The organism is Rhizobium sp. YAF28 (genome assembly GCF_052113285.1).
Classification (GTDB): Bacteria; Pseudomonadota; Alphaproteobacteria; order Rhizobiales; family Rhizobiaceae; genus Rhizobium.
Map to the genome: position 1 here is coordinate 7,501 of NZ_JBFRCX010000007.1, position 56,925 is coordinate 64,425.

Below are 56,925 nucleotides of genomic sequence, written 5' to 3' on the forward strand. Positions count from 1 at the left end.
CGCAATCGCATCAGGGATGGCGAAGTGAAAGGCCGGCGATCACCACAGAAAACACACGAACGCAACAGACCCCAGGCCGAACCGGCCGGCAAGCGGGTCACGCTTCCACGTGCGCTCTCCAAGCTTGGCTATTGTTCTCGCACGCAGGCCGAACGGCTGATCGCTGAGGGCCGCGTCGCGGTCGGTGATCGCATTGTCACGGATACCTCGGCATGGGTCGATCTTTCGACCGCCCTTATCAAGGTCGATGACAAAGAGATCGTCGCAGAGGCCAGGATCTACCTGATGCTCAACAAGCCGCGCGGCCTTGTGACTACGCGTCATGATCCGGAGGGCCGCCCGACCGTCTATGACTGTCTGGCCGATTTTGATGCCCCACACCTCTCTCCTGTCGGTCGGCTCGACAAGGCGAGCGAGGGGCTGCTGCTCTTTACCAACGATACGGAATTCGCACAGACGCTGCTCGATCCAATCACCCACGTCTCGAAATCCTACCATGTGCAGATCGATCGGATCGCCGATGACGACATGCTGGCGGCGATGATGTCAGGTCTTCGGCATGACGGCGAACTGCTGCGCGCGACCGCTGCCCGCAAGCTGCGCGAGGGTGACCGCAATTCCTGGATCGAAGTGGAATTGCAGGAGGGCCGCAACCGGCAGATCCGCCGAATGCTGGAAGCGCTCGATATCGCCTGCCTGCGGCTCGTGCGTGTCGCGATCGGTGGGCTGGAGCTTGGCGACCTGCCGAAGGGATCGGTCAGGGCGCTGACTGAATCTGAACTGAAGGACCTTCGCCGGAAGGTAGGTACCGGCAAGGCAATACGGGATTGAGAATGAACGAGATGAAGCCGCATGATTTCTGGCAGGAGATCCATCCGCCGGGCAGTTTCGAAACGGGCGGCGATTTCACCTCCTTCTTTACAGCGGAACTGGAAGATGGCAGGCAGTTGCGGCTGCCGATCCGGGTACTTTCGGATGGTGAGCATGCGCTGGCCTCGCTGATCATCAATCAGGCAAGCTTTGCGGTGCTGGATGTGCTCGCCGAAAACCTTGCGGCAAAGATAGAACCATCAGGCATCGATGTGGTCGCCGGCCTGCCGACACTCGGCCTGACGCTTGCGGCGGCCGTCGCCCAGAAGCTCGGCCACAGCCGTTATGTGCCGCTCGGCACCTCCCGCAAATTCTGGTATCGCGACGAACTGTCGGTCGCCCTCTCATCGATCACCACGCCGGAACAACAGAAACGGCTCTATGTCGATCCGCGCATGCTACCCCTCCTGGAAGGACGCCGCGTCGCGCTGATCGATGACGTCATATCGAGCGGGACCTCGATCGTCGCAGGTCTCGATCTGCTCGCAAGCTGCAGCACAGAACCCGTCGTCATTGGCGCGGCCATGCTGCAATCGGACCGCTGGCGCGCCAAACTCGACGCCGCAGGCCCTCAATGGCAGGCACGCACGAAAGGCGTTTTTGCCACGCCCATCCTAGAGCGGACAGCCGAAGGAAAATGGCGCAGACCTGCCTGAGCGACATCAAAATCACATGTGAGGACCGATCATTCTTTCGTCTGAACGGGCTATACAGCGCCGGACGAGGAGCTACATTCGGCGTGTGATCGAAGACAGGAACCACCGATGACGCTTGAGCAAGCAGCCCTCCTGATCCTGCTGGTGGTGATGCTCTTCCTGTTCTCCCTCGACCGCCTGCGCATGGAAGTTATCTCGATCGGCGGATTGCTTGCGGGCTATATGCTCGGTCTTTATCCCGCCGATAGCATCTTTGCCGGCTTCGCAAGCCCTGTCGTCGTCACCGTGGTCGAAATCCTGCTGATCGTCCAAGTACTGGCGCGCACCAAACTCTTTGACAGCCTCGCCGAGCGCTTCGTGGCATCGGGTCTCTCGCATTTCCGGGTCATAACAGGCGTCTCCGCTCTGACCGGCTTCATCTCGATCTTCATGAACAATATCGGTGCCTTTGCGATCAGCTTGCCGCTGGCGTTGCGGCTGAGCACGCTCATGAGCATTCCACGCCGGCAGCTCGTGATGCCGATCTCCTTCGCCGCTCTTCTCGGCGGTCTCGTCTCTTTGATCGGCACGCCCGCAAATCTTCTCGTCAGCGATGCGCTTGAGAAAACCACCGGCAAAGGTTTCCGCTTCTTCGACTTCGCTTATGTCGGGCTTCCGGTCGCCATAACAGGCATTCTGCTGATTGCGCTGATCGTGCAGCGATTGTTTTCGAAGCCCGACGAGGCCGCGGAAGTGCCAACTCCGCCGGCCCGCCGTATCATCGTCGAACGCAGCATTCCCGAGCATTCGCCGCTCGTCGGCGTAACACTTGCCCAATGTCTCGAGCGTTTCGGCATCCAGGCGCATGCCCTGATCCGCGACAGGGCTTTCGTCTTTGGCCCGCTCGAACAATCGGTCATCCAGCCGGGTGATATTCTGCTGGCGCAGGGCGCGGATTCGGTCTTCGCGGATCTGGCCGCCTCGCAGGCGCTGGTGCCAGACGCCCATCCGCACGGACTGCAGCCGGATTTCGTCAGCATCGAAGCCGTCGTCATGCCGGAAAGCACGGTCGTCGGCTCCCGCATCGCCTCACTCGAGGTCTTCCGCAATCGCGGGATCACGATCTCGGCACTGTCGATGCGTTCTCCCCGCATAGAAGGACGCTTTGCGGATCTGCAGCTTTCGATCGGCGACATATTGGTGCTGGAAGGCCCGAAAGCGGCGATAGCTGAGGCGTTGGAAGAGTGTGAATGCCTGCCGCTTGCCTCCGCAGCGCCCTCCCCCGGATCGTCAGCTTCATGGCAGCCTTTTGCAATCTTTGCCTGCGGCGTTGTCGCTTCCGCCTTCGGCCTACGCCCCGATATTGCTCTTGCCTTCGTGTTGCTGGCGCTCGCACTGCCCGGCTATCTCAACATTCGCCATGCAATGGCGGATCTCAACTGGCCAATCATCATCATGCTCGCCGCGATGATCCCGATCGGCCAGGCGGTCGCAACAACCGGCACGGCCGAGACCATCGCGGCATGGCTGAGCCTGGCATTCCCGATCAGCCATCCCCTCTGGGGCATTGCACTCGTTCTGTTTCTCGCCATGGCGCTGACGCCCTTCGTCAACAACGCGACGGTCGCAATCGTGCTTGCGCCGATTGCGCTGGAATTTGCAAGAGCCGGCCAGCAGCCGCCGCAGGCCTATCTAATCGCGGTGGCGGCCGGCGCCTCGCAGGATTTCCTGACCCCCTTCGGCCATCACAACAATACCCTGTCGATGAGCATCGGCAGCTACCGCTTCGGCGATTTCCTGCGCGCCGGCTGGCCGCTGACGCTCGCCGGCTATATAGTCACGCTCATTCTCATCGCCCTCTTCTGGCTTTGAATGAGCCTTTGCTTGACTTCCCCGGCAATGAAACTAGAGCAGGGACAGTCTAAGCCGATAGAAGGACAGCCAGGCACCGTGCGTATTCTCTCCGAAGCCCATTTCCCGGAACTGCCGAACTACTATCGTGGCAAAGTGCGCGAGAATTACGATCTTCCGGATGGGCGGCGCATCATCATCAGCACCGACAGGCTGAGCGCCTTCGACCGCATCCTGACCTGCATTCCCTACAAGGGACAGGTGCTGACTGAGACGGCCCGCTACTGGTTCGAGGCAACGAAGGACATTTGCCCCAATCACGTTCTCGACTATCCCGATCCGAACGTCGTCATCGGCAAGCGGCTCGACATTCTTCCGGTCGAAATCGTTGTGCGTGGTTATCTCGCCGGCACGACCGGCACCTCGATCCTGACGCTCTATAAAAAGGGTGAGCGCGAGATGTACGGCATGCTCCTGCCCGACGGCATGCGCGACAACCAGATTCTTCCCGAGCCGGTGATCACGCCAACCAGCAAGGAGTTCGATGGCGGCCACGACGAGCCGCTGACGCCGGCCGAAATCGTCTGCCGCGGACTGCTGACGAAAGAGCAGTGGGAAACGCTTTCGAAATATGCACTGGCGCTTTTCGCCCGCGGCCAGGAAATGGCGGCAAAACGCGGCCTGATCCTCGTCGACACCAAATATGAATTCGGCACAGACGAGAATGGTAACATCATTCTCGCCGACGAAATCCATACGCCCGACAGCAGCCGATACTGGGTGGCGGAAACCTATCCCGCTGCCTTCGAAGCCGGCAAGCGGCCGGACAGCTTCGACAAGGACTTCGTGCGCGCCTGGGTGGTCGAGCGCTGCGACCCCTATAAGGATGAAATTCCGGAAATTCCAGTCGAGCTGATCGAGCAGACCTCGGCCGTCTACATCAAAGCCTACGAATGGATCACCGGTGAACGCTTCGTACCCGACGACCGCGGCGAAACGCCAGCGGCGCGTGTCCGGGCAAATCTCGCGCCCTATTTTTCCTGAACCGTTGAAGACAAAGCTGCGAGCCTGCTTGCAGCCTTTCAACCAATCGCGCTAGCATCGGAAAAAGGGGTGCCGGGCCGAGCCCGGCGGGGGACAGATGGCACGCAGGCCCAGACGCAAGGCCGAAGAGACCAGGGAGGATATCCTCTCGATGGCGGAGACGCTGTTTCGCCAGCACGGCTTCGTCGCGGTTTCCATCGCCGATATCGCCTCGTCGCTGCACATGTCGCCGGCCAATGTTTTCAAGCATTTTCAATCAAAGGCGCTGCTTGTCGATGCGATTGCCGAGCGCCATCTCGGCAATGCCACGGAGCGCTTCGCCGCCGTCGACACCAGCCTGCCGCCGAAGGAGCAGCTGCTGAGCTTCGTCCTGCGCCTGCTCGACAGCCATCTGCAGGACATCCAACAGAACCCCTACATCTTCGAAATGGTGATCTCGACCATCGACGCCAAGCTCGACGCCGGTCATCGCTATCGCGAACGGATAGAGCACAAGCTCGGCGAGATCATCCGTGAAGGCGTGGCCGAAGGCAATTACCATTGCGACAATACGGACGCGGCAGCCCGTACCGTTGCAGACGTTCTGGCCTGTGTTCTGCATCCCATTCTCATTGCCAAGGACGACAAAAACACACTTGTTCACCGTGCGGAAAAAATCGTGTGTTTCGTGGATGCCGCACTGCAAAATAACCCTTGCTAAGTGACGATTGCTGAATTACGTCACTTCGTAAAGCTTTTCTTAATATCGGATAACGGCATCTGTTTCCGGATCAATCATCACTCTTTATAGAGCGGCGCCTCATAGGGCCGGCGATTGAACCGCTACTGCCAACCGCACAGGAATTCAGCATGATTCGGCGTGCCCTCATCGTCTCCTCGGCCCTCTTGCTGGTTATGGGCCTCGCCGCCTGCAACGAGAGCGGCAGCAAGCCCGCCGGCAATGCAGGCGCAGGCGGCGCTGCCCAGCAGGCTGCCCCGGTCGGTGTGGTCACACTGAAGAAGGATACCTATCCGATCACCACGATCCTGCCTGGCCGCGCCGAAGCCTTCCAAGTGGCCGATATCCGCCCGCAGGTGAACGGCATCATCCGTGAAATCGCGTTCAAGGAAGGCGGCGAAGTCAAGAAGGGCGACCTGCTCTACCAGATCGACGATGCCGCCTACCGCGCAGCGGTCGAGCAGGCCCAGGCTGCGATTTCCAAGGCTCAGGCAGGCGTGCCGAGCGCCCAGAGCAATTTCGACCGCTACCAGCGTCTGGTCGGCAGCGGCGCAACACAGATCGAATTCGAAACCGCCCGCACGGCCCTTGCCCAGTCAAATGCAGAGGTCGAATCCGCGAAGGCGGCATTGAGCGCGGCGCAGATCGACCTCGATCACACGAAGATCACCGCCCCCTTCGACGGCGTCATCGACCAGACGGCCTACAACATCGGCAACGTCGTTGCGGCCAACCAGTCGACCGCACTGACCACCGTCCGCCAACTCGATCCGATCTACATTTCGCTGACGGAATCGAGCACCAACCTGCTGAAGCTGCGCGATGCGATCGCTGCCGGCGAGGTCAAGGGCGAGGACAACAACATCGCGTTCCGGCTGATCCTTGAAGACGGCCGTGAATATAATCAGAAGGGCAAGCTCGACATGTCGAAGCAGGTCGTCAGCGAAACGACCGGCACCTTCATCATTCGCGTGGTTTTCCCAAATCCGGACCGCGTCGTCCTGCCGGGCATGTATGTCCGCGCCACGGTCGAACTCGGTGCTGAAGCCGGATATTCCCTGCCGCAGCTTGCAACAACCCGCGATGCCAACGGCCGCCTGACCGCACAGTTCATTTCCGCCGAGGGGAAGGTCGAGACCCGTGTCTTCGAAAATGCCACACCCTCCAACAATTCCTGGCTGGTGACGCAAGGCGTGAAGGACGGCGATCAGCTGATCGTCAGCGGTCTGCAGTCGATTGTATCAGGCATGCCGGTAAAGCCGGTTCCAATGAAGATCAACGACAACGGCGTGGTTGTCCCTGCCGATCAGCCCGTGGCCGGAGGCGAACAGAAGCCTGCAGCAAAGTAATGCGCAGACGCTTTCGTATCGTCACCGTCCCAGCCGTACAGGAATAACCGATGGCCAAGTTTTTCATCCGACGACCGATCTTCGCCTGGGTCATTGCGATCACTATCATGCTCGCAGGTCTGCTCGCCATCTTCACGCTGTCGATCTCGCAATATCCGGACATTGCGCCGACCACGGTCCGCATCAACACCAGCTATCGCGGCGCGAGCGCCGAGACGGTCGAAAAATCGGTGACCACAATCATCGAAGACGGCATGACAGGTCTCGATGACCTCACCTACATGACCTCGACCTCATCGACAGGCTCAGCCAGTATCTCGCTGACCTTCGGGACCAGCATCAATCCTGACATCGCGCAGGTGCAGGTGCAGAACAAGCTGCAGCTCGTCCAGTCGCAGCTCCCCGGCGACGTCATCGATGCCGGCATCAGCGTCACACGCTCCACCTCGAGCATTCTTCTCGTCGGCTCGCTGGTCTCGACGGACGGCAAGCGCACCTCCGTCGACCTCGGCAACATCATGTCGACCTCGATCGAGGACCAGATCCAACGCCTGGAAGGCGTGGGCAGCATCAACGTATTTGGCTCCGGCTATGCGATGCGCGTCTGGCTGGATCCGTTCAAGCTGCAGAAATACCAGCTTACCCCTGGCGACGTGACCTCGGCCATCCAGGCACAGAACACCCAGGTCTCTGTCGGCTCGCTCGGCGCCCAGCCGGCCGTCCCGGGCCAGCAGATCAACGTCACCATCACCGCACAGAGCCAGCTCACCACCGTCGCGGATTTCGAGCACATCATCCTGAAGGTCGAAAAGGACGGTTCGACAGTCCGCCTCAGCGATGTCGCCCGCGTCGAGATCGGTCAGGAAAGCTATGGTGGCAGCTCGCGCTATAATGGCCTGCCATCATCAGGTTTCGCCATCAACCTTGCGATCGGCGCGAACGCCATCGATACCGCCGCCCGCGTCCGTACCGCGCTTGAAACGATCGGCCGTGGCCTGCCGGAAGGCGTCGAGATCACCTATCCCTACGACACGACCCCCTTCGTCGAGCTGTCAATCGAGAAGGTCGTGCATACGCTGATCGAGGCGATCGTGCTCGTCTTCGTGGTCCTGCTTATCTTCCTGCAGAACCTGCGCGCGACATTGATCCCGACCATCGCCGTTCCCGTCGTGCTTCTCGGCACGTTCGGCGTCCTTGCGGCAACAGGATATTCGATCAATACGCTGACGATGTTTGCCATGGTGCTGGCGATCGGCCTTCTCGTCGACGACGCCATCGTCGTCGTGGAAAATGTCGAACGCATCATGTCGGAGGAAAAGCTCTCGCCGCTCGAAGCGACCGAGAAGTCGATGGGTGAAATCACCGGTGCCATCGTCGGCATCGCTCTCGTGCTGACCGCCGTTTTCATTCCAATGGCCTTCTTCGGCGGCTCTACCGGCATCATCTATCGCCAGTTCTCCATCACCATCGTTTCGGCCATGCTGCTGTCTGCGCTCGTTGCCATCGTACTGACGCCGGCGCTCTGCGCCACGATGCTGAAGCCGGTCAACGAGCATAAGAAGCATCGCATCGGCGACTGGTTCAACCGCAACTTCACCCGCTCGACCAACGGCTATGTCCGCACCATCGGCTACCTCTTGAAGCGGCCGGTCCGCGTCATGCTGGTGTTCCTGCTAGTCGGCGTCGGTTGCGCCTATCTCTTCTCGCGCCTGCCCAGTTCGTTCCTGCCGCAGGAAGACCAGGGCGTGCTCTTGACCATCGTCACCACGCCGCCGGGCTCCACCACGCAGCAGACGCAGGCCGTTGTTGAAAAGGTCGAAAAATACTTCCGTGAAAACGAGAAGGATGCGGTGGATTCCGTCTTCGGCGCGCTCGGCTTCGGCTTCAACGGCTCGGGCCAGAACAGCGCCATCGTCTTTACCAAGCTCAAGGACTTTTCGCTGCGCACCAATCCTAATCTCAGCGCGCAGTCGGTGGTCAACCGGGCTCTCAAGAACTTCTTCACGATCCGCGAGGCGCAGGTCTTTGCGCTGCTGCCGCCCGCGATCCAGGGTCTCGGCGTGTCGAGCGGCTTCTCCATGTATCTGGTGGATACCGGCGGTCATGGCAATCAAGCCCTGACGGCCGCTTCCAAGCGGCTGATCCAGATGGCTGGCGCCACCGGCAAGGTCGTCGCGCTCCGCTCGAATAACAAGGAAGTCGAGCCGCAGATGAAGATCCTGATCGATCAGGAGAAGATCGGCGCCATGGGTGTCGACCTCGCCTCGGTCAACTCCATGCTGTCGATCATCTTCACGGGCCGCGACGTCAACGACTTCACGCTGAACGGCGAGATCAAGCCGGTCTACGTTCAGGGCGACGCTCCCTTCCGCATGCAGCCGACCGATCTGAACCACTGGTATGCCCGCAACAACGCGGGCGAGATGGTGCCCTTCTCCGCCTTCACGACAACCCAATGGGTCGATGGCGCGCCGTCGCTCGCCCGTTTCAACGCCGTCAGTGCTATCCCGCTCGACGGAGCGGCAGCTCCTGGCGTCTCCTCGGGTGAAGCCATGAACGAGATGGAAGCCCTGACCGAACAGCTCGGCGGCGGCTACACGGTCGCCTGGCAGGGCATCTCCTATCAGGAGCGGCTCTCGGGCTCGCAGGCCCCTATGCTTTATGCGATTTCGGTTCTCGTCGTCTTCCTCTGCCTGGCTGCCCTCTACGAGAGCTGGTCGATCCCGTTCTCGGTCATCATGGCAGTGCCGGTCGGCGTGCTCGGCGCACTTGCCGCAGCAACACTATTCGGGCAGGCGAACGACGTCTATTTCAAGGTGGGCCTGCTCACGACCATCGGCCTTGCCGCGAAGAACGCGATCCTGATCGTGGAATTCGCAAAAGACCGAATGGAGACGGGCATGGGGCTCATCGAGGCAACGCTGGAAGCAGCAAGGCTGCGCCTGCGCCCGATCATCATGACCTCTTTGGCTTTTATTCTCGGCGTCGTGCCTTTGGCCATCGCAAGGGGCGCGGGTTCCGCTGCCCAGAATGCGATCGGCATCGGCGTGCTTGGGGGCATGCTTTCGGCGACGATGCTCGGCATTTTCTTCGTGCCGTCCTTCTTCGTCGTGATCCGCCGCATCTTTGCCACACGGCAAAAAAATGAGGCGGGAGTGTGATATAAATGCACTGTGAGAAAGCTTTCCGGATTGCTACATTGCGCACGGACTGCTTCGGCATGTGTTTAGCGTAAGGAACGAGGCGCGTCAGGCCGATAGTGAAGCATGACGCTTCGGACAAGAATTGACTTGCTCGAGTTACAGGATGAAATGCATGGTATCTCTTCGTTATGCCACACCGGCGCTATTGTTATTGCTGTCGGGCTGTGTAGTAGGCCCTGATCACGTACCTCCTGAAATGGCGCTTCCTGGAAAATTCAGTGAAGGTGGCAAAAAGAACATCGGCGATGTCGCTACCACGGCCTGGTGGACCGCCTATAACGACCGCAAGCTCGACAGCCTTGTCCAGACCGGCCTTAGCCAGAACCTGACGATTCAACAAGCGATCGAGCGCATCAATTCCGCATCCGCCAACGTGACCGTCGCCGGCGCCGGTGCCTTGCCTGCTCTCGATGTTGGCGCTTCGCACACCGTCAGCGGCCAGACCGGCGAGCTGCGCGACCAATTTAACACCCGCAATACCAGCGCCGGACAGCTTTCCCTGTCCTGGCTGCTCGACATGTTCGGACTTTTCAGGCGCAGCAAGGAAAGCGCCCTCGCCTCTCTTGATTCCGCTTACGCGGGTGCCGACATCGCCAAGCTGTCCTACATCCAGGACCTTGTCTCAACCTATATTGACCTACGCTTCTTCCAGCAGCGCCTGGCGCTTTCGAAAGCCAACCTGAAGTCCCGTCAGGAAACCTACGACCTCACCAAGTTCCAGCTTGATGCAGGTGCGGCGTCCCGCCTCGACGTCGTTCAGGCTGAAGGTCTTGTCCAGTCGACGCTGGCAGAAATCCCCGGCCTCGAAACCAACATCCGCGTTTCGGCCCATCATATCGCCACCCTCCTCGGCCAGCCGGCCGGTTCGATGGTTGATGAACTGTTGCGTGGCTCCGGCCAGCCGACTTTCCGCGGCGGCATCAATTCCGGCATTCCGGCCGACCTGATCCGCAACCGTCCAGATATTCGCCAGGCCGAGCGCAACCTCGCCGCCGCTACTGCCCAGATCGGTGTCGCAGAGGCTCAACTCTACCCGTCGATCTCGCTGTCCGGTTCGATCTCGCCGAGCTACATCAACCAGCGCGGCATACACGGCGGCCTGTCGGCGTGGTCCTTCGGCCCGACCCTGAACCTGCCGATCCTCGACGGCGGCAGTCTGCGCGCCAATGTCGACGTCTCCAAGTCCAACGCCGTCGCATCCTACCTCGCCTGGAAGCAGACCGTCCTGACGGCAATCCAGCAGGTCGAGGATGCCCTGTCGGCCGTTCGCCGTGACGCCCAGACGGTTGATGCGTTGCGCGCCCAGGTCCGGACGACGCAGGAAACCCTCGAGCTTTCGACGGCATCCTACAAGGACGGCGCTTCCTCGCTGCTCGACGTTCTCGACGCCCAGCGTCAGGTCTCTCTCGCTCAGGCAAGCCTTGCCGCCGCTGTTCAGCAGATGGCGAAGGATTACGCTGCGCTCAACATCGCAACCGGCGGCGGCTTCGCTCCGGGCGGCAAGACCACCGGTCCGGGACCGGTCAAGGCTGCCAAAGGCAGCTAAGCTCCTCGCATAGTATCATTCCGAAGCCCCGCGGTTTCCGCGGGGCTTTTTCTTTGCGTGAATATCTGCCGGGATAGATAATATGCGCATGGAAGGAATTTGGATTCGACAAGCCGCAATCGCTACGCTATGCAGTTGATTAAACGATTAAGCGCAGCACTTCGAAACAATGGCTTCACAACGCCCGGGACCCAACCTCAGCAGGATAGCGACGTCGCTTGGCGTCTCTGTTGCCACGGTCTCGAATGCGCTCTCCGGCAAAGGCCGGGTTTCCGACGCCCTGATTGAAAGAATTCGCACGCATGCTGCTGAACTCGGTTATGTGCCGAGCCAGGCCGGCCGGGCGCTGCGCACCGGCCGCAGCGGCGTGCTCGGCCTTGTCCTGCCCGACATTGCCAATCCTCTCTTTCCGAAGATCGCCCAGGCCATCGAATATGCTGCATCCGCTGCAGGCTACGGCGTGCTGATCGCCGACTCCCGCGGCGATATCACGGCGCAGACCGAGGCCATCAACCGGCTGGTGGAGCGTGGCGTTGACGGCATGGTGGTCGTACCGCGCCGTGCCACTCGCATTTCCGCCGCAAGCTGCCCGGTCGCAGTCATCGATACCGCCTCCACGCCCGGCAATACGGTCGCTGCCGACCACTGGCAGGGCGGCAGGGAAATCGCCGCCCATCTCGCCGGCCTCGGTCACAAGCAGATCCTGATCATCGGCAATAATCACGAATCCAATGTCCAGAATGACCGCGCCGGCGGCATCAGGGCCGGCCTGCAGCCTGGCATGCGCTCCGAAACACTCTGGATCGAGCGGTTGGAGAACGAGACGGGCGCCGGTTGCCGGCTGGGCCTTGCGGAAAAGGCGCGTCAGGGCTTCACCGCCTTTGCCGCCCTTTCCGACCTGCAGGCGCTGCACGCGCTGACCGAACTGCAGCAGGAGGGGATCAGCGTGCCCGCCGATGTCAGCGTCACCGGCTTCGATGATCTCATCTGGTCGCCTGTCGTCACGCCGTCGCTGACGACGGTGAGGATGGACATGGATACAATCGCCGAAATCGCCGTCTCGGCACTGGTCGATAGAATAAACGAAAGCGGCACACGAGAGGGCGTGCTGGTTACCGCGGAGACCGAACGCGTGCCCATGCAACTCATCATCCGCCAGTCATCCGGGCTCGCGAACCCGGCACCAAAAACCTCAGAGATGGAGAACTTGTAGAATGAAAAAGGCTCTTATTGCATCGGCGGCGCTCGCCGCACTTTACCCCCTCGGCGCCGCGGCACAGGAACGCACGCTGACCATTTCCGTCTACGCATTCGCGCAAGATGACTACAAGACGATCGTCTACGATCCCTTCGAAGCCAAGTGCGGCTGCAAGCTCGTTGTCGAAACCGGCAACAGCGTTGAGCGCATCGCCAAGATGGAAGCCAACAAGGCCAATCCGGTGGTCGATCTTGCCGCCGTATCCATGGCTGACGGCCTTGCCGCTTCCCGCGCCGGCCTGATCGACAAGGTCGATACATCCAAGCTTGAAAACTTCTCCAAACTCTATGATATCGCCAAGGATCCGAACGGCGACGGCATGAGCGTCGGCTACACCTTTTACGCCACCTCGATCGCCTATCGCGCGGACAAGATGAAGATCGAGTCCTGGGCTGACCTCTTGAAGCCCGAATATGTCGGTCACGTCGCCTTCCCGAACGTCACGACCAACCAGGGCCCGCCGGCGCTCTATATGCTCGGCCTCGCGCTCGGCAAGGACACCCCTGATCTCAAGGCGCCGATTGAGGCGCTTGGCGAAAAGAAGGACGAGATCGTAACCTTCTATGAAAAGTCTTCCCAGATCGTACAGCTGATGCAGCAGGAAGAAATCTGGGCCGCTCCGATCGGCCGCTTCTCTTGGGCAGGCTTTACCAAGCTCAACGTCCCCGTCGCCTGGGCAACGCCGAAGGAAGGCCAGACCGGCGGCATGAACGTGCTGGTCCTGACCAAGGGTTCGAAGAACCAGGATCTCGCCCTGCAGTTCATGGATTTCTGGCTCTCGACCGAAGTCCAGACCAAGCTCGCCGAAAAGCTGATCGACAGCCCGGCCAACAAGGAGGTCAAGGTCTCCGACAAGGTCGCCAACAACATCACCTATGGCGAAGACACCGCCAAGAGCCTGAAGCTGATCCCCTCCGCAGCCGCCCTCGACAGCCGCAATGGCTGGCTGAAGGAATGGAACGAAAAGGTCGGCCAGTAAGCCACTGCTGAAATCGGTCCCGGCACCGACAGGGACCGACCCTTCCTCCGCTCGAAAGGCGTCTCATGTTTCAGAACCGCGCAGAAGCCCTGGCGCTTGCCCTGCCGGCAGCGATCTTCGCCGCCGTGGTCTTTCTGCTGCCTGTCGCGATCCTGCTCTCCGAAGGTTTTCGCATTGGTGGGGCATGGACACTTGCCGCCTATACGGATTTCTTCTCCGAAACGCTGAACCGCACCGTCTTCTTCCGCACCTTCCGGCTTGGCCTCGAGGTGACAGCGGTGTCGGCCGTCATCGGCTATGCCGCCGCCTTTGCGATCGTCAACCTGCCGCCGAAGGGCAAGGGCCGCATGATCGGCCTCATCACCCTGCCGCTGATGATTTCGCCGGTCGCCCGCACCTATGCCTGGATCGTCATTCTCGGCCGCACCGGCATCGTCAATGAAGCCATCACCGGCCTCGGCCTGAGTGCGGAACCGCTGCGACTGCTCTTCACCGAAACCGCCGTCTTCATCGGCCTGCTGCAACTTTTCTTGCCGCTGATGATCCTGTCGCTCATCAGCGCGCTCGAGAACATGCCGAAGGATGCCATTCCAGCTGCCCGCGTGCTCGGTGCGAACTGGTTCCAGGTCTTCTGGAAAGTCATCCTGCCGCTCACCAAGGAAGGCCTCGTCGTCGGCGGCACGCTGGTCTTCACTGGCTCGCTGACGGCCTATATCACGCCGGCCATCCTCGGCGGCTCCAAGGTGCTGATGCTGGAAACGCTGCTGTACCAGCAGGTCTCCGTCGCCAACAATTTTGTCTCGGCGAGCGTCATCGCCTTCATCCTGATCGTCATGAGCTTTGCCGCCAATATCCTGCTGAAGCGCCTTGCCACTGCGAGGAACCGCCGATGAGCATCCGCCTCTTCTCGCCGGTCGTGCTGTTCCTGCTGCTGGTTTTCCTGATTGGCCCTTTCCTGATCATCATCGCCGCTTCGCTTTCGGCCGGCGACACACTGGCCTTTCCGCCGCAGGGCCTGTCACTGCGCTGGGTCGCCAAGGTCTTCACCATCGATAGTTTCCGCGAGAGCTTCGCCATGTCGATGTTCCTTGCGGTCTTCGGCACGCTGGCGGCCCTCATTCTCGGCATCCCCGCCGCCTATAGCCTGTCGCGCTACCGTCTGCCGGGCGCAGAGACGGTGAGAACCATCGTCTCGCTGCCGATCATCGTGCCCGGCATCATCGTCGGCCTGGCACTACTGCGTTACCTGGTCGTACCTTTCGGCTTCAACATCACGCTGGCTCTCTTCTTCGCCCATACCGCACTCGTGCTGCCCTATGCAGTACGCGTGGTGTCCGCAAGCCTCGGCAACCTGCGCTCGGACATCGAGGAAGCCGCGGTCTTGCTCGGCTCCTCGCGGCTCGGCGCCTTCTTCCGCGTGGTCATGCCGAATATCCGCGGCGGCATTCTCGCGGCCTTCATTCTCGGCTTCGTCACCAGCTTCAATCAGGTGCCGGTCTCGCTCTTCCTCTCCGGCCCTGGCGTGCGCACGCTGCCGATCGACATGCTGGGCTATATGGAGACAACCTACGACCCGTCCGTTGCCGCGCTTTCGGCGCTGCTCGCCTTCCTTTCGATCGGCATCGTCTTCCTCGCCGAACGCTTCCTGGGATTCTCACGCTATGTCTGATGCCTACCTTCAACTCGACAAGCTGACGCTCGCTTATGGCGATACGGTCGCGGTGAAGGACCTCGACCTGTCGATTGCCAAGGGCGAGTTGGTAGCCCTTCTTGGCCCTTCCGGCTGCGGCAAGACGACGACCATGCGCGCCATTGCCGGCCTGCTGAACCCCGCTTCCGGCCGCATCAATCTCGATGGCGCCGAGATCACCCGCGTCTCCGCCAACAAGCGCGCCGTCGGCCTCGTCTTCCAGTCCTACGCGCTGTTCCCGCATCTGACTGTCTATGAAAACGTTGCCTTCGGCCTGCGCTTGAAGGGCCTTCGCGGCGAGGTTCTGGATGGCAAGGTCAATGCCGGCCTCAAATCCGTCGGCCTTGCGAAATTTGCCGGCCGTAAGCCGGGCGAACTTTCGGGCGGCCAGCAGCAGCGCGTGGCGCTCGCCCGCTCCATGGTCATGGAGCCGAAAGTGCTGTTGCTCGACGAGCCGCTTTCCAACCTCGACGCCCGCCTTCGCCTTGAAATGCGTGCCGAGCTGCAGCGCGTCCAGAAGGAAACTGGCGTAACGATGATCTTCGTCACCCACGATCAGGCAGAAGCGCTTGCGCTTGCCGACCGCATCATTGTCATGCTGAACGGCGGCATCGAGCAGATCGGCACGCCCGAGGACATCTACAACAAGCCTGTTTCCTCCTTCGTCGCCGATTTCGTCGGTTTCGAAAACATCTTTGCGCTGAAGGACGGAAAGCTTGCGACGCCGAACGGCCCTGTCGCGCTTTCCGCCGCAGCACCTGACGGTGCGGCGGGCCTGGCCTGGCGGCCGCGTGCGGTGGTCCTTGGTTCTGGCCCTTTCCACGGCACCGTGCGTGGCACATCCTTTGCCGGCAATAGCCGCGAATATCTGCTGGACAGCGTGCTCGGCCCGATCAAGGCGGAAGTCGATGCCGCCCTGCCGCAATACGAACTCGGCAGTATGATCTCCTTCGACCTGCCGGTCGCAGCCTCCGCAAGCCTCAAACGTTTCGGGTGACATCATGGGCGTCTGGATCGACACGGATATGGGCTTCGACGACATTGCCGCCATCATGGTGGTGACGAATGCCGAGCTCGACATCGACGGTGTCTCGCTGGTCTTCGGCAACGCGCCACTGCCGCAGGTGCGCACCAATGCGGCGGGCGCAGCCAAGGCCTTCGGTTGGAAATTTCCGATCCACACCGGCCGCGACATGCCCGTTCTCGGCAAGCTAGAGACTGCCCAGGCGATCCTCGGCGAAAGCGGCATTCCGACGACCGGTAGACATCTGCCGCCGGCCCCGATCCTGCCGGATAGCGATGCCTTCGTCGCGCTTTGCCGCTGGCTGGAACTGGAAGACCCTCACCGCATTCTGGCGCTTGGACCGCTGACGAATATCGCGGCACTCGCGCTCGCCCGGCCCGATCTTGCCGCCCGCATCACCGAACTCGTCTGGATGGGCGGCGGTGTTACCTCCGGCAATCATACGGCCTCCGCAGAATTCAATGCGCTCGCCGATCCAGAGGCGCTCGCAATCATCATCGCCCGCGAGCTGCCACTGCGCATGGTCGATCTCGATCTCTGCCGCAAGGTTCTTGCGAAGCCCCAGGATGCCGATCCAGTTCGCGCTGCCGGTGGCGCCAATGCCGAGCTGATCGCCGATATGTTTGCCGGTTATATTCGCATTGGCACGAACCGCGGTCGTCCCGCCATGGCAATCTATGATCCTTCGGCTGCCGTCGCCTTCGTCGCTCCGCAAGTGGTGAGCTTCCGCCCTGCCCGCATCGACGTGGAATTGCAGGGGCAGCATACGCGCGGGCGCACGGTCGTTGAAACCCGCGCCACTCACGCAACGTTCAATGCACAGTTCGCCGCCGACATCGATGCCGACATGGCGCGTGTCATCATTCTCGCCGCCCTGGTCAACGAGGCCCGCAAATGACTGCAACTCCGCGCCAGGAACCCGCCGATCTCAACGAGCCCGCCTTACGGGCCCGCGCTGTTGCTGCCGCCCGCGGCGATGCTCCCTTCGATGTGCTTGTGACCGGCGGCCGCATTCTCGATGCCGTCACAGGCCTGATCCGCGAGGCCGATATCGGCCTCGTTGGCGCGATGATTGCGAGTGTTCACGCATCGTCGAGCCGCACGGACGCTGCCAAGGTAATTGACGCAGCCGGTAGCATCGTCTCTCCCGGCCTCATCGATACACACATGCATATTGAAAGCTCGATGGTGACGCCGGCTGAATATGCTGAAGCCGTGTTGCCTCGCGGCGTGACAACGATCGTCTGGGATCCGCACGAATTCGGCAATGTCCATGGTCTCGATGGCGTACGCTGGGCAATCGAAGCCTCGCGCAATCTGCCGCTGCGCACGATCCTGCTTGCCCCCTCCTGCGTTCCTTCCGCCCCTGGTCTGGAACTCGCCGGTGCGGATTTCGACGCCAGTGTCATCGCCGAGCTGCTGCGCTCGCCGGCGATCGGTGGCGTGGCGGAAGTCATGAACATGCGCGGCGTCATCGATGGCGATCCGCGCATGACCGATATCGTCAATGCCGGCCTCACCTCCGGCAAGCTCGTCTGCGGCCATGCCCGCGGACTGGAGGGTACCGATCTCAACGCCTTCATGGCCGCTGGCATCACCTCCGATCACGAGCTTACCTCGGGCGCCGATTTGCTGCAGAAGCTGGCGGCCGGAATGACGATCGAGCTGCGCGGCTCGCACGATCATCTGCTGAAGGAATTTGTCGATGCATTGAACGGCATCGGCCACCTTCCGCCGACCGTCACGCTCTGCACGGATGATGTCTTCCCCGATGAACTTTATCAGAATGGCGGCCTCGACGACGTCGTGCGTCGCCTCGTGCGCTACGGCATGCGCCCGGAATGGGCATTGCGCGCCGCTACCTTCAACGCCGCGCAACGCCTGAAGCGTTCCGACCTCGGGCTCATCGCCGCCGGACGCCGCGCCGATCTCGTGCTGTTCGAGGACATGAGCGAATTCAAGACCCGCGCCGTCATCGCCAACGGCCGACTAATCGCCGAAAATGGCATGGTCAGCGATCGCCTTCCGTCGTTCGACGCCGGGCCGCTCATGCAATCGGTCAAGCTCGCACCGCTTGCCGAAGACGATTTCCGCATTCCCGCCAACGGCACGAAGGTGCACCTCGCAACAATCGACCGTCCACGCTTCACCCAGTGGGGAGCAACCGAAGCGGATATCCGCGACGGCTTCGTCGTACCGCCGGCTGGCAGCGCCATGATAGCGGTTGCACATCGCCATGGACTGGCGGATGGCAAGCCGCGCATCGGCTTCCTGACCGGCTGGGGTGAGTGGCGCGGCGCCTTCTGCACCACGGTTTCACATGACAGCCACAACCTCACTGTGTTCGGAGGAAATATCAGTGATATGGCGCTTGCAGCCAATGCCGTCATCGACGCCGGCGGTGGCATGGCCGTGGCAAAGGATGGGCGCATCGAAGCCCTGCTGCCCCTGCCACTCTCCGGCCTCGTGACGGATGCATCCCTGCAGGAAACCGCCGATGGCTTTGCTGCCATCCGCAAGGCAATGGAAAAGATCGTCGACTGGAAACCGCCCTATCTGGTCTTCAAAGCCTGCTTCGGCGCGACACTTGCCTGCAATATCGGCCCACATCAGACCGACCGCGGCATTGCCGACGTCATTACCGGCAAGGTGTTGGAAAGCCCCATACTGGAAACGTTTTGAGGCGGCTTACGCCTCAGCCTTGAGCTCCCGCTCCACCAGCGCCACCCAATAGGCCGCTCCATATCCGAGCGCCTCATCATTGAAGTCGTAGGCTGTATTATGATGCAGCGCTCCATCGACGGCCGGGCCGTTGCCGAGCCAGACATAACAGCCGGGCGCATTTTGCCCGAAGAAGGCGAAATCGTCGCCGGCAGTCGACGGCGGAAAGCTCGTACGCGCCTTTTCACCGAACACCGACTGTGCGGCGCCTAGCGCCCGCACAGTCGCATCCGCGTCATTGACGACGGGCGGAATGCGGCGTTCGAATTCATAATCTACCGAAATGCCGAACATGGCGGCGGTTCCCTGTGCCAGACGGCCGATTTCGGCCTCAAGCTGATCGCGAACCTCAGGCGAATAGGCCCGCGCCGTTCCGCCGATCTCGACAATATCGGGGATGACATTCAATGCCTTCGGATTGCCGGCCTGGAGTGAACAGGCGCTGACGACTGCCGGCTGAAGGGGATCGATGACGCGCCCGACGATCGTCTGCAGAGACGAAAGGAAAGTGGCGGCAGCTGTGATCGGATCGCGGCCGAGGTGCGGCTTTGCGCCGTGCGTACCAACACCCCGGAAGATGATCCGCCAGCTATCCGAAGAAGCAAGCTGCGGCCCCTCGACGACCGCGATCTCATCCACGGCAAGCCCGGGCATATTGTGCAGCCCATAGACGGCATCGCAGGGAAACTGCTTGAACAGCCCTTCCTCCACCATGCGCTTCGCACCGCCACGGCCCTCTTCGGCCGGCTGGAAGATGAAATGCACGGTGCCGGAAAAACCGCGCGTTTCAGCCAGATACCGTGCCGCGCCGAGCAACATCGTCGTATGCCCGTCATGGCCGCAAGCATGCATCTTGCCCGGCACGGTCGACTTGTAGGGGCGATCCGCCGTTTCCGGCATGGCGAGCGCGTCCATATCTGCCCTCAGCCCGATCCTGCGCGTACCATTGCCGATCTGCAGCGTTCCGACGACACCGGTGCCGCCAAGGCCGCGGTGCACCTGAATACCCGCCTCATCCAGAAGTTTCGCGACGATATCGCTGGTACGCTCCTCCTCGAAGCCGAGTTCGGGATGGGCATGCAGATCACGGCGGAGATTGGTGAGAAAAGGCAGATCGTTGCTGATCCGGGCGGGAATGCTCATGAGCCTGGATATCCTGTAAAGCGAAACGGGCGCCCGACGGCGCCCGCATCAGATCGTTCTTTTTTCAACAAACAGGCCGTAAGCGCAAGCCCTTACGCCTCTTCGACGAAGACCTCCTCGCGCTTGCGCTTGACGCTCGGCAGGAAGACGATGATCAAAACCGCCACGGCAATCGTCAGCAGGATGGCGCTGATCGGCCGCGTGACGAAGGTGGTCGCATCGCCGCGCGACAGGATCATGGCCCGTCGCAGGTTTTCCTCCAGCAACGGTCCGAGCACGAACCCGAGCAGCAGCGGCGCCGGCTCGCAGCGCAGTTTCGCCAGCACGTAGCCGATGAGGCCAAAGAAGGCGACGGCGTAGAGGTCGTAGACGTTGGAATTGACGCTGTAGACCCCGATCGAGCAGAAGGCCATGATGACGGGGAAAAGCACATAGTAAGGCACCGTCAGCAGCTTCACCCACAAGCCGATCAGCGGCAGATTGAGGATGACGAGCATCAGGTTGCCGATCCACATGGAGGCGATGATGCCCCAGAAGAGCGCCGGCTGTTCGGTCGCCACGTTCGGCCCCGGCACGATACCCTGGATGATCATCGCGCCGACCATCAGCGCCATGACAGGGTTTGCCGGGATGCCGAGCGTCAGCAGTGGAATGAAGGAGGTCTGCGCACCGGCATTGTTGGCCGATTCCGGTCCGGCGACACCGGCAACTGCGCCGTGGCCGAACTCTTCCGGCTTCTTCGAGACACGCTTTTCCACCGTATAGGAAGCGAAGGAAGCAAGGATCGCTCCGCCGCCCGGCAGGATGCCGAGCGCCGAACCAATGACAGTCCCGCGAATGACCGGCGCGATCATCTCCTTAAACTCTTCCTTCGACGGCAATAGACCCGAGACTTTCGCCATCAACACTGTGCGCGTCTTTTCGCCTTCCAGATTGCGCAGGATTTCCGCTATGCCGAAGACGCCGACGGCAAGAGCCACGAAATTCAGCCCGTCAGCATATTCGCGGATGCCGAGCGTGAAGCGCGGCGTGCCGGTATAGATATCCGTGCCCACAAGGCCGAGCAGCAGCCCGAGCGCCACCATCGCCAGTGCCTTGACGACCGAGCCATGGGCCAGTGCGATCGAGGATACGAGCCCGACGATCATCAGTGAGAAATACTCGGCCGAGCCGAATTGCAGCGCAATCGCCGTTAGTGGCGGAGCAAAGACAGCCACGAGGAAGGTCGATACCGTGCCGGCGAAGAAGGAGCCGAGCGCCGCGATCGCGAGCGCCGCGCCGGCCCTGCCCTTCCGCGCCATCTGATAGCCGTCGATGGCTGTCACGGCCGAGGAAGATTCGCCCGGCATATTGATGAGGATTGCCGTCGTCGAGCCGCCATATTGCGCGCCGTAATAGATGCCGGCGAGCATGATGAGCGAGGAGACCGGCTCGAGCTGGAAGGTGATCGGCAGCAGCATGGCGATCGTTGCCGTGGCGCCGATGCCGGGCAGCACGCCGATCAGCGTGCCGAGCAGCACGCCGATCAGGCAGAAGAACAGGTTTTCCGGGCTTGCCGCCGTATAGAAACCGAGTGCGAGATTGCTGAAGAGTTCCATACCCGCCTCCTAGAACCGGACCCAGGGGCCGAAACGTTCGAACGGCAGCCCGAGTGCGTAGCTGAAAACCCCAACCGAAAAGACCGTCAGCAGCAGCGAAAGAACCAGCGCGAACAGCACATTCATGCGACTGGATGCAAAGCAAGCGATGAAGGCCGTCAGAAAGATTGCCGGAGCAAAACCGAGCCCGCGCACAGTCAATCCGAAAAAGACCGGTGCGGGCAGGATGAAGAGCATGCCGCGCCAGGCGAAGGGATCGATCGGCTCGCCCTGAACCCGCACCGCCTGCACGAGAATGATCAGGCCGAGCAGGACGAGGATGCCGGACAGGACGAGTGGGAAATATCCGGGTCCCATGCGCAGCGCCGTGCCGATATCGAGGTTCAGCGACTGATAGGCAAAGAAGGCACCGGTCGCGGCAAGCAAAGCGCCGCAGATGACATTGGTGGTGTCGAAACTGAGAGATTTCATGATGTCTCCTGGGGTTGGAGATGAAGCGTCGCGACGGATACGAGGCTGCGCAAACACCCTCCTCCCCGGCTGGGAGGAAGGTGCGCGTGCGGCGGCCAGGCTCAGTCCGCGTATTCGCCGGCTGCTTCGATGACGGACCTCCAGCGGGTGATTTCGCTCTCGAGCTTCGCCTTCAGCGCCGCCGGCGTCGCATCAGCGTCCAACGAGGGAGCGGTGCCAAGTTCGGCAAAGCGGGCGCCAACATTCGGGTCCTTTAGTGCGACCTGCAGCGACTTCGACAAGCGCTCATTGATTTCGGCCGGCGTGCCCTTCGGCGTGTAGATGCCGTGCCAGATACCGACTTCGAAGCCCGGCAGACCGGCTTCGACCGCCGTCGGAATGTCCTTGAGCACATCGAGGCGCGCCGGCGACGTCACGGCATAGGCCTTGATCGTGCCACCCTTGATCTGCTTCGTCGTATTGGTCGTCTGGTCGCACATGATATCAACCTGACCGCCGAGAAGGTCGGTCATGGCCGGGCCGGTTCCCTTGTAGGGAACGGTCGTCAGCGGCGTCTGGATGGCGCTCATGAACATCATGCCGCAAAGATGGGATGCGGCGCCAATACCGGCATTGGCGACGGTGACCTTGTCCTTGTTCGCCTTCACATAGTCGATCAGGCCCTTCAGATCGGCCGGTTCGAAATCCTTGCGGGCAACGATCGTCATCGGAACATCGGTGACGAGACCGACATATTCGAAGGCGTTCAGTGTGTCGTAGGCGAGCTTGCGGTAAAGCGTGGCGCTGGTCGCCATGCCGATATGATGCAGCAGGATCGTGTAACCATCCGGATCGGCATCGGCGACGCGGCCGGCGCCAAGCGTGCCGCCAGCACCGCCGACGTTTTCGACGACGATCTGCTGACCGAGATCCTTCGACATGGATTCAGCAACGAGGCGCGCGACGGTATCGGTCGGGCCACCGGCTGCGAAAGGCACGACCATGGTGATGGTGCGTTCGGGATAGGTCTGCGCCGAAGCAGAATAAGCGAGCAGCGAAACGGCAGCGGCGGCGGTCACGCCGAGCATGGCCTTCAGGATTTTCATCGTTTTCCTCCCTGATGAAAATGGTCGTTCCGCCGGCGCATCCTCCGCACCGGCTCGGATGTCCCATTTGCAGGCCAGGGACTGATGGTCGCAATCGCGAGGCGAGGAGAGGAATGACGATTTTGCGACAGTGCACCGCAGCATGGGTTGATTTGGAAACAAATGGCTAAAGCGATGGGTGGAAATCCACCCATCGCTGGTCCTTCACCGGTTGGGCGGCAGAACAACCTCGCCCGTTTCCAGCAGCGATTTGAGGTTGGAGAGAATTTGTGGCCATCCGCCGGAAACGGCACCGATGAATTTGGAACCTTCTATCGGCATCGAATGTGTCAGCGTCAGCTTGACCGCCTCGCCGACCGGCTCGAGCTCCATCACGCACCGGGAAAACCCTTCAGCCTTGAGCTCCGGCCTGAACTCATTATGCCACTTCAGGACAAGCCGCTTGGGCGGATCGAATTCGAGGATTTCGCCTGTATCGGTAACGGTTCCGTCGGAATAGCTCATCTGCCAGGCAGAACCGACTTTCCAATCGGTCTCGAATTGCACGCCGAGCCAGAATTTCTTCATGAATTCCGATGTCGTGAGTGCCGACCAGAGCTGCTCCGGTGTAGTGCGGATATAGGTGACGTAATTGAATGCGCTGCCAGCCATGATGGTACTCCTTTTGGCCAAGGCTTGGTCACACCCTCGCCGGCAGGCGGGACGATTCATTCGTCTTTGCTGCCTTCGAGGCTCTTCTTGAGATCGGAGAGCGCCTCTAACGCACGGCGCTCGAATTTGCTGATCCAACGGTCCGCGATCTCGTTGATCGGAACCGGATTGATGTAATGCAGCTTCTCGCGCCCCTGCCGGCGCGTGGAAACAAGGTTTGCTTCCTCGAGAATGCCGAGATGCTTCGTCACCGCCTGGCGCGTCATCTCCAGCCCTTCACACAATTCGCCGAGCGTCTGGCCATTGCGCGCATGCAGGCGATCCAGCAGACGTCGCCGGCTGCCATCCGCCAGAGCTCGAAAAACCGCGTCTTCATCCATGTCAATACGGAACCATTTGGTTGCCTGTTGTCATTTTATAGGCAACCAAATGGTTGCCTGTCAAGGCATAAATCGAGCGAGGCCTGAAAACAGACGATCACATCAAGAAATTCGGGATTGGATCAGAGCTCGCGGCGCATCTCACCAGCCATGTCGTTGGCCAGCAGCTTCTTGTCGAGGCCGTACTTCTGCATCTTCTCGTAAAGTGTCTTGCGTGAGATGCCGAGCGATTCATAGACCGGCTTCAGGCTACCGCCATGGGCGACCAGCGCACTTGCAATCACGCCACGTTCGAATTCCGCGACACGCTCGGCAAGCCCCGCGACCTCTGCCTGCCTGCCGCCGCCATCGAGACCAAGCACGAAGCGGTCGGCCGCATTGCGCAATTCGCGGACATTGCCCGGCCAGTCGCGCTGCGCGATGTCGGAAATCACATCCGGTGGCACGGCCATGTCGTCCTTGCCGTAACGCGCGGCCGCCTCCCTGACAAGCTGCATGAAGAGCAGCGGAACATCGGCCCGGCGTTGTGAGAGCGACGGCACATGAATGGTCGCGACGTTCAGGCGGTAGAGGAGGTCGGCGCGGAATCGGCCACCAGCGACTTCCGCTTCCAGATCGACCTTGCTCGTGGCGATGAACCGCACGTCGAGCGGTACGGTCTCATTCGATCCGAGGCGGGAAATCATTCTCTCCTGCAGCACCCGCAGGAACTTCGCCTGCAGATCAAACGGCATGGAGCCGATCTCGTCGAGCAGAATGGTGCCGCCCCGCCCATGCTCGAACTTGCCGTAACGCGGCCGCACGGCCCCCGGAAAAGCGCCGGCCTCATGCCCGAAAAGCTCGCTCTCGATCAGGTTTGCTGGAAGTGCTGCGCAATTGATGGCGATGAAGGGCCGGCTTGCCCGCGCGCTGATATCGTGCAGCGCCCGCGCCACCACTTCCTTGCCCGCACCAGTGTCGCCGACAATAAGCGTGTCGGCATCGCTCGCCCCGATCGCACGGATGCGATAGCGCAGGTCGACCATGATCTGCGTTCGTCCCGGCAGGCGCGCCTCGATATCGTCGCGCTTGCCGGCCACCGCCTTCAGCAGCCGATTTTCCAACACGAGGCTGCGCCGCTCCATGGCGCGGCGGATGACGCCGGCGAGCATCTGCGGCGTAAACGGCTTCTCGATGAAGTCATAGGCGCCCTCGCGCATCGCCTTGACGGCAAGCTGTACATCGCCGTGGCCGGTGACGAGAATAACCGGCACTTCGGTATCGAGTTCGCGGATCTTCTGCATCAACGTCATGCCGTCCATGCCCGGCATGCGGATATCGGTAACGACGACACCGGGAAAACTGTAGCCGATCAGTTCCAGCACGTGGTCGGCATTGGAAAAGGTCTCGACGCTGAAGCCGGACAGTTCCAGCGCCTGCGCCGTCGAGCGGCGCAGTTCCTCTTCGTCGTCGACGAGCAATATCTTCTGTTCGTTCATTCCGCCGCCTCCGGCATCATGCCAGCTGCCGCGGAAAGCTCGATACGGAACACGGCTCCACCCTCCGGATGGTTGGAGACGGTCAGGCTGCCGCCAAAATCCTTGATGATGTTGTAGGAGATGGAAAGCCCCAGCCCGAGCCCCTTGCCCACCCCTTTGGTGGTGAAGAAGGGATCGAAGATGCGCTCGGCAATCGCCGCCGGCACACCAGGCCCATGATCACGCACGGTCAGGATTACCCTGCCGGCCTCTTTGGACGCCGAAACCTCGATGCGCCGGTCCTCGAGCCCCTCCACGGCATCAGCCGCATTCGAGATCACATTGACCAGCACCTGCTGCAGTCGCACCGAGCCAGCCTTGACCACCGGCGGCCGCCCCCCGAGATGCAGCCGGAGATCGGCATCCGCAGCCTTGAGCCGCCAGGCGACGATCTCGAGCGTATCGCGGATCGCCTCATCGAGCGGGACGGCCCCCAGCTTCTCATTGGGTTTGCGCGCGAAATTGCGCAGATGCCGACTGATGGAAGCCATGCGATCTATCAGTCCGCCAATGCGCTGGATGTTGTCCTGCGCTTCGGCCGTGCGGCCTCGTTCGAGCAGGACAGAGGCGCTGTCCGTATAGGTCTTGGCGGCGGCAAGCGGCTGGTTGAACTCATGCGAAAGTGCTGCCGACATCTGACCTAGACCGGCAAGCTTGCCCGCCTGGATGAGATCGGCCTGTGTCTGGCGCAGCTGCTGTTCGGTCAGGCGTCGCTCGGCAATCTCCTCCTCGATGCGGCTGTTGACGCAGGCAAGATCAGCCGTACGCTCATCAACCCGTCGCTCCAGCTCGTTCCGCGCCTCGGCCTGCAACTGCAGGCGCTCAGCAAGCCGCATGCGTCTTTGCCGAAGAATGGCAAATGTCAGAGCGGCAATGCAGAGAATGAGGAAGACGACGACCAGCGCGGTACGGGCCTGCGCCCGGATGGAGCTCGTGTCCATCAGCACGTTCACCGTCCAGTCCTCGGCCGGCATGTAGTGCGAGAGCACGAGATATTCGCTTTGCCCGCGATCGCTGGCGAGCGTCATCAGGTCATGATCTTCGAAGCGATGACGGATGACCGGCAGTTCGACCAGTTTCGCATTGGCATAACGTCGCGATGCCTCGGTGCGCGCCACCCGATCCGAACTCAGCGGCAGGATCGCCCCATAGAGCCAGTCCGGACTGTCGGACATGAAGATGATGCCCTCGGGATCGGAGACGAAGATGCGGTACTCGCCGCCGCTCCAGGAGGATTCGATTACGTCGATATCGACCTTGAAGACAATGACGCCGCGGATTTCGCCATCCACCCAGATCGGCGAAGAGAAATAATAGCCGCGCTTCAGCGAGGTCGTACCGAGGGCATAGAAGCGGGCCTGATGCCCGCCGATCGCCTCCTGGAAATAGGGGCGATAGCTGAAGTTCTCACCGATGAAACTGCCGGGGCCATCATAATTGCTGGCGGCGATCGTCTCGCCATCCGGACGCACGACATAAATATCGGATGATTTCAGCAGCCCGTTGATTTCCTTGAGGTAGAGATTGGCATTGTCGCGCAGCGAGCGATCATCCGGCCGACTCACCAGCTCCTTGACATCGTCATGATCGGCGATCAGCGCCGGCAACGCCTCGTAGCGGCTGAGATGGCCACTCAGTGCCGAGGCCGCAAGCCGGAGTGCCGTGCCGGCCTGCGCCGAAGCCTCGCCCATATAGGCGCGCGTAGCGACCGCGCTCCCGTAATAGAAGAAAGCGAAAATCAGCAAGGGTGCGGCGCAGAGCGCCGCAATGACACGATAGCGCGAAGACAGCGTCTCGCTCCTCCCTTTCCGCCTCCGCTCCCCGTGGAGGCATAACCCGACGGCTTCAAGTGTAATGAGCGCGGTGGAGATTTCCAAGAGGCGCCGAAACTTGACACTTATCAGGCGCGGATGTCTGATTGCTGCACCGCAAGGAGACCGCTATGAGCGATGACCAGATCCCGGAAGACAGCAAGCTCACGACGTCCAAGCGCCGCTGGGCGGTGGAGGGAAAATTCCTGACCGGCCGCATCAGCCGTCCGGAAACCGAGCGCCTGCCGCCGGGCCAGCATCTGGTCAAGAACTGGCCGGTGCTCGACCTCGGCCAGCAGCCGATCATTTCCATTGATAGCTGGCGGCTGGAAGTTCACGGTCTGGTCGAGACACCGCTCGACCTTAGTTGGGCCGCCTTCCAGGCGCTGGAACAGAGCACAATGATCACCGACATCCATTGTGTCACAACATGGTCGCGCTACGACAACAAGTGGAAGGGTGTTTCGACCCGAGACCTGCTTGATCTCGCCATGCCGAAAGCCGAAGCCTGTTACGTCATGCTGACAAGCTATGACGGCTACACGACCAACCTGCCGCTATCCGATTTCGCCGCCGAAGACGCCATTCTCGCCACCTCATGGGAAGGCCTGCCGCTCACCCGCGATCACGGCGGACCTATGCGTCTCGTCGTACCGCATCTCTATTTCTGGAAAAGCGCCAAATGGCTGCGCCGCATCGATCTGTTGCCGGCCGACAAGGCCGGCTTCTGGGAAAAGAACGGCTACCATATGTATGGTGATCCGTGGCGCGAGCAGCGCTATTCCGAGGACTGAATCCGAAGAAGCCGCCTGAGAACAAAGAACCCCGCGGCGAGGATCGCTGCAAATCCGGTGAGTGAGGCCATGCTCGCTGGATGCAGCGGAATTTCGCTCCAGCGCGGGCGTACGACATCGGCCGTGTTGAAACCCTCGCCACTGAAGCGGCAGGTCACAAGCGAGAGCCCGCGCCTAACCATATCGACATCGACAGCCGATGCGATTTCACCGGCCACTACCGCCTCCTGTGGCATGTCGCGCATGGCGAGCAGCACCGCCTTGGTCGCGGCGAGATAGGCATGGGCGCATTCGTTGAACGGACTTTCCTCATCCGTCACGCTACCGGGCATCCGACCCCAGAGACAGTAGGAATACTGGATTTCGGCATAGTTCAGGACACGCCGGAAAGGTTCGTTCGTATCGACCGCGCTTGCGGCGAGATCCATGATACGGCCGCGATAGTCGGCAATCACAGCCATTTCCCCGTGAGATATTTCGGGCACCGGCAGGCCGGCACGGCTGCCCTCGCCGCCTCCATGCGCGGATGCGCTACCAGCGATCAACAGGGCAAGGCCGAAACAAAGGAGATTGAATCCGTTTTTCACAATAGTCCAACGTCCCGACGCAGCAGCCAAGAGCCGATAGGTTTTGCAAGGAAAGAGGGAGCGGCAAGCCCCCTCTCCCGACCCTTATCGATAGGCCGGACGCAACCCGCTCTTCGCCCCGAGGCGCTTCTCCGCCAGCGCGCCGAAAGCGAGACCGAGCACTAACCAGAGGATCATATGCATGCCGAGCGTGGTCGTGCGGAAGCGCCATAGCACCATCGCCGAGAAATTCTCCGGCACTTCATTGATCGGAGGCAGCAGATATTCCACCAGACCGATGAAGACGACGAAGAGAATACCCGCAACGACCGCCGCGTTCCATAAGCCGTAGCGCGCTCTCAGGCTGCGGGCAATTGCGACGGCCGCGATCAGCGAAGCAACCGAGACGACAATCATCAGGAAGAACAGCTCTGTGCGCACGCCGATCGTATCCGAGTTGCCGACAGCCGGCGGATTGGCCGGATATTTGATAGCCGGAACGATGACGATGGCGACGAAAGCTGCGATTGCGATAACGGCCGAGGTGCCGCGTGCCGAAAGGCTGCTGAAGCGGCCGTGCACGAAGGCGAAGACAAGCGCAAACAGCCCGCCAATGGCAACGCTATAGGCCATGACACCGATAAAGAGCCCAGGCCCCGCCTGGGTGGCGCGGCTGACGATTTCCGGTTCGGCTGCGGCACCGGCCGCCTGCGATGTAGCCTCTTCAAAGGCAATCGCCGCATCGACCAGCGGCTCACCAAAGACGCGTGCAAAGGCAAAAACCAGGATGCCAGCAATCAGGCCCGCGATCATGCCGCGAAGCAGAAGATTTCCAACCATGTGAGGCACTCCCTTAGTGGCAGGGGAAGCCGAGGAGGTGACGGGCGTCATGCACGAATTCGTGCACATACATGCCGTTGAAGAGCGCCATCGCGCCTTCTTCGGTGCCAACGAAATAGATGGCGATCAGCATCAGCAGGCCGCCGAAGATCGCCCATGGCAGAATCTGGCCTACGGGAATTGGGGCGGGTGACGCGACGGGCGCGAAAGTGGTGTCAGACATGTATTCCTCCTGGAATGACGCGTTCAGTCGAGAATCTTGCGTGCAGTTAGGTCTGACTTCCAACGCGAAGAATTTCGACACGCTGGTCACAGTGGCGCGACCGCGCCGGACTCTCACCGGCTTCCAAACCCGCAACGTCACGGTTATATCTGCACGCCAAAGACACTGTCAACGAAACTTCATATGCGGGCGGCGGCCATCCCGCCCCATCTCCGCAAGGCGCGAAAGACGTGACCACCCGCCTCACATGGATCTGCCACGGCGCGACAGCAGCCAATCGTACCGCCTCCTTTCCGGCGGACGAACCGCTGGAGGAAAAGGTGCTGAGCGATACCACGCTACCGGCGCCGGGACGGGCGGATAGGGTTTTCACAAGCCCGGCCCTACGCGCCAGACAGACCGCCGAAATGCTGGGCTTCGACGCGACCGTTGCCCCGTCCCTCAGGGATTGTGACTACGGCTGCTGGGTCGGCAAACCGTTGGTCAGTCTCCACGCCGAGGAGCCTGAAAATCTTGCGCTCTGGATGTCCGATCCCGAAGCGACCCCGCATGAGGGCGAGAGCCTGCAACAGCTTGGCAAACGCATCGCCGGCTGGATGAACGAGGAGATGCCGCTCGGCGGCCATATCATCGCGGTCACCCACGCAGCCGTCATCCGCGCCGCGATCCTGAACGTGCTGAAAGCGCCACCCGCATCTTTCTGGACCATCGATGTCCAGCCACTTGGGATAGTGCGCATGACGCATGACGGCCGCCGCTGGTCGCTGCGTTTCTGAATAGTCCTCGTAAATTAGTCCAGTCTTACACAAGCAAACGCAGTCATACATATTGAACCCGGAACCCGGGCTCTACGTCCTTCCCCGAGGAGACGAAAAATGACCTATGACTGGAGTGGGGAGCGTACGCGGCGTATTCGCATCGTGCGTGTCGCAACTGTTGTCGCCGTTTTCGTCGGCGTCATGATCAGCCTGCCATTGCTGATCAACGTCGTCTGAACTGTCAGAGCACGTCAAAGGCGAGCGTGCTACGGCTGCTCGCCTTTCTCTTTGCCAATCTATTGCGGAATCTGAATGACAGCGACGAACAGACCGAGTTGGCCGAGGGTTAGCAAGAAGCAACGCGGACAAGTCTCGGCATCCTGCAGGGTGGAAAGCAGATCGGCTGCCGCACTGCGCACGCGACGTATCCGCGCCACATTTCCGCACCAACCAGAGCGGCGCTCCGATAATTTCCATCAGGATCAGCACGCCGAGCGGCGGTAAAAGCGCCCCACGATCAAGCCGATGATCGCGGGGTGCTTTCAGGCATAGCGGGCCATAAAAGGGTAGATTAGTGTTTGCTTCCCTTAGGGATCGCGGTGTTGGTGACCGAGACTGGATCGCTGGCGGGGAAGGTGCCTTCCAGCCCTTCGTCAAGCTGCTCTTCCATCGTTCCCTTGTCACCCGCCGCACGGGCACTCCGGAGCACGCTGGGTCGACCATCATCGTCGTCCCGGATCTTCGCCGTGGCAAAACGGCTCATCACTTCCCTCGCCTTTTCGACCGCATTCAGCCGGTTCAATTGCTGGCCGGGGTCGTTCTTGATCTGCACGGAGACGACTTCGCCGCCGTCGCCCACGAACTCGACCGTGAAACCGCCTTTGCCGCCATAGGCGGGGATGACCTGGGTGCCGACAACTTGCATGAGATTGTCCTCTCTCGTGAATGCTCCCGGAAAACGGCTTCGACGCAATATTGGTTCCGCTCAGGCCGGCCGGATGTAATCCACTTTCAGTTCCAGCCGCAGTCGCACGATCGGAGAATGATCACCGTTCTGCACTTCTATGCCCAGCGATCCGCCCGGCCATTGCGGCAAACCGTCGAGCGCCATTTCGGCCAGCACATGCTTTGCCTCTTCCACGGCGGCGAAAAGATCGGGAAATTCGAACGGCAGATCGCCGGGAACCGTGCCGTCATTGTCTATGGTCTTGAAATAGAAGAGGGACATCTGCCTGCATCCGTTGCGAAAGCATAAAGCGGCAAGCGGCCAAAGGTTTCAAATCGCCGGTAAAATTCGGTGTTCCGCACACTCGCTTCCGATGAAAGTGCTACCGAATGCATGGCATGGCCTCCAACAATTCGCCTTCAGGTTTCAATAAACATTTCAGACTTTCATGATATTTCCGCCCGGGTGGAGATGGAGAAGCTCATGCCGGAATTCTTCGGGAGCAGGGCGGGAAGGCAATGTCTGACGATCATGGCGCTCGGTGCAGTGCTGTGGATTTCGGCCACCCTGCTGGATGTCGATAGCTGGCTCGTTTCCTTCATGAGCACCTTCGAGAATTACGGTGCCGATAAGTTCGTGCTGGCCCTCGGCATCGCCGGCGCGATGAGCTTCATCTATTCCGTGTTGCGCATTGCCGACCTTCGCAAGGAGATGCAGCTTCGCGACTCCGCCCAGGCGCGCGCCGACTGGACCGCCACCCACGATCATCTGACCAAGCTTCCGAACCGCTACGCCTTCGAACGCAAGATCCTGCCCAAGCCCGCCGATAAGGACGGCAATCTTCCCGAAGAGGCCAAGAGCAACGTCACGATCTTCTCCGTCGATCTCGACGGCTTCAAGAAGGTCAACGACCTCGTCGGCCACAAGGGCGGCGACGTTCTGCTGGTGGAAGTGGCCAAGCGCATTTGCGCCTTGGGCAATGCCGACTGCGTCTACCGTTTCGGCGGGGATGAATTCATCATCATCGCCCTCGGCATGACCGCGGCGCGGGAGGAATGGTTTGCCAAAGTGCTCATCCAGGCGGTTACCCGCCCCATCCTGATCGATGGTTTTGCCGTAGAGGTCGGCGCCAGCGTGGGCTACGACCGCTGGAGCGAAGGCGCAGAGCCGCTGGAGGATGCCGCTCACCGCGCCGACCTTGCCATGTACGAGGCGAAATCGCGCGGTCCTAATCATCAACTGATCTTCGAAACGTCCATGCAGGACAAGGTGACGGAACGCGCATCGCTCGAAACCAAGCTGCGCGGCGCCATTCAGAACAAGGCGATCAAGACCTACTATCAGCCGCTGATCGATCTCAGGAGCGGCAGGCTCTGCGGCTTCGAGGCGCTGGCCCGATGGACCGACGAAGACGGCATGAATATTCCGCCTCCGGTCTTCATCGGCATCGCCGAAGAAACTGGCATGATCACCGAACTGTTCGAAAACCTTCTCACCCAGGCCTGCAGCGATGCCCTCGCCTGGCCTGACGATGTAAGGCTTTCCTTCAACGTGTCACCCGTCCAGATGGAGGATAAACTCCTTCCCTCGCGCATCTTCAAAGTGCTCGCTGCAAGCCGCCTGCCCGCCAGGCGACTGGAAGTTGAAATCACCGAAAACGCGCTGGTCCAGGATCCGGCGATCGCGGCCCATATTCTCGATGAGTTGCATAAAGCGGGCGTACAGATCGCGCTCGATGATTTCGGCACGGGCTATTCGAGCCTTGCTCAGCTTGCCCGTTATCGCTTCGACAAAATCAAGATCGACAAGAGTTTCATCGCCACCTGCCGGGAGGACGAGAAGCAGGAAAAGATCGTCCGCGCCATGCTCGCTCTCGGAAGAAGCCTCAACATCAAGACAACGGCTGAAGGCGTCGAGGAGCACGCCCAGCTCGCCTATCTGCTGCAGCTTGGCTGCGACATCGGTCAGGGCTATCTCTTCGGCAAGGCGATGCCCGCCGCGGAGGCGGGCATCTTCATCGAAAGCCAGAATACCAATCTGGCCTCTACGGCCTGAATAAAGCAATTCCAGCAAAAGTGTGAAGCGGTTTTGCGTCCGGAATTGCGTGAAAACAAAGAGATAAAGCATTTCCGTGTTTCGAAGAAAAACGGAAATGCTTTAAACTAGAAGACTTGCCGCAGGATCACGAACAGCAGGAAGGCGATCGCGATCGAGGCCGGCAGCGTCAGCACCCAGGCCATGAGCATGTTGCGCACGGTGGACCATTGCAGGCCCGAGCCGTTCGCAGCCATCGTGCCCGCCACACCGGAAGACAGAACATGCGTGGTCGAAACCGGCAGGCCGAGATGGTCGGCCGAGGCGATCGTCACCATGGCGACGACTTCCGCGGCGGCACCCTGGCCGTATGTCAGGTGCGTTTTGCCGATCTTCTCACCAACCGTCACGACGATGCGCTTCCAGCCGACCATCGTGCCGAGGCCGAGCGCCAGCGCAACGGCGACCTTCACCCACAAGGGGATGAACTTCGTCGCATTGTCCACCGCCGCATGATAGCCGGTGACGGCCTTGAGATCGCTGGCATCCATCGGCAGCAGCTTCTGCTTGTCGATGAGCTTCAGCGCCTCGCCGATCAGGTAAATGTCGTTGCGGACGTTGCTGACGAGATTGGTCGGAACGGCTTCCAGCGTCGGGAAAGCGGCGACTTCGGCGCTCGTCTGATGGATATACTGCTGCAGCGCCGGCGTGGTCGCGTCCGTCCAAACCTTGTTCTTGACGGCATTGCCGACTTCCGCCTTGTAGTCGGTAACTGTCACGCCCGGCTTTACATACTTGCCGAGCGCCGTTTCTACCTGCGCCGAAGCCGACTTGTAGGCTTCGAGATAGTTGACGTCAGGCGTGCGGTTCAGCGCGAAGGCGGTCGGCACCAGGCCGATCAGGATGAGCATGATGAGACCCATGCCCTTCTGGCCGTCATTCGAGCCATGGGCGAAGCTGACGCCCGTGCAGGTGAAGATCAGGATGGCGCGGATCCATAACGGCGGCGGCTGGTTGCCCTTCGGCTCCTGATAGAGCTCGGGTTTGCGCACCAGGAACTTCATAACGACGAGCAGGATGGCCGAAAGGCCGAAACCGATGATTGGCGAAATCAGGAGTGACAGGCCAATGTTGGTCGCCTGCGACCAGTCCACACCGCTGGTGGCCGAGCCTGCCGGCGCCAGGAACTGGTTGGCGAGGCCGACACCGATGATCGAGCCGACCAGCGTATGCGAGCTCGATGACGGCAGGCCGAGATACCAGGTACCAAGGTTCCAGACAATCGCTGCTATCAATAGAGCGAAGACCATGGCCAGACCCGAGCCGGAGCCGACCTGCAGGATGAGCTCGACCGGTAACAAGGCCAGGATGCCGAAGGCGACGGCGCCCGTCGACGTCAAGACACCGAGAAAATTGAAGAAGCCCGACCAGATGACGGCAAATTCCGCCGGCATGGAGCGCGTATAGATAACGGTCGCCACGGCATTGGCCGTATCGTGGAAACCGTTGACGAACTCGAAGCCGAGCGCGATCAGCAGCGCAAGGCCGAGAAGCAGCCAGGGAACGGCAACTGCGGCAGTCAGATCACGGGCGAGGGCATAGCCGACATATCCGAGACCGCAGACCACAACGAGCCCGAACACCGGCAGGAACCATTTGCCGGCGGAGTTCGAATGATGCAGCGGATGGGAAGCGTCGCTATGGCTGGGGGCAATGTCGGCCATGGCATAGTTCCTTGTTCCATTTGCAAATTGCCGTTTGTTAATAAATCCCTAGCGTGAAGCTCTCATGACGCGACCATTCCCGCCATCCGGATCCGGAACCGAAATCAGCAACCAAAAATTGCCTGCCGGGACGCAAAAGACTTCCCACCCGGCACGATGACGCTAAGTTCGTCACCGTCACGCTCGCAGGGGAGCATCAAGCAAAATGCCGTCGACCGACCTTCTCCTGACCTTCAATGCCGGCTCATCGACGGTGAAGATCGGCATCTTCGCAATCGAGGATGCAAAGGTGCGCCGCATCGGCAAGGGCGTGATCGACTTCCGCTCCAACCCACTCGCCTTCAAGCTGACGGAAGGTCCGCAGGCATTTGATACACCGCTGAAAGCGGAACTGACAGACGATCTGCACGCCGTCATCGACGAAACGTTCAAACTGCTCTCGGAGCATTTCGATATCGGTGACGTCCGCGCTGCCGGCCACCGCGTCGTCCATGGCGGCGACCGTTTTACCGCGGCAACCGCGCTCGATGATGCCGCAATCGCGGCGGTGGACGCGCTCACGCCGCTCGCACCCCTTCATCAGCCGCAGGCGCTTCGCTTCATCCGGGCACTGAAGCACCTGAAGCCGCATCTGACCCAGACGGCCTCCTTCGATACCGCTTTTCACGCCACGCAGACCGATCTCGTCCGCCGCTTCGCCATCCCCCGCGCGCTTCATGACGAGGGCATCAAGCGCTACGGCTTTCATGGCCTCTCCTACAAATTCATCGCAGGGGAGGTAAGCCGCAGGCTGTCGAACAAAGCGAAAATCGTCGCCGCCCATCTCGGAAGCGGCGCAAGCCTCTGCGCTCTGGAACAGGGCATCAGTCGCGATTGCAGCATGGGCTTTTCCACGCTGGACGGCATTCCCATGGCCACAAGGCCCGGCTGGCTCGATCCCGGCGTGATCTTGCATCTGCTGCAGCAGAGGAAGCAGTCCGCCGATCAGGTGGAAGATCTGCTCTACCATCGCTCCGGCCTGCTCGGCGTCTCCAGCATCAATGCCGATACCCGCGATCTTCTCGAGGATGACCGCGCAGAAGCCCAGGAGGCGCTCGACCTCTTCACATTGCGCATCGCAGGCGAGATCGGCCGCATGTCGGTGACGCTCGGCGGGCTCGACGCCATCGTCTTTACGGCCGGCATCGGCGAGCATCAGCCGCAGATCCGCGCAGCAGTCCTCCAGCGTCTGGGTTGGCTCGGCCTCGCAGTCGATGAAAAGGCGAATGCCGCCAACGGCTTCACGATCACGACACCCGCAAGCCGCATAACGGCGCATGTCATTGCCACCGACGAGGAACAGATCATCGCGCAGGAAACGCTCTCTATTCTTCGCTCCTGATGATCCAGATCAAATGCACGCCAGCGCCAGCCGCTAGAATTGACGTTGAACAAGTTTAAACCGGAGAAATCCATGGAAAAGCATGTCTCGACTCCAGCAGTTCTGTCAGACGCCGAACTCACACTCATCGACCGCTACTGGCGTGCCGCCAACTATCTCTCGGTCGGCCAGATCTATCTCCTGTCCAATCCTCTCCTGCGCCAGCCCCTGAAGCCGGAACACATCAAGCCCCGCCTGCTCGGCCACTGGGGCACCACGCCCGGCCTCAACTTCATCTATGCGCATCTGAACCGCGTCATCCGTGCCCGCGACCTCGACGTCATCTATATGTGCGGTCCCGGCCACGGCGGACCGGGCATGGTCGCCAATACCTATCTCGAAGGCATCTACAGCGAGATCTATCCCGACATCGCCGAGACCGAGGACGGCATGCGCAAGCTCTTCCGCCAGTTCTCCTTCCCCGGCGGCATCCCGAGCCATGCAGCGCCGGAAACGCCCGGCTCCATCCATGAGGGCGGCGAACTCGGCTATGCGCTCGTCCATGCCTACGGCGCAGCCTTCGATAATCCCGATTTGATCGTCGCCTGCGTCATCGGCGACGGCGAAGCCGAGACCGGGCCGCTGGCGGCAAGCTGGCATTCCAACAAGTTCCTGAACCCCGCCCGCGACGGTGCCGTCCTGCCGATCCTGCATCTCAACGGTTACAAGATCGCCAATCCGACCATCCTCGGCCGGGCGAGCGACCAGGATCTGACGCATTTGTTCGAAGGCTATGGTTATGAGCCCTTCTTCGTCGAAGGCCACGAGCCGGCAAAGATGCATCAGCAGATGGCCGCCACCTTCGACAAGATCTTCGACCGCATTCGAGCAATTCAGAAACAGGCACGCGACGGCAAGGCTCCGCAGGCCTGCCCGCGCTGGCCGATGATCGTGCTGCGCAGCCCCAAGGGCTGGACCGGCCCGAAGGAAGTGGACGGCAAGAAGGTTGAGGGCTTCTGGCGCGCCCATCAGGTGCCGGTTTCCAATTGCCGAGAGAACGACGGACACCGGAAAATCCTCGAAGACTGGATGCGCGGTTACGATCCCGAAGACCTCTTCGATACCTCGGGCGCGCTGAAGCCTGAATTACGGGCGCTGGCCCCCTCAGGCAAACGCCGTATGGGTGCCAATCCGCACGCCAATGGTGGTCTGCTGCGCAAGGAGCTGATCACGCCCAATATCCGCACCTATGAGGTAAAGATGGAGAAACGCGGGGCTGAGATGGTGCAATCCACCGAAATCCTCGGCCATTACCTGCGCGACACGATGAAGCTCAATGAAGCCAACGCGAACTTTCGCATCTTCGGCCCCGACGAAACGGAATCAAACCGTCTCGGCAGCGTCTTTGAAGTCACCGATCGCGTCTGGATGGAGAAGATCGAACCCTATGACGTGAGCCTCGCCAGCGACGGCCGCGTCATGGAAGTACTGAGCGAACATCTTTGCCAGGGATGGCTGGAGGGCTACCTGTTGACGGGCCGGCATGGCCTGTTTTCCTGCTACGAGGCCTTCATCCACATCATCGATTCCATGTTCAACCAGCATGCCAAGTGGCTGAAGGTCACCCGCGAACTGGAGTGGAGGAAGCCGATCTCCTCGCTCAACTATCTCTTGACCTCGCATGTCTGGCGGCAGGACCATAACGGCTTCTCGCATCAGGACCCCGGCTTCGTCGATCTCGTCGCCAACAAGAAGGCCGATATCGTCCGTATTTACCTGCCGCCGGACGCCAACACCCTGCTCTGGGTCGGTGATCATTGCCTGAAGACCTACGACCGCATCAACGTCATCGTCGCCGGCAAGCAGCCAGAGCCACAATGGCTGACCATGGACGAGGCGGTGAAACACTGCGAAACCGGCATCGGCATTTGGAACTGGGCGAGCCACGAGGACGATACGGTCGCGCCCGATGTCGTCATGGCCTGCGCCGGCGACGTACCGACCATGGAGACGCTCGCTGCCGTCGATCTGCTGCATCGGCATACTCCGGAGCTGAAGATCCGCACTGTCAACGTGGTCGACCTTCTCGCCCTGCAATCGCAGGATCAGCATCCGCACGGCCTGACGGACGAGGCCTTCGACGCAATCTTCACGAAGGACAGGCCGGTGATCTTCGCCTATCACGGCTATCCCTACCTCATCCACCGGCTGACCTATAAGCGCACCAACCACCGCAATATCCATGTGCGCGGCTTCATCGAAGAGGGCACGACAACCACGCCCTTCGACATGACAGTGCTCAACGAACTCGACCGCTTCCACCTCGCCATCGAGGCGATCGAGCGCGTTCCGGGCCTGAAGGAGAAAGTGCCTGAAGTGCTGGAAAGCCTGAGGGCCAAGCTCGTCGAGCATCATGCCTATGTCCGCAAATATGGTGAAGACATGCCGGACGTGCGCAACTGGAAATGGCCCGCAGCCTGAAAGGGATGCTCCCTGATATGAAAAGGGCCGCGCGGAAACCGCGCGGCCCTTCCCCAGCCGTGATGCGAAGTTACTGGCCGTTCTGCGTGCCGCTTGGTGCAGTCGCGCCCGTCGGCCCGCTGCCATCAGGCGTCGGGTTGCGATCTGTCGGCTCCAGCGGCTTGATGGAGCCGGTCGCCGGATTGTTGTCTAAAGTACCGGCACCCGAAGGCTGCCCGGTGATCGCATTGGGCGTTGTGGATGCGGTCGAAGCCGGTTCTGTGGTCGTACCAGGCCAGATGGCAAAGCTCACCGCAGCGATCAGAATGACCAGAATGCCGGCTGCGAGCACACCCCAGAGCGAGACGCTACGCCGCTCATCGGCAAGCACTTTCTCCTCTTCATAGGATGCCTGCCCAAGTGGCATGCCGGTATTCTCATCCACGATTCGGTTCTTGTCGTCACCATATTGGGTCATCGCTTGATCCTCCAATCTGTGCGGAAGAAACCAAATTGGAGGGAAGATGTTCCATCAAGCCGGTTTTTGGATCCATACGGGCAGCGATAAGGTGTCGACGTTCTTGACTGGCCTGCACTTCCTTAACATCATCAATGACATCAAATCAGGAGTGACCCATGGCATTCGACGGCCGCCTGCTTTCCGGTGTCTGCACGCTTGCCGCGGTGGTCGAAAGCGGCAGCTTCGTCAGGGCAGCCGATGCGCTTGGCCTTTCAGCCTCCGGCGTCAGCCGCGCCATAGCGAGGCTGGAGGCGCGTGTCGGCGTGCGCCTGCTCGACCGCACCACCCGCTCGGTACGGCTGACGGACGAAGGCGCCCGTTTCTACGAACAGGTCGCTCCGCATCTCGATGGGATAGAGGAGGCCGCGACGCTTGCATCAGGTGCGTCTCTGACCGTGCGCGGCCGGCTGCGCGTCGATGTCGATCCGATCTTTTCCCGCATGGTGCTGGCGCCGCATCTGAAGCGGTTCATGACCCGCTATCCGGCGCTGGAACTCGAATTGATAACCCGCGACCTGATGAGTGATCTCGTCGCCGACGGCATTGATATCGCCATCCGCTTCGGCCAGCAGCCGAACTCGTCGCGCATCGCCCGCAAGCTGATGGAAACCCGCGTCCTCACGGTCGCCACACCTGCCTATCTCGCCGAGCATGGCACGCCGAGGACACCTGCCGAGATCGCCAGCCACTCCTGCATCCAGTTCCGCGATCCGCTGACGGGCCAGACTTTCGAATGGGAACTGCACAGGGGCAAGAAGATCGTGCCGCTCGACGCTCGTGGATCGCTTCTGATGAGCGACCCCGGTACCATGCTCGATGCCTGCCTTGCCGGCGCCGGCATCGCCCAGGTGCTTGCCCTTAGCGTCAAGGACCTGCTTGCCGACGGACGCCTTGTAGAGCTCTATCCGGACTGGCCGAGCGAAACTTTCCCCCTCTACGCTGTCCACCCTTCCCGGCATCATGTACCGGCCAAGGTCAACGCCTTCATCGAGTTCTGCCTGGAACTTATCCGCGACTAAATGCCGATCTTCGAAAGTTGGTGACAACCTTTCGGCCCTTGTTCCAGACCGGCCTGAACGTAGGCTATGAAATTTCACAACTGGAAACACCGCCGAGGAAAGCCATGAAGGGTTTCGCCACCAGCCTCACTGCCTCCCGCCTGGAGGAAATGCTGGCCTTCTATATGACACCGACGGCCGGTAGCCCTAACGAAGCCGACGACGGCGGTGAGGAAAGCGGAGCAGTGTCCACCAAGACGGCAGATCACACTGCCGAGCGCATGGCGCCTCTCGCCGCACTGACGGAGAACTAAGCGCTTACTTTACCACCAGCACCGGGATACCTGCCTCGGAAAGGACCTCGGACGTCTGGCTGCCGAGCATGAGCCGCGAGATCCCGCGGCGGCCATGCGAGGAAATAACGATCAGGCCGCAGCCCCGCTCTGCTGCCGTTTCCAAAATGGCGACTGCCGGCGAAAGATGCACCTTGCTGACGAAGTCGGCGACGACACCGGCGCTCTTCGCTTTTTCCCCGATGATCTTTTCCAGATCCTCGATCTCCTTCCGGCGGCCCTCATTATAGCTGTCCATCGCCTCAGCCTGCACGATCCCTTGCAGCGCAAAACCGGTCAGCGGCACGATGACGCTGATAACGGTCACGGGAAGGTTGAGCGCCTTGGCAAGCGCAAGACCATGATCGACACCCCGACCGGCAAGTTCCGAACCGTCGGTGGGCAGCAATATGCGATTGTACATGGGAGATCCGTTCTGCTGGCTGAATTCAAATAAGAAGGGAATTCACCAGTGATCGTAATCCCGCGCCTTGACGCAGGTCAACATCAGGCGAAGCTGACACCCCTCTTCAGTTCCAGAGGAAATCTTCGCTTTCAATACGGGAGGCAAGCTTGAGCGTGCCGTCAGGCTGAACGACATAACGTTCGAACTGCCGAACGCCAAATTTGCCGAGGAAAGTATGCTTCACCACCGTGCCGGGCTTATAGGGCGAATGGATAACCTTGCCGCCATAGGTCAGGCTGCCTGGGATAGGCTGGTCTTCCGTCGTCGTGCTGCAGCCAGCAGCGAGAAGAAGAATTGCGACAACAGCATATTTCATCACGCACCCCCGATGACGAAGCGTCTTCCGACAAAGTTATATCGCCTGCGCGGCGAGCGCGCACTGATAGTTTTGATTTCGGGGACAAGTGGTAGCGGAGGAGGGATTTGAACCCCCGACACAAGGATTATGATTCCTCTGCTCTGACCTACTGAGCTACTCCGCCACTGGTCAAACGATACCGTTCGCGAAGCGCTTCCGGTCCGTGGGATGTGCGGCTTATAAGGTGCGCTTCCGCTTTGTGTCAAGCACATGATGGAGAAAAACGGTGGGCTTTCCGCAGTGCCGTTTTTCGCCGTTTCAGGCCATCGCGTAGTTGGAAAGCAGCGCCTTCAGCGAGGCTTCTGCGTCAGGCTCGCGCTCGGAACGTTCGATGAAGCCGCCGCCGAAGACGCGGGCGTCATCGCCGGGTGCCGAATAGAGCGCGCAGGCCTGGCCCGGCGCAATGCCTGCCTCGCCGACCGTCAGGTCGACATAGACGCCACTTGCATCGATGTGCAGCACGGCAGGCGCCGGCGCGCGGGTGGAGCGCACCTTGGCGTAGCAGGCAAAGCCTTCGCCTGACGCCGCGACCTGAAGTGTCTCGTCACCCAGCCAGTTGACGTCGCGTAGATAGACGCGATGCGTTTCCAGCGCTTCCTTCGGACCGACGATGACGCGGCGCGAGCGGGCGTCGAGAAAGACGACATAGAGCGGCTCGCCGGTGGCAATGCCGATGCCGCGGCGCTGGCCGATCGTGTAATGCAGGATGCCTTCGTGCTGGCCGAGGATGCGACCGTCGAGATGAACGATATCACCGGCCAAAGCCGAATTCGGCTTCAGCTTGGTGATGATGTCGGAATACTTGCCCTGCGGCACAAAACAGATGTCCTGGCTGTCGGCCTTCTTGGCGACAACAAGGCCCATCTCTTCGGCCAGTCGGCGGGTTTCCGACTTTGGCAGACCGCCGAGCGGGAAGCGCAGATAGTCGATCTGCTCCTGCGTCGTGGCGAAGAGGAAATAGCTCTGGTCGCGGTCGGCATCGGCCGGGCGATAGAGCGCGCGGCGGCCAGGATTGCAGGAGGACGGGTTCGGGCGCGAGCGGATATAGTGACCAGTCGCCAGCGCATCGGCGCCGAGTTCCTTGGCTGTCGCCAGAAGATCGGCAAACTTGACCGTCTGGTTGCAGGCAACGCAGGGGATCGGCGTCTCGCCGGCGACATAGCTCTCGGCAAAGGGGTTGATGACGGTTTCGCGGAACCGCTTCTCGTAGTCGAGCACGTAATGCGGAATACCGAGCGTCTCGCAGACACGGCGTGCATCATCGATATCCTGGCCCGCGCAGCAGGAGCCGGCGCGGTGGACCGCAGCGCCATGATCGTAAAGCTGCAGCGTGATGCCCAGCACATCATATCCCTGGCGTTTGAGAAGCCCGGCCACGACGGAGCTGTCAACGCCGCCAGACATGGCGACGACGACACGGGTGTCTTCCGGCTTCTTGTCAAAATCCAGTGTGTTCACGGGGTACTGCCAAATTCTGTGCTGTTTCGATCCGCCTTTTCTCACGTCGGAATGTGGCGGATTTCCTGTGTTCCGGCGGGATCGTCCGCCAGCTTGCATGGGCGACGGATATAGAAACTATTGCGCCCCTGCGCAAGGCCCAGCGATTCGGGCCTCTCCGGCAGCGTCATGCGCGGGTCACGCATTGCAGCTATTCGCAATCGACCTTTGATAGGCCGTATTTCATCACGTAGATGAAATGACCCACCTTTTAAAAGATTCGGATAAATGACAGCCGCCTCCACCACGCTTCGTGGCGTCCTTGTCGCATTTGCGGCCTATGCCGTCTTTGCCTTCAGCGATGCGTCCATCAAGGCCCTGCACGGCACGGTTCCTTCCTTCCAGGTCGCCTTTACGGGTGCGATCCTCAGCCTAGTAGCCCTGCCCTTTATTAAGGGACCAGGTGATTCATGGCTGGACATTTTCAGGACGACGAACCGGCCGCTCTGGCTAGCGCGCTTTGCCGCCGGCGCAACCGGCGCAATCGCCTCCATCATCACTTTCACCAAGTTGCCGATGGCAGAGGCCTTCTGCCTGCTCTTCCTGCTGCCCTCCTTCGTCACCATCCTCTCGGTGATCTTCCTGAAGGAAGATGTGCGCTGGCAGCGCTGGGCCGCCGTCATCGTCGGCTTCCTAGGGGTGCTCGTGGTTCTGAGGCCCGGTTTCCGCGAACTGTCCGTCGGCCATCTGGCTGCGACTATTGGAGCGATCGCGGCAGCCATTGCCATCGTCATCCTGCGCAAGCTCGGCCCGGCCGAAAAGCGCCTCTCGCTTTATGGTGCCTCGCTGCTCGGCACGCTCATCGTCAGCGGCCTGCTCATGCTGTCGCAAGTGGTCGTGCCAACGCCGCAGCAATGGTTGTTTCTCGCAAGCTACGGCCTGCTGGGCGCAGCCGGCAACGTCATGCTGATGACGGCAGCCCGCCTCGCCCCGGCAACGCTGGTCGCGACACCGCAATATAGCCAGATGATCTGGGCAATCGCCTTCGGTTATTTATTCTTCAACGACAGCGTCGACCTGCCGATGGCTCTCGGCATCGTGCTCATCATCTGCTCAGGCCTCCTGACGCTGATCCGCGAACGCAAGCGCCAGGTGCCTCTGCCCGCAGCCGTCGCCTCCGGTGATGCGCAATCCCAGATCGCTACGACGCCGGTGGAAGGCGAAGCAGAAGCGCCGATGCGGTAGATCTATTCTGCCGCCTCGCGCCGGTCTCGAGCGGGTGGCTCGCTCATCACCGCCCGCATGCGCGGCAAGGATGCCGGATATTCGCGCTGGATGAAATCGATCAGCTTCTCGCGAACCTCGCAGCGCAGATCAAAGGTGCGGCCGGAATTCGATGCCGATACGAGAATGCGGATTTCCATCACCGCTTCGCGGAAATCGGTCACCGCGATATTGACCACATGGCGATCCCAGAGCTTCGAGCCCTGCGCGATCTCCTCGACCTTCTTTCGGATGGCGGCGACGGGCACGCTGTAATCGAGATAAATCATGACAGTGCCGATCAGCGCCGAGCTTTCGCGCGTCCAATTCTGGAACGGGTTCTCGATGAAGTAGCTGAGCGGCAGGATCATCCGCCGCCAATCCCACAATTGCACGACAACATAGGTCGAGGTGATCTCTTCCACCCTGCCCCACTCGCCTTCTACCAGCAGCGCATCGTCGATGCGGATCGGCTGCGTGATGGCGAGCTGAATGCCGGCAAACAGGTTTTTCAGCACAGGCTGGAGCGCGAGACCGACGACGATACCCGCCACACCGGCGGAGGCGAGCAGGCTGACACCATATTGCCGGACCGCATCGAAAGTCATCATGCAGGCCGATATCGCCACGACGACGATCAGCAGATCGGCGACGCGCTCCATGATACGCGTCTGCGTCACGTGCTTGCGTGCCAGAAGATTATCCTCGGCATCGAGCTTGAAGCGCCTGAGATAGACCGTCATCCAGATATGTTTGACGATCCTGGCCATCCAGGCGACGAGCACGATGAAGAAAATGAGCAGGATGTGACGAACGGTTGCCGACTGCATGTCCGTCAGCGGCGCGACCGTCGCGCCAAAGGAAAGGCCGGCCACCAGCATTGCAAGCCGCACGACACGCTTCAGGCGCGAGACGAGCGAGCGCCAGAAGAGATCCTTGCTTTCAATCAGCCGCGTCAGCAGGCGGAAGAGAATGCGATGCGCAAAAAGCGTAACTGAGATGACCGCGGCGAAGATGATGGCGCTTGCAAGCCAGTCCGGCAGCCAGACGCCTTCTGCGCGGATATCGTCCAGAAACTCCGTCATGCGGGCACAGTTAGGGTGCAACGCAGCATGGAAAAGGGAAAGGCATCAAAAAAGGCGCAGCCGGAGCTGCGCCTTTAAGAAAAGGATGGGCGGTATCGGCTCAGGTGCCGATCAGTTTGTTGCAGGCAAGTGCGATGCCCGGATTGGCGATGATGGCAGTCATGAGCGCCAGACCGATCATCGACAGCGTGTAGCGTTTCATGTGCATCCTCCTTTTTCAGCCCCGCCGAGAGTATGCAATGCTGACTGGCATTCTCAAAATAACGAATGATTGAGGCAGTTGCGTAAGCGCCAGACGATCAGCTCTCCAGGCTGGGATCGACGAAGAGCGAACCATTATAGGCGCCGCAACTCGTGCGGATGGCGACGACGACCCAAATCGCAGCAAGAGCTACGACCAGAACCTCTCCGAACCCTGTCAGCGCCGGCAACGGAAAGATACCGGCAAGCCGCAGCGTGGCGACGGCATAGACACCGATCGGGAAGGTGTAACCCCACCAGCCGAGATTGAAGGGCAAGCCCTGCCGCAGGTGGTTGATGGTGATGGCAACCGCCAGGCCAAGCCACCAGAGGCCATAGCCCCACAGCAGGACAGCACCAAGCAAAGCCGCACCCGAAATCGCTGGAGCCAGCGCGCCAAGGCCGCCGGCTGCAAGAGCTTGCCCGCCATTGATGGAAAACAGAGCAAGCCCAAGTGCGCCGGTGCCAACAGGACCGAGGGCAAGGAAGCTCGTCGCTGCCATGCTTGCGGGCGGCAGCTTGTGCAGAGCCAGGCGCAGGAAGAGGATGACGAGAATGCCGAGCGCCAGCGGCACTGAGCAGGACCAGAGCACGAAGCTCGCAAAAAGCACCGGAAGCTGCGTACCTTCGGCAAGATGCGGCACCAATAATCCGCCGCTTGCAGCTGCGACCTCAGAGGCAACGATCGGCAGCAGCCAGACGGCGCTCATATGCTCGATTGCATGCTGCTGCCGTGTGAACATGACCAGTGGAATGGCAAGACCCGCCAGAACCGCCAGCGCTGCATCCAACCACCACAGCTCCGCCGCGATAGAGACGCTTGCCTCACCTAAAAGGCCCGGTCCGAAGATCAAGAAACCGTTGACGATGGTCGCAAGGCCCATCGGAATGCAGCCGAAGAACATCGAAACGACGGGATGGTCGAATGCCCTGAGTGCAGCGCCGGGATACAGCAGCCACTTTCCGGCATAGATGCAGGTCAACGTTGCAAACAGGCCGATATTCGCGAGCCACAGCATCTCGCCTGCTGCGTGGACTGTCGGCAAATCCGGAAACTGACCGAAGCAGACGGCAAGGATGCCGGTCCCCATTGTCGTCGCAAACCAGTTCGGCGTGAAGTGGCGCAGGACATGCGTCCGCAAGCGAACAGTCGGGACAGAAGGAGATAGATGCAGCGCGGTCATGGCGAATTCCTTTCGTTGACCGCTTTCATACCGGCACCAAATAATCGCTTCCAACGATTTATCTTTGTCATTTCGTTCGATAAAATCGAATGATTAATGGAGGCGACATGACACTGGAGCAGCTGAGAATATTCGTAGAGGTGGCAGCGCGTCAGCACATCACGAAGGCGGCAGCTCACCTGAACATGACCCAGTCGGCCGTCAGCGCCGCAATCACCGCATTGGAGACACGACACGGCGTCACCCTCTTCGACCGGGTTGGCCGTTCGATCGTGCTGAACCGGACCGGCCAGTTATTCCTGAAGGAAGCACAGGCCGTACTGACCAGCGCAAAGGCGGCGGAGGCCGCCCTGATGGACCTCTCCGGCCTCATGCATGGAGAGCTCACGATCATGGCGAGCCAGACGATCGGCGGCTATTGGCTGTCGCCGCGACTTGCCGCGTTCCGCCGAAATTATCCCGGCATCGAACTGGCAATCCGCATCGGCAACACTGCTGAAGTGTCTGACGCCGTTGCCAAGGGCGAGGTGGAAGTGGGCCTCATCGAGTGGCCGAGCGACAGGCACGGCGTTTCGGCAAGGCAGGTCGCCCTGGACGAGATGATCGTCGTCGTTGCTCCCAACCACCCATGGGCTGACGGCAAATTACGCGCCCCGACCGATTTTTCTCAGACGCAATGGGTCCTGCGCGAACAGGGGTCCGGCACCCGCCTCGCCTTCGAAAGCCTTCTGCAAAGGGCGGGCCTCGATATCGATGCGCTTGATGTGGCGATGGTGCTGCCGGAAAACGAGCCGCTCGTCGGCATCGTCGAAGCTGGTATTGGCGCGACGCTGATGTCGCGGAGCGTGGTTTCCATGAAGCTGCGCAGCGGTCTTCTCACCGAAGTGAATGTGCCGCCCCTGCCCCGTCCCTTCTTCTTGCTGCGCCATGAGGAGCGCTATCGCAGCAAGGCGGCCGACGCTTTCGATGCGATGATCTCAGGCTGATGCCTTCTTGAGTTGGCGTCCGTAGATCAGTGCCTCGGCCTCATGCTGCGGCATGGGTCTGCCGAGAAGATAGCCCTGCACCTCGCCAAACCCTTCGGCCCGCAGCTGCTGCAACTGCTCCTCGGTCTCGATGCCTTCGGCGAGCGTAACCGCATTGAAGCCGGAGCCGATGCCGGCCACGGCCCGCACGATGGCCAGATTGCCGGGATCGGTCTCGATGCCGGACACGAAGCTGCGGTCGAGCTTGATCTTGTCGAAGGTGAAGGCGCGCAGATAGCTGAGCGACGAATAGCCCGTGCCGAAGTCGTCGATGGCAATGCGCACACCGAGTTCCTTCAACGCCCGAAGCAACGGCAGGCTTTGCACCACATCGGCCAGGAAGACGGATTCGGTGATTTCGATTTCCAGCCGTTCAGGACGCAGACCCGCCTCATCGAGTGCTGCGACGACGCTGGAAAGCAGGCTTGTATGGCGGAACTGGCTGACGGAAAGATTGACCGCGATCTTCAGATGGCCCGGCCAGGAAGCCGCCGTACGGCAGGCCTCCCGCAGCACCCAGTCGCCGATCGGAATAATTAGCCCCGTCTCCTCCGCCAGCGGAATGAAATCCATCGGCGGCACAAGACCACGCACCGGATGCCGCCAGCGGATCAGTGCTTCGAAACCGCCGATTCCATCATCCTCGAGCTGGACGATGGGCTGATAGTAAAGCTCGAACTGCCCGTGTTCCAGCGCACTACGCAGTTCGCCGGTCAGATGATGGCGACGCTCGGCCTCGAGCCGCATCGCCGGCTCATAGAAACGATAGGTCGAGCGTCCGCTTTCCTTGGCGGCGTAGAGCGCGAGGTCGGCATGGCGCATCAACACATCAGCCTCGCCGGCATCGACAGGCGCCAGCGCAATGCCGATGCTGCAGGTGACATGCTCCCGGGTGCCATCAAGATCAAAAGCTCTGGCAAGCGACTTGAGCAACAGATCGGCAAAACGCTCTGCCCGGTCGGGCTCGGCTAGCTGCAGCACGACTGCGAATTCATCACCGCCGAGACGTGCCACGAGGTCGCCCTCATCGCCAAGCGCCAGCAAGCGCTCCGCCACCTGGCAGAGCAGCGCATCGCCGGCGGCATGGCCCTTGCTGTCATTGATCGTCTTGAAGTGGTCGACGTCGATGTAGAGCAGCGCCACCGGCTTTTCGATAGAAGCGGTAATGGCCTGCTTGCGGATATGCTTGGAGAAGGCGGCGCGGTTCGGCAGGCGCGTCAGCGAGTCATGCATGGCAAGATGCGCAAGCCTCGCCTCCACCGCGCGCTCTTCCGTCACATCGTGAGAGATGCCCAGCAGATAGCGCGGCTCCTTCCCTTCAGGCGCCGGCAGGGCACGCTTGACGGTGCGAAGAATGCGCTTGCCACCGTCGGCTCGCTCCATTGTCTCCTCGAAGCTGATCGTCGCACCGGCGACGAACGCCTCGTGATCCTGTTCGCGAAAGATGTCGGTCTGCTCAGAGGGGAAGAAGTCCCGGTCCGTCCTTCCAACCACGTCGCCGGTATGAAAGCCCATGATCTCGCCGCACGCCTCGTTCAGCAGGATGTAGCGGCCATCCTCTTCCATATCCTTCACGAAGACGCCGACAGGCAGGTTGTCGACGATGCTGTCCAGTAGCGAACGTGTATCGGTGATCTGGCGCTGCGCGGCATTCACCTCGGTACGGTCCTGCACGATCGCCAGGATCGCAGCCCTTCCTTCGAAGCGCACTTCCCGGCCGTAGGTCAGAACCTCGATGGCCTCGCCATTGGCCTTCAGATGCGTCCAGCGCTCGGCCTTCTCCATGTCAGTGCGGTCATGAACGGCACTGAGCATCCGCTCCCGCTCGGCAGCTGGGCGGATATCGAGCACGGTCATGCCCTGATAGTCCTCTGCGCTGTAGCCATAGAGCATGAGCGCCGCATCATTGACGATCAGGAAGCGTAGCGTATCCGGATCGTAGACCCACATTGGAGAGGGATGCGTCGTAAACAGCGAACGGAAATCATCCACAAGAGCTTCGGACTGCCCGGATATCGTCTGAAACGAGGCCATTGAGAAATTCACGCAAAATTGGAACCAATATTGAAAGTGGTATAGCCGAGAAAGCTAAATAAAATCACAATCATAAGGGGCCTAAACTTTGAGCGCACGCCCTTAAAATAAGCAGTGAAAGTTTCTCGAACCAGCCATTTCGCGGCCCAGTTGAAAATTTCAGTGGCCGGCCAAGCCAAGGGCTCGGCCACGTGGCTGATTGTCGGGCGGAACCAAATCATTTGCAAAGAGTTATCTTCGATTGAAAATACAACCCATCGGCAGGGAGGCGATGATGGGCACACCCGCAATAACAGATCATGATAAGATCCGGAAATGGATCGAAGCACGCGGCGGCCATCCCGCCCGGATGAAAAGCGGCCTGATCGGCGTTGATTTCAGCAGGCAGGAAAGCTCTGTCGAGAACATTTCCTGGGACGAATTCTTCAGGGTTTTCGACGCGAGCAGAGACACTTTCCTGCATCACGACACCAACGCCACCCGCCACTGATCACAGGTTACTAACGACATGCACTGAACCATGTAAAAAACCGGCCCAGAGACCGGGCCGGTTTTTCGTGTCTTTCCTTGGGAGGAAAACTCAGTCGACGTTGAAGGCCAGTAGCTTTGCCTGGCGGATCGCAGCATTGGCCGTCAGTTTGCCCAGAACGACGTCGTCAACCGCGGCGTCAACATAGAGCAGAGCGATGGCGTCGCCCCCCTGTTTGTCGCGGCCGAGCTGGAAGTTGGCGATATTGACGCCGGCAGCACCAAGCGTCGTGCCGATGAAGCCGATCATGCCGGGAACGTCGGTATTGGCAATGTAGATCATGTGGCTGCCGACATCGGCGTCGAGGTTGATGCCCTTGATCTGGATGAAGCGCGGCTTGCCGTCGGAGAAGACCGTGCCGGCAATCGAGCGCGTCATGGATTCCGTGGTCACCGTCAGCTTGATGTAGCCGTCGAAGACGCCCGACTTGTCGCGCTTTACCTCGGAAAGGATAATACCCTTTTCCTTGATCATGATCGGTGCCGAAACCATGTTGACGTCGGCCACCTGCGAACGGATGAGACCGGCGAGAACCGCCGAAGTCAGTGCGCGGGTGTTCATGTTGGCCGTGACGCCATCATAAAGGATTTCGATTTCCTTGATCGGTTCTTCCGTGACCTGGCCGACGAAGGCGCCGAGAACATCGGCGAGCTTGATGAACGGCTTCAGGATCGGCGCTTCTTCAGCGGTAATCGACGGCATGTTGATGGCGTTCGAAACCGCACCCTTGACGAGGTAGTCAGCCATCTGCTCGGCAACCTGCAGAGCGACGTTCTCCTGTGCTTCGGTGGTCGAGGCGCCGAGATGCGGCGTACAGACGACGTTCGGCAGCCCAAAGAGCGGGCTTTCCTTGGCGGGTTCGACTTCGAAGACGTCAAAGGCTGCGCCAGCGACATGGCCGGACTTGATGGCATCGGCAAGGGCTGCCTCATCGACGAGACCGCCGCGGGCGCAGTTGATGATGCGAACGCCGGGCTTGGTCTTGGCAAGCGCTTCCTTGTTCAGGATACCACGCGTCCTGTCGGTCATCGGTACATGCAGCGTGATGAAATCGGCATGGGCCAACAGTTCGTCGAGCTCGACCTTGGTGACGCCCATCTCCTCGGCGCGCTCCTTGGACAGGAACGGGTCATAGGCAATGACATGCATTTTCAGGCCAATGGCGCGGGCACAGACGATGGAGCCGATGTTGCCGGCGCCGATGACGCCGAGCGTCTTGCCGGTGATTTCGACACCCATGAACTTCGACTTTTCCCACTTGCCGGCCTGCGTGGACGTATCGGCAGCCGGAAGCTGGCGGGCAACCGCAAACATCAGGGCGATCGCATGTTCAGCCGTCGTGATCGAGTTGCCGAAGGGCGTGTTCATGACGATGATACCGCGGCGCGATGCGGCCGGGATATCGACGTTGTCGACGCCGATACCAGCACGGCCGACGACCTTGAGGTTCTTGGCCGCTTCGATGATCTTCTCCGTCACCTTCGTGGCGGAACGGATGGCGAGACCATCATAGTTTCCGATGACTTCGAACAGCTTGTCCTTGTCCTTGCCGAGCTGCGGCTGGAAATCGACTTCGACGCCGCGATCGCGAAAAATCTGGACGGCGGTTTCCGACAGTTCGTCGGATACGAGAACGCGAGGTGCCATAAGGGCCTCCTTCAAAGAGTTCAGCGATGAATGAATTCGGAATGCGAGGCTCCGCCATCAGGCGGAGCCGGATGCGATCACGTCAGGCAGCAGCCTGGGAAAGCGTTGCTTTCTGGGTTTCAAAGGCCCAGGAAAGCCAAGGCATCAGCTTCTGCATATCAGCGGTTTCGATCGTGGCACCAGCCCAGATGCGCAGGCCGGACGGAGCGTCACGGTAAGCGCCGATGTCGTAAGCGACGCCTTCCTTTTCGAGGAGAGCGACGAGGCCCTTGGCGAAATTCGCCTGACCATCGGCATCGAGAGCAGCCACATCCTTGTCGACGATTTTCAGGCAGATCGACGTATTGGATTCGATCTCCGGCTTGACGGCCAGATTGGCGATCCAGTCGTTTGCGGCGACGAAATCGGCAATGGCCTTGGCATTGGCGTCAGCGCGGCCGATCAGAGCCTTGAGACCGCCGAGCTGCTTGGCCCAGAGAAGCGCATCGATATAGTCCTCGACGCAGAGCATCGACGGCGTGTTGATCGTCTCGCCCTGGAAGATGCCTTCGATCAGCTTGCCGCCCGAAGTCAGGCGGAAGATCTTCGGCAGCGGCCATGCCGGCTGGTAGGAAACCAGACGCTCGACCGCACGCGGCGACAGGATGAGGATGCCATGCGCACCCTCGCCGCCCAGAACCTTCTGCCAGGAGAAGGTGACGACGTCGAGCTTGGCGAAATCGAGGTTTTGCGCGAAGGCGGCCGAGGTCGCATCGCAGATCGTCAGGCCCTTGCGATCAGCCGGGATAAAATCGGCATTCGGAACGCGGACGCCAGAAGTGGTGCCGTTCCAGGTGAAGACCACGTCACGGTCGAAATCGACGGTGGAAAGGTCGGGAAGTTCGCCGTAACCGGCTTCGATCTTGCGCACGTCCTTGAGCTTGAGCTGCTTGACGACATCGGTAACCCAGCCGGCGCCGAAGCTTTCCCAGGCGACCATATCGACGCCGCGCTCGCCGAGCAGCGACCAAAGCGCCATCTCGACGGCACCGGTATCGGAAGCCGGCACGATGCCGATGCGGTAGTCCGCAGGCACTTCGAGAATTTCGCGGGTGAGATCGATGGCCTGCTTCAGCTTGGCCTTGCCGACTTTCGCGCGATGCGAACGACCAAGGGCCGCATCGGAAAGAGCTTCGAGCGTCCAACCAGGACGTTTCGCGCAGGGGCCAGAAGAAAAATGAGTGTTTTGCGGACGCACGTCCGGCTTTGCGGTATTTGCCATATTGCTACCCTTCCAGATAGATGGCTCCTCGTTGGGGAGGAGTGTCCCGCCGCCGTGTTTATGGGCGAAGCCCGTCATAGTCAAGCGGGAGATGTCGTTTCTGGAAGCTATTTTGCCGCAGCGGCGATCACATCTCGGGTTAAACCGCGCCGCTGGCGGCGCGATGGCCTGCGTTGAAGATATCGCTGCCAATGCGGCGCGCCATCTCAATATGCGCAGCACCATTTCCTGCATCCGAGTCGAGAAACATTTCCGACGTCACTACAGGAGCACCGCAATAGTCGAAAATGCCATGGTCGATCTGCGTCTTGATGGCGCTGAAATAACCGTGCCGCTCATAGGTGCGAGCATCCGCACCGCCTATGCCGACGAGATGGACGGGCAGATGCCTAAGCTTTTTCACAACCTTGCCGGACGTGTCGTCATAGGCCCAGCCATTAGCAAAGACGCGATCGATCCAGCCCTTCATCAAAGCCGGCATGGACCACCAATAGACAGGATAGACCAATACGAGCGCCTCGGCGCGATCGATCCTTGCCTGCTCGGCGGCGACATCGGCAGGTGCCGCGGCTTTCCGGCGATGAGCTGCAATATCGGCCTCATTAAATCTGGGATCGAAAGCCTCTTCCGTCAGGTCTGCGATCTCGAAGGAGTTGCCGGCATCGGAAGCCGTTATACCTTCGGCAATTCCCGCGGCGACGCCATGACTGAGCGAGTTGGAATCGGGATGAGCGAGAACGATGAGTGCATGCATGGCGAAACCTCCTGATCGGCGATTGCGAGCAAAGCCAATCGCTTATATACTTTTCGTAAGATACCTTTAGTAAGTTACTTTTCGTAGGTTACGATGTCAAGCACCGACAAAGACCACATCGACGCTCTTCCTCGCCCCCGTCGCCGGCTTTCGAGAGAAGAACGCCATCGCCAGCTCCTGGATGTCTCGTGGCGATTGATCAGGGAGGAAGGAACGGACGCGCTGACGCTGGGGCGCCTCGCCGAACAAGCCGGCGTGGCAAAGCCTGTCGTCTATGATCACTTCGGCACGCGGCCGGGATTGCTTGCGGAACTCTACCGCGAATTCGACGATCGGCAGACGGCGCAGATGGAAACTGCACTTCGCGAAAGCGGACCTGCACTGAGCGACAAGGCCAAGGTCATGGCGGTCGCCTTTATCGATTGCGTTCTCACACAGGGGCGCGAAATTCCTGACGTCATCGCCGCTTTGGCAAGTTCTCCGGAGCTGGAAAAGGTCAAGCACAAGTGTCAGGTGGTTTTTATGGACCAGTGCAGATCCGTGCTTACTCCCTTCGTTGGTGCAGGGACAATCGCGTCAGCCAGCCTTTGGGCAATGCTCGGCGCTGCGGAAACTCTCTCCTATGCTGCGGCAACCGGCGAGATCAGTGCCAGCCAGGCTGAAAGCGAACTTTTCGAAATCATTCTGGCAATGGTCGCCAGAAACGTCAGCTGAAACGAAAAAGCCGCCCTTGCGGGCGGCTTTCGATAATCCTTGAAGCTATGGCTTACTTGTAGACCGGCTGCTGCAGCGGAATTTCCGGCGGTTCGTAGGCAACCGGCTGAGCGCAGCCGCCGAAGAGATAGCGCGCGCCGACACGGGCTTCATGGACGTTGACGCCACGGTCGCGACCCGGGCCGCCGTTTTCGTTGTAGCCGAACATGTTGCCGCCATCGATATGCAGATAGCGGTAGCCGACATCGGCCTTGACGTTGCAGGTCACGTCGATCGAGGCGCCGGCCATGAGGGCGTAGCTGAAGCGCCAGCCGCCGCGACCGCCATGGACGACTTCATCATCGCAACCGGTGCCATCATCGGCGCAGGCGACGTTGTGGAGGTCCTTCCACTTGACGTAGGAACCACCGATACCGGCGCCGACATAGGGCGTGAAGTAGGCGTAGGTGCCGAGATCGACATAGGCGTTGGCAAGCAGCGTGTAGGCCGTCATCGACGATACGTCGCTCGACGTACATGCGACCACGCAGGCGCCAAAGGCCGCCCCACCGCCGACCGTCGAACCGCGGAAGTCAGACTTGGTAAGATAGTCGAAGGTCAGGTCGGTGCGCAGATAGCTGTTGATCTGGTAGCCGACACCGCCGCCAACCGTCCAGGCATCATCAAGGTCCGCATCGTCGAAATCGGCTTCGAGAGCATTGCTGCCCTGGAAGAACTTCGCGCCGCGCAGGTCGGTGAAGGCGTAGCCGACATCACCGCGCAGATACCAGCCGGTCGATTCGCTGACGGCGACTTCCGGGGGCTGTTCCGGAATGGGTTCGACCGGAGCAAGATCGGCAGAATAGGCATTCGACGCGATCAACAGCGCGGCGAAGATACCGGACAAAGTTCGTTTCATGGATTCACTCCAGTCGGTTGCGTCGGCGCGTTGCAGGCCGCCAAAACGGATATGCTTTTTATGGATAATGAATCGGAAACGTTAAAAGCTGCTTAACCATAAGAAGTAATGCGAATATTCACGCCAGAACATGTTTCGAAAAGTAATCTGCCCGTCTCGACTTCCCAAATCGGGAAGACAACGAATAAAAAGCCCGGCGAACGTTCACGCTTGCGAACGACGGATGAGCAAAGACGAGCAAACCGCATCACCCCACATGATCCTCCGGGATCGAACCGCTAAAGACAAATCGAAGATTTTTCCACAGAGGATCAGCAAGCGTATGCAGAACAGCAACAGGCAGGCCGCCGATACCATTACCGATCTCTACGAACGGCATGCCAAAGTCTGGGATTCAAGCCGCGGCAAGACCCTTTTTGAACGGAGCTGGCTGGATCGCTTCACCGCACTGATCCCGCAAGGCGGGTCAATCCTCGATATCGGCTGCGGTTCCGGCGAGCCTCTCGCGCGTCATTTCATCGAAAGCGGCCACGCAGTGACCGGCATCGATTCCTCACCCAGCCTGATCGACATGTGCCGGACGCGCTTTCCAAACTCCGACTGGCAGGTCGCAGATATGCGCCGCCTCTCGCTTGGCAGAAGTTTCGATGGGCTGATTGCCTGGGACAGTTTCTTCCACCTGCCCTTCGAGAATCAGCGGCGCATGTTCTCGTTGTTTCGTGCGCATTCGGAGCCGGGAACGGCGCTGATGTTCACCAGCGGACCGGCACATGGCGAAGCTATGGGCGTTTTCGTCGGTGAACCACTTTATCACAGCAGCCTCAGCCCGGATGAATATCGCGCCCTGCTCACCGAACACGGCTTTACAGTCGTCGCCCACAAGGCTGAAGACCCGGCCTGCGGCAATCACACGGTCTGGCTCGCGCAACGC

At 60.5% G+C, this 56,925-nt stretch carries 52 protein-coding genes and 1 tRNA gene (1 of these 53 only partly in view); 27 read left to right on the top strand and 26 right to left on the bottom strand.

The genetic code is table 11. From position 1 onward, the window contains the following. Positions 1 to 24 precede the first annotated feature (24 nt). The 15 genes from AB4Z13_RS16970 (at position 25) to AB4Z13_RS17040 (ending at position 18,849) form a co-directional block, all read left to right on the top strand. Complete coding sequence (locus tag AB4Z13_RS16970) at positions 25 to 831, top strand: pseudouridine synthase (RefSeq protein WP_113323746.1); 807 nt, start codon at positions 25 to 27, stop codon at positions 829 to 831. 11 nt (positions 832 to 842) lie between these two features. Beyond that, positions 843 to 1,526 (top strand): phosphoribosyltransferase, encoded by a 684-nt coding sequence (locus AB4Z13_RS16975; RefSeq protein WP_113323812.1) that lies wholly within the window; start codon positions 843 to 845, stop codon positions 1,524 to 1,526. 108 nt (positions 1,527 to 1,634) lie between these two features. Then, positions 1,635 to 3,377, top strand: a complete 1,743-nt coding sequence (locus tag AB4Z13_RS16980) for an SLC13 family permease (RefSeq protein WP_113323747.1) — start codon at positions 1,635 to 1,637, stop codon at positions 3,375 to 3,377. Positions 3,378 to 3,455: 78 nt separating this feature from the next. Then, positions 3,456 to 4,400: a phosphoribosylaminoimidazolesuccinocarboxamide synthase gene (locus AB4Z13_RS16985; RefSeq protein ID WP_442206363.1), complete on the top strand. Its 945-nt coding sequence runs from the start codon at positions 3,456 to 3,458 to the stop codon at positions 4,398 to 4,400. Between the two features lie 97 nt (positions 4,401 to 4,497). Next, positions 4,498 to 5,100, top strand: a complete 603-nt coding sequence (locus AB4Z13_RS16990) for a TetR family transcriptional regulator (protein ID WP_113323749.1) — start codon at positions 4,498 to 4,500, stop codon at positions 5,098 to 5,100. A gap of 149 nt (positions 5,101 to 5,249) precedes the next feature. After that, positions 5,250 to 6,467, top strand: coding sequence for an efflux RND transporter periplasmic adaptor subunit (locus AB4Z13_RS16995; RefSeq protein WP_113323750.1), 1,218 nt, complete (start codon positions 5,250 to 5,252; stop codon positions 6,465 to 6,467). Between the two features lie 50 nt (positions 6,468 to 6,517). Further along, positions 6,518 to 9,628 (top strand): efflux RND transporter permease subunit, encoded by a 3,111-nt coding sequence (locus AB4Z13_RS17000; protein ID WP_113323751.1) that lies wholly within the window; start codon positions 6,518 to 6,520, stop codon positions 9,626 to 9,628. Positions 9,629 to 9,782: 154 nt separating this feature from the next. Beyond that, complete coding sequence (locus AB4Z13_RS17005; RefSeq protein ID WP_113323752.1) at positions 9,783 to 11,216, top strand: efflux transporter outer membrane subunit; 1,434 nt, start codon at positions 9,783 to 9,785, stop codon at positions 11,214 to 11,216. A gap of 169 nt (positions 11,217 to 11,385) precedes the next feature. Beyond that, positions 11,386 to 12,429, top strand: coding sequence for a LacI family DNA-binding transcriptional regulator (locus tag AB4Z13_RS17010; protein WP_113323753.1), 1,044 nt, complete (start codon positions 11,386 to 11,388; stop codon positions 12,427 to 12,429). A gap of 1 nt (position 12,430) precedes the next feature. Next, complete coding sequence (locus tag AB4Z13_RS17015) at positions 12,431 to 13,453, top strand: ABC transporter substrate-binding protein (protein WP_113323754.1); 1,023 nt, start codon at positions 12,431 to 12,433, stop codon at positions 13,451 to 13,453. Between the two features lie 65 nt (positions 13,454 to 13,518). Beyond that, positions 13,519 to 14,346, top strand: coding sequence for an ABC transporter permease (locus tag AB4Z13_RS17020; RefSeq protein ID WP_113323755.1), 828 nt, complete (start codon positions 13,519 to 13,521; stop codon positions 14,344 to 14,346). Beyond that, the gene (locus AB4Z13_RS17025; RefSeq protein WP_113323756.1) at positions 14,343 to 15,122 is read left to right on the top strand and encodes an ABC transporter permease; all 780 of its coding nucleotides are present in this window, start codon (positions 14,343 to 14,345) and stop codon (positions 15,120 to 15,122) included. The genes AB4Z13_RS17020 and AB4Z13_RS17025 overlap by 4 nt, the downstream gene beginning before the upstream one ends. Further along, positions 15,115 to 16,140, top strand: coding sequence for an ABC transporter ATP-binding protein (locus tag AB4Z13_RS17030; protein ID WP_113323757.1), 1,026 nt, complete (start codon positions 15,115 to 15,117; stop codon positions 16,138 to 16,140). Before AB4Z13_RS17025 ends, AB4Z13_RS17030 begins: the two co-directional genes overlap by 8 nt. Positions 16,141 to 16,144: 4 nt before the next feature. Next, on the top strand, positions 16,145 to 17,065 hold the full coding sequence (locus AB4Z13_RS17035) for a nucleoside hydrolase (RefSeq protein WP_113323758.1): 921 nt from the start codon (positions 16,145 to 16,147) through the stop codon (positions 17,063 to 17,065). After that, positions 17,062 to 18,849 (top strand): adenine deaminase, encoded by a 1,788-nt coding sequence (locus AB4Z13_RS17040; RefSeq protein WP_007826963.1) that lies wholly within the window; start codon positions 17,062 to 17,064, stop codon positions 18,847 to 18,849. Before AB4Z13_RS17035 ends, AB4Z13_RS17040 begins: the two co-directional genes overlap by 4 nt. A gap of 6 nt (positions 18,850 to 18,855) precedes the next feature. Here AB4Z13_RS17040 and AB4Z13_RS17045 read toward each other — a convergent pair whose 3' ends face one another. The 8 genes from AB4Z13_RS17045 to AB4Z13_RS17080 all read right to left on the bottom strand — a co-directional run bounded on the left by AB4Z13_RS17045 (position 18,856) and on the right by AB4Z13_RS17080 (position 27,610). Next, positions 18,856 to 20,031 (bottom strand): M20 aminoacylase family protein, encoded by a 1,176-nt coding sequence (locus AB4Z13_RS17045; RefSeq protein WP_113323759.1) that lies wholly within the window; start codon positions 20,029 to 20,031, stop codon positions 18,856 to 18,858. 92 nt (positions 20,032 to 20,123) lie between these two features. Continuing rightward, positions 20,124 to 21,629 carry a tripartite tricarboxylate transporter permease gene (locus tag AB4Z13_RS17050; RefSeq protein WP_113323760.1) on the bottom strand — a complete coding sequence of 502 codons (1,506 nt, stop codon included), beginning with the start codon at positions 21,627 to 21,629 and terminating at the stop codon, positions 20,124 to 20,126. Between the two features lie 9 nt (positions 21,630 to 21,638). Then, entirely contained in the window at positions 21,639 to 22,100 is a 462-nt protein-coding gene (locus tag AB4Z13_RS17055; protein ID WP_007826966.1) for a tripartite tricarboxylate transporter TctB family protein, read from the bottom strand. 101 nt (positions 22,101 to 22,201) lie between these two features. Continuing rightward, positions 22,202 to 23,185, bottom strand: coding sequence for a tripartite tricarboxylate transporter substrate-binding protein (locus tag AB4Z13_RS17060; protein WP_113323761.1), 984 nt, complete (start codon positions 23,183 to 23,185; stop codon positions 22,202 to 22,204). 204 nt (positions 23,186 to 23,389) lie between these two features. After that, positions 23,390 to 23,836 carry an SRPBCC family protein gene (locus AB4Z13_RS17065; protein ID WP_113323762.1) on the bottom strand — a complete coding sequence of 149 codons (447 nt, stop codon included), beginning with the start codon at positions 23,834 to 23,836 and terminating at the stop codon, positions 23,390 to 23,392. A 56-nt stretch (positions 23,837 to 23,892) separates the two neighbouring features. Further along, positions 23,893 to 24,216: an ArsR/SmtB family transcription factor gene (locus AB4Z13_RS17070; protein ID WP_037072691.1), complete on the bottom strand. Its 324-nt coding sequence runs from the start codon at positions 24,214 to 24,216 to the stop codon at positions 23,893 to 23,895. A 122-nt stretch (positions 24,217 to 24,338) separates the two neighbouring features. Then, the gene (locus AB4Z13_RS17075) at positions 24,339 to 25,694 is read right to left on the bottom strand and encodes a sigma-54-dependent transcriptional regulator (RefSeq protein ID WP_439016450.1); all 1,356 of its coding nucleotides are present in this window, start codon (positions 25,692 to 25,694) and stop codon (positions 24,339 to 24,341) included. Next, the gene (locus AB4Z13_RS17080; protein ID WP_442206364.1) at positions 25,691 to 27,610 is read right to left on the bottom strand and encodes a sensor histidine kinase; all 1,920 of its coding nucleotides are present in this window, start codon (positions 27,608 to 27,610) and stop codon (positions 25,691 to 25,693) included. The genes AB4Z13_RS17075 and AB4Z13_RS17080 overlap by 4 nt, the downstream gene beginning before the upstream one ends. A gap of 65 nt (positions 27,611 to 27,675) precedes the next feature. On the opposite strand from AB4Z13_RS17080, the gene AB4Z13_RS17085 reads away from it, so the two are divergent. Beyond that, positions 27,676 to 28,338, top strand: coding sequence for a sulfite oxidase-like oxidoreductase (locus AB4Z13_RS17085; protein ID WP_442206365.1), 663 nt, complete (start codon positions 27,676 to 27,678; stop codon positions 28,336 to 28,338). On the opposite strand, the gene AB4Z13_RS17090 is transcribed toward AB4Z13_RS17085, so the two are convergent. From AB4Z13_RS17090 to AB4Z13_RS17100, 3 genes are all read right to left on the bottom strand, one after another. After that, on the bottom strand, positions 28,323 to 28,925 hold the full coding sequence (locus tag AB4Z13_RS17090) for a hypothetical protein (protein ID WP_442206366.1): 603 nt from the start codon (positions 28,923 to 28,925) through the stop codon (positions 28,323 to 28,325). The genes AB4Z13_RS17085 and AB4Z13_RS17090 overlap by 16 nt on opposite strands. An 84-nt stretch (positions 28,926 to 29,009) precedes the next feature. After that, on the bottom strand, positions 29,010 to 29,744 hold the full coding sequence (locus tag AB4Z13_RS17095; RefSeq protein ID WP_439016454.1) for a CbtA family protein: 735 nt from the start codon (positions 29,742 to 29,744) through the stop codon (positions 29,010 to 29,012). A 13-nt stretch (positions 29,745 to 29,757) separates the two neighbouring features. Continuing rightward, complete coding sequence (locus AB4Z13_RS17100) at positions 29,758 to 29,967, bottom strand: CbtB domain-containing protein (protein WP_113323767.1); 210 nt, start codon at positions 29,965 to 29,967, stop codon at positions 29,758 to 29,760. Positions 29,968 to 30,197: 230 nt separating this feature from the next. On the opposite strand from AB4Z13_RS17100, the gene AB4Z13_RS17105 reads away from it, so the two are divergent. Further along, complete coding sequence (locus tag AB4Z13_RS17105; RefSeq protein WP_442206367.1) at positions 30,198 to 30,743, top strand: histidine phosphatase family protein; 546 nt, start codon at positions 30,198 to 30,200, stop codon at positions 30,741 to 30,743. 553 nt (positions 30,744 to 31,296) lie between these two features. Here AB4Z13_RS17105 and AB4Z13_RS17110 read toward each other — a convergent pair. Together AB4Z13_RS17110 and AB4Z13_RS17115 are read right to left on the bottom strand one after the other, a co-directional pair. Beyond that, the gene (locus AB4Z13_RS17110; protein WP_442206368.1) at positions 31,297 to 31,650 is read right to left on the bottom strand and encodes a hypothetical protein; all 354 of its coding nucleotides are present in this window, start codon (positions 31,648 to 31,650) and stop codon (positions 31,297 to 31,299) included. Between the two features lie 60 nt (positions 31,651 to 31,710). Further along, on the bottom strand, positions 31,711 to 31,953 hold the full coding sequence (locus AB4Z13_RS17115) for a DUF6894 family protein (protein WP_113323771.1): 243 nt from the start codon (positions 31,951 to 31,953) through the stop codon (positions 31,711 to 31,713). Between the two features lie 201 nt (positions 31,954 to 32,154). Between AB4Z13_RS17115 and AB4Z13_RS17120 the strand changes: the two genes are divergently transcribed. Next, positions 32,155 to 33,726, top strand: coding sequence for a putative bifunctional diguanylate cyclase/phosphodiesterase (locus AB4Z13_RS17120; protein ID WP_442206369.1), 1,572 nt, complete (start codon positions 32,155 to 32,157; stop codon positions 33,724 to 33,726). 107 nt (positions 33,727 to 33,833) lie between these two features. On the opposite strand, the gene AB4Z13_RS17125 is transcribed toward AB4Z13_RS17120, so the two are convergent. Further along, positions 33,834 to 35,429: an inorganic phosphate transporter gene (locus AB4Z13_RS17125; protein WP_442206370.1), complete on the bottom strand. Its 1,596-nt coding sequence runs from the start codon at positions 35,427 to 35,429 to the stop codon at positions 33,834 to 33,836. 205 nt (positions 35,430 to 35,634) lie between these two features. Between AB4Z13_RS17125 and AB4Z13_RS17130 the strand changes: the two genes are divergently transcribed. After that, a complete protein-coding gene (locus tag AB4Z13_RS17130; RefSeq protein ID WP_442206371.1) occupies positions 35,635 to 36,810 on the top strand; it encodes an acetate/propionate family kinase in 1,176 nt (391 codons plus the stop codon). 72 nt (positions 36,811 to 36,882) lie between these two features. Beyond that, entirely contained in the window at positions 36,883 to 39,270 is a 2,388-nt protein-coding gene (locus AB4Z13_RS17135) for a phosphoketolase family protein (protein ID WP_442206372.1), read from the top strand. Positions 39,271 to 39,340: 70 nt separating this feature from the next. Here the strand turns inward: AB4Z13_RS17135 and AB4Z13_RS17140 are convergent, their stop codons facing one another. Further along, a complete protein-coding gene (locus AB4Z13_RS17140) occupies positions 39,341 to 39,727 on the bottom strand; it encodes a hypothetical protein (RefSeq protein ID WP_439016463.1) in 387 nt (128 codons plus the stop codon). Between the two features lie 158 nt (positions 39,728 to 39,885). Between AB4Z13_RS17140 and AB4Z13_RS17145 the strand changes: the two genes are divergently transcribed. Further along, on the top strand, positions 39,886 to 40,788 hold the full coding sequence (locus AB4Z13_RS17145; protein WP_442206373.1) for a LysR family transcriptional regulator: 903 nt from the start codon (positions 39,886 to 39,888) through the stop codon (positions 40,786 to 40,788). 104 nt (positions 40,789 to 40,892) lie between these two features. Then, a complete protein-coding gene (locus AB4Z13_RS17150) occupies positions 40,893 to 41,081 on the top strand; it encodes a hypothetical protein (protein WP_439016465.1) in 189 nt (62 codons plus the stop codon). 4 nt (positions 41,082 to 41,085) lie between these two features. Here AB4Z13_RS17150 and AB4Z13_RS17155 read toward each other — a convergent pair whose 3' ends face one another. From AB4Z13_RS17155 to mnmA, 4 genes are all read right to left on the bottom strand, one after another. After that, complete coding sequence (locus AB4Z13_RS17155) at positions 41,086 to 41,523, bottom strand: universal stress protein (RefSeq protein WP_113323778.1); 438 nt, start codon at positions 41,521 to 41,523, stop codon at positions 41,086 to 41,088. A gap of 106 nt (positions 41,524 to 41,629) precedes the next feature. Further along, positions 41,630 to 41,881 (bottom strand): hypothetical protein, encoded by a 252-nt coding sequence (locus tag AB4Z13_RS17160; protein ID WP_007827016.1) that lies wholly within the window; start codon positions 41,879 to 41,881, stop codon positions 41,630 to 41,632. An 89-nt stretch (positions 41,882 to 41,970) separates the two neighbouring features. Further along, positions 41,971 to 42,047 (bottom strand) — tRNA-Met (locus AB4Z13_RS17165). 134 nt (positions 42,048 to 42,181) lie between these two features. After that, positions 42,182 to 43,381: a tRNA 2-thiouridine(34) synthase MnmA gene (gene mnmA / locus AB4Z13_RS17170; protein WP_037103912.1), complete on the bottom strand. Its 1,200-nt coding sequence runs from the start codon at positions 43,379 to 43,381 to the stop codon at positions 42,182 to 42,184. 267 nt (positions 43,382 to 43,648) lie between these two features. Here mnmA and AB4Z13_RS17175 point away from each other — a divergent pair, with 267 nt between their 5' ends. Next, a complete protein-coding gene (locus AB4Z13_RS17175; RefSeq protein WP_442206374.1) occupies positions 43,649 to 44,605 on the top strand; it encodes a DMT family transporter in 957 nt (318 codons plus the stop codon). Positions 44,606 to 44,607: 2 nt separating this feature from the next. On the opposite strand, the gene AB4Z13_RS17180 is transcribed toward AB4Z13_RS17175, so the two are convergent. Together AB4Z13_RS17180 and AB4Z13_RS17185 are read right to left on the bottom strand one after the other, a co-directional pair. After that, the gene (locus AB4Z13_RS17180; RefSeq protein ID WP_442206375.1) at positions 44,608 to 45,708 is read right to left on the bottom strand and encodes a mechanosensitive ion channel family protein; all 1,101 of its coding nucleotides are present in this window, start codon (positions 45,706 to 45,708) and stop codon (positions 44,608 to 44,610) included. 299 nt (positions 45,709 to 46,007) lie between these two features. After that, positions 46,008 to 47,132, bottom strand: a complete 1,125-nt coding sequence (locus AB4Z13_RS17185; RefSeq protein WP_442206376.1) for a TDT family transporter — start codon at positions 47,130 to 47,132, stop codon at positions 46,008 to 46,010. A gap of 107 nt (positions 47,133 to 47,239) precedes the next feature. On the opposite strand from AB4Z13_RS17185, the gene AB4Z13_RS17190 reads away from it, so the two are divergent. Beyond that, complete coding sequence (locus AB4Z13_RS17190; RefSeq protein ID WP_442206377.1) at positions 47,240 to 48,118, top strand: LysR substrate-binding domain-containing protein; 879 nt, start codon at positions 47,240 to 47,242, stop codon at positions 48,116 to 48,118. Here AB4Z13_RS17190 and AB4Z13_RS17195 read toward each other — a convergent pair. Then, entirely contained in the window at positions 48,110 to 50,191 is a 2,082-nt protein-coding gene (locus tag AB4Z13_RS17195; RefSeq protein ID WP_442206378.1) for a putative bifunctional diguanylate cyclase/phosphodiesterase, read from the bottom strand. The genes AB4Z13_RS17190 and AB4Z13_RS17195 overlap by 9 nt on opposite strands. 271 nt (positions 50,192 to 50,462) lie before the next feature. Between AB4Z13_RS17195 and AB4Z13_RS17200 the strand changes: the two genes are divergently transcribed. Beyond that, complete coding sequence (locus AB4Z13_RS17200; protein WP_442206485.1) at positions 50,463 to 50,681, top strand: hypothetical protein; 219 nt, start codon at positions 50,463 to 50,465, stop codon at positions 50,679 to 50,681. 90 nt (positions 50,682 to 50,771) lie between these two features. On the opposite strand, the gene serA is transcribed toward AB4Z13_RS17200, so the two are convergent. From serA to AB4Z13_RS17215, 3 genes are all read right to left on the bottom strand, one after another. Further along, positions 50,772 to 52,367: a phosphoglycerate dehydrogenase gene (gene serA, locus AB4Z13_RS17205; protein ID WP_442206379.1), complete on the bottom strand. Its 1,596-nt coding sequence runs from the start codon at positions 52,365 to 52,367 to the stop codon at positions 50,772 to 50,774. Between the two features lie 82 nt (positions 52,368 to 52,449). Continuing rightward, positions 52,450 to 53,628 carry a phosphoserine transaminase gene (locus AB4Z13_RS17210; protein ID WP_442206380.1) on the bottom strand — a complete coding sequence of 393 codons (1,179 nt, stop codon included), beginning with the start codon at positions 53,626 to 53,628 and terminating at the stop codon, positions 52,450 to 52,452. 139 nt (positions 53,629 to 53,767) lie between these two features. Continuing rightward, positions 53,768 to 54,382, bottom strand: coding sequence for an NAD(P)H-dependent oxidoreductase (locus AB4Z13_RS17215; RefSeq protein ID WP_113323788.1), 615 nt, complete (start codon positions 54,380 to 54,382; stop codon positions 53,768 to 53,770). A gap of 93 nt (positions 54,383 to 54,475) precedes the next feature. On the opposite strand from AB4Z13_RS17215, the gene AB4Z13_RS17220 reads away from it, so the two are divergent. After that, positions 54,476 to 55,096 carry a TetR/AcrR family transcriptional regulator gene (locus tag AB4Z13_RS17220; protein ID WP_113323789.1) on the top strand — a complete coding sequence of 207 codons (621 nt, stop codon included), beginning with the start codon at positions 54,476 to 54,478 and terminating at the stop codon, positions 55,094 to 55,096. Positions 55,097 to 55,148: 52 nt separating this feature from the next. Here AB4Z13_RS17220 and AB4Z13_RS17225 read toward each other — a convergent pair whose 3' ends face one another. Further along, positions 55,149 to 55,994: an outer membrane protein gene (locus AB4Z13_RS17225; RefSeq protein ID WP_113323790.1), complete on the bottom strand. Its 846-nt coding sequence runs from the start codon at positions 55,992 to 55,994 to the stop codon at positions 55,149 to 55,151. Between the two features lie 322 nt (positions 55,995 to 56,316). On the opposite strand from AB4Z13_RS17225, the gene AB4Z13_RS17230 reads away from it, so the two are divergent. Further along, positions 56,317 to 56,925 carry the 5' portion of a class I SAM-dependent methyltransferase gene (locus AB4Z13_RS17230; protein ID WP_113323816.1) on the top strand. It continues 6 nt past the right edge of the window, so the window shows 609 of its 615 coding nt (coding positions 1-609); its start codon is at positions 56,317 to 56,319; its stop codon lies off the right edge, out of view.

Coding starts and splice junctions, on each gene's coding strand:
- AB4Z13_RS16975 (WP_113323812.1), top strand. CDS start 843: ATGAAGCCGCATGATTTCTGGCAGGAGATCCATCCGCCGGGCAGTTTC.
- AB4Z13_RS16980 (WP_113323747.1), top strand. CDS start 1,635: ATGACGCTTGAGCAAGCAGCCCTCCTGATCCTGCTGGTGGTGATGCTC.
- AB4Z13_RS16990 (WP_113323749.1), top strand. CDS start 4,498: ATGGCACGCAGGCCCAGACGCAAGGCCGAAGAGACCAGGGAGGATATC.
- AB4Z13_RS16995 (WP_113323750.1), top strand. CDS start 5,250: ATGATTCGGCGTGCCCTCATCGTCTCCTCGGCCCTCTTGCTGGTTATG.
- AB4Z13_RS17000 (WP_113323751.1), top strand. CDS start 6,518: ATGGCCAAGTTTTTCATCCGACGACCGATCTTCGCCTGGGTCATTGCG.
- AB4Z13_RS17005 (WP_113323752.1), top strand. CDS start 9,783: ATGGTATCTCTTCGTTATGCCACACCGGCGCTATTGTTATTGCTGTCG.
- AB4Z13_RS17010 (WP_113323753.1), top strand. CDS start 11,386: ATGGCTTCACAACGCCCGGGACCCAACCTCAGCAGGATAGCGACGTCG.
- AB4Z13_RS17015 (WP_113323754.1), top strand. CDS start 12,431: ATGAAAAAGGCTCTTATTGCATCGGCGGCGCTCGCCGCACTTTACCCC.
- AB4Z13_RS17020 (WP_113323755.1), top strand. CDS start 13,519: ATGTTTCAGAACCGCGCAGAAGCCCTGGCGCTTGCCCTGCCGGCAGCG.
- AB4Z13_RS17025 (WP_113323756.1), top strand. CDS start 14,343: ATGAGCATCCGCCTCTTCTCGCCGGTCGTGCTGTTCCTGCTGCTGGTT.
- AB4Z13_RS17030 (WP_113323757.1), top strand. CDS start 15,115: ATGTCTGATGCCTACCTTCAACTCGACAAGCTGACGCTCGCTTATGGC.
- AB4Z13_RS17035 (WP_113323758.1), top strand. CDS start 16,145: ATGGGCGTCTGGATCGACACGGATATGGGCTTCGACGACATTGCCGCC.
- AB4Z13_RS17040 (WP_007826963.1), top strand. CDS start 17,062: ATGACTGCAACTCCGCGCCAGGAACCCGCCGATCTCAACGAGCCCGCC.
- AB4Z13_RS17045 (WP_113323759.1), bottom strand. CDS start 20,031: ATGAGCATTCCCGCCCGGATCAGCAACGATCTGCCTTTTCTCACCAAT.
- AB4Z13_RS17050 (WP_113323760.1), bottom strand. CDS start 21,629: ATGGAACTCTTCAGCAATCTCGCACTCGGTTTCTATACGGCGGCAAGC.
- AB4Z13_RS17055 (WP_007826966.1), bottom strand. CDS start 22,100: ATGAAATCTCTCAGTTTCGACACCACCAATGTCATCTGCGGCGCTTTG.
- AB4Z13_RS17060 (WP_113323761.1), bottom strand. CDS start 23,185: ATGAAAATCCTGAAGGCCATGCTCGGCGTGACCGCCGCCGCTGCCGTT.
- AB4Z13_RS17065 (WP_113323762.1), bottom strand. CDS start 23,836: ATGGCTGGCAGCGCATTCAATTACGTCACCTATATCCGCACTACACCG.
- AB4Z13_RS17070 (WP_037072691.1), bottom strand. CDS start 24,216: ATGGATGAAGACGCGGTTTTTCGAGCTCTGGCGGATGGCAGCCGGCGA.
- AB4Z13_RS17075 (WP_439016450.1), bottom strand. CDS start 25,694: ATGAACGAACAGAAGATATTGCTCGTCGACGACGAAGAGGAACTGCGC.
- AB4Z13_RS17085 (WP_442206365.1), top strand. CDS start 27,676: ATGAGCGATGACCAGATCCCGGAAGACAGCAAGCTCACGACGTCCAAG.
- AB4Z13_RS17095 (WP_439016454.1), bottom strand. CDS start 29,744: ATGGTTGGAAATCTTCTGCTTCGCGGCATGATCGCGGGCCTGATTGCT.
- AB4Z13_RS17100 (WP_113323767.1), bottom strand. CDS start 29,967: ATGTCTGACACCACTTTCGCGCCCGTCGCGTCACCCGCCCCAATTCCC.
- AB4Z13_RS17110 (WP_442206368.1), bottom strand. CDS start 31,650: ATGCAAGTTGTCGGCACCCAGGTCATCCCCGCCTATGGCGGCAAAGGC.
- AB4Z13_RS17115 (WP_113323771.1), bottom strand. CDS start 31,953: ATGTCCCTCTTCTATTTCAAGACCATAGACAATGACGGCACGGTTCCC.
- AB4Z13_RS17120 (WP_442206369.1), top strand. CDS start 32,155: ATGCCGGAATTCTTCGGGAGCAGGGCGGGAAGGCAATGTCTGACGATC.
- AB4Z13_RS17125 (WP_442206370.1), bottom strand. CDS start 35,429: ATGGCCGACATTGCCCCCAGCCATAGCGACGCTTCCCATCCGCTGCAT.
- AB4Z13_RS17130 (WP_442206371.1), top strand. CDS start 35,635: ATGCCGTCGACCGACCTTCTCCTGACCTTCAATGCCGGCTCATCGACG.
- AB4Z13_RS17135 (WP_442206372.1), top strand. CDS start 36,883: ATGGAAAAGCATGTCTCGACTCCAGCAGTTCTGTCAGACGCCGAACTC.
- AB4Z13_RS17140 (WP_439016463.1), bottom strand. CDS start 39,727: ATGACCCAATATGGTGACGACAAGAACCGAATCGTGGATGAGAATACC.
- AB4Z13_RS17145 (WP_442206373.1), top strand. CDS start 39,886: ATGGCATTCGACGGCCGCCTGCTTTCCGGTGTCTGCACGCTTGCCGCG.
- AB4Z13_RS17150 (WP_439016465.1), top strand. CDS start 40,893: ATGAAGGGTTTCGCCACCAGCCTCACTGCCTCCCGCCTGGAGGAAATG.
- AB4Z13_RS17155 (WP_113323778.1), bottom strand. CDS start 41,523: ATGTACAATCGCATATTGCTGCCCACCGACGGTTCGGAACTTGCCGGT.
- AB4Z13_RS17160 (WP_007827016.1), bottom strand. CDS start 41,881: ATGAAATATGCTGTTGTCGCAATTCTTCTTCTCGCTGCTGGCTGCAGC.
- AB4Z13_RS17175 (WP_442206374.1), top strand. CDS start 43,649: ATGACAGCCGCCTCCACCACGCTTCGTGGCGTCCTTGTCGCATTTGCG.
- AB4Z13_RS17180 (WP_442206375.1), bottom strand. CDS start 45,708: ATGACGGAGTTTCTGGACGATATCCGCGCAGAAGGCGTCTGGCTGCCG.
- AB4Z13_RS17185 (WP_442206376.1), bottom strand. CDS start 47,132: ATGACCGCGCTGCATCTATCTCCTTCTGTCCCGACTGTTCGCTTGCGG.
- AB4Z13_RS17190 (WP_442206377.1), top strand. CDS start 47,240: ATGACACTGGAGCAGCTGAGAATATTCGTAGAGGTGGCAGCGCGTCAG.
- AB4Z13_RS17195 (WP_442206378.1), bottom strand. CDS start 50,191: ATGGCCTCGTTTCAGACGATATCCGGGCAGTCCGAAGCTCTTGTGGAT.
- AB4Z13_RS17200 (WP_442206485.1), top strand. CDS start 50,463: ATGATGGGCACACCCGCAATAACAGATCATGATAAGATCCGGAAATGG.
- serA (WP_442206379.1), bottom strand. CDS start 52,367: ATGGCACCTCGCGTTCTCGTATCCGACGAACTGTCGGAAACCGCCGTC.
- AB4Z13_RS17210 (WP_442206380.1), bottom strand. CDS start 53,628: ATGGCAAATACCGCAAAGCCGGACGTGCGTCCGCAAAACACTCATTTT.
- AB4Z13_RS17215 (WP_113323788.1), bottom strand. CDS start 54,382: ATGCATGCACTCATCGTTCTCGCTCATCCCGATTCCAACTCGCTCAGT.
- AB4Z13_RS17220 (WP_113323789.1), top strand. CDS start 54,476: ATGTCAAGCACCGACAAAGACCACATCGACGCTCTTCCTCGCCCCCGT.
- AB4Z13_RS17225 (WP_113323790.1), bottom strand. CDS start 55,994: ATGAAACGAACTTTGTCCGGTATCTTCGCCGCGCTGTTGATCGCGTCG.